Raw genomic sequence first — 57671 nt, forward strand, 5'->3', positions numbered from 1 at the left:
GTTACTCCAGTAGCTCCAGTATCCCCGGTCGAGCCAGTTGGACCGGTTTCTCCTGTCGGTCCGGTTGTTCCCGTTCCCCCAGTTACACCCGTTACCCCAGTCGCTCCGGTTGGGCCGGTTGCACCGGTTATCCCCGTTGCCCCAGTCACTCCGGTTGAACCGGTTGAACCAGTTGCTCCCGTTACTCCAGTCACTCCGGTTGAGCCCGTGGTTCCGGTCGCTCCTGTTACACCAGTCGAGCCGGTTGCTCCAGTTACTCCTGTCGGACCAGTTACTCCGTTTGGACCGGTTACACCCGTCGCTCCTCTTGCCCCGGTTGCACCAGTTGCTCCAGTTGCACCAGTTGCTCCGGTCACTCCTGTGGGGCCCGTCACTCCAGTGGGACCTGTAATTCCTGTTACGCCAGGTTCACCCCCGGTTTGCGCCAATGAAACATCGTCTATTAAAACCGTGCCGGAAGAAACTTTACTTAATACAATGACGGCAGAGGCCGCGCCAGAAGGCACACTGCTTGTTTTATAGATTTCAGACCATGTGTGAAAGAGCACGTTCGGCAAATTTCCGGGTGTGATATTTTCTTGAATGGAACTGATTTGTTCACCTGCTGCGCTGACATAGATGATCTGGAGAGTGACTTGGGGACTTGGCTCATTTCCGAGCGTTGCGAGTGATACGAATAGAGTCACTGACTTGGCTGAAATGGGAACGATTTGACTGAGGTAAGCATATGGCTGAGCTCCAATAAATTGCGCAGAATATCTCCCTGAATGTGCAAACAAACTGTTAATCTGGGTATTTGCCGAACTCCAGCCCGCTAATGTGCCGGTTTCAAAGCTCCCGTTTATAATCGGATTATTCATTCAATCTTTTTCCCTCTCCTTCCCGTTGTTGACCGTCTTACTTATTAAGACAGCATATTAATACGGGCTGTGTTTTGACAACCTAAATAAAAAAGGTGATTTCTTTTCATCACCTTAATCCGATCCTTGAATGGGGAATCCCGTCGCAATGAGGGAGCGGTTTGCCGCTGCGACTTGTGTTACGTAGTTCGAAGAAAGGACAGATAAATAGAGCTGATACGCGGCTGTTTCATCCGCCTTCATTTCGTCGATGTACGTAAAAGGAATTCCTATGATTTGCCCGCCTGAAGAAAAGAGGTTCCTCTCTTGTCTCTGTGTTTGTATCGATACGCCATTTCTTTGCAGCTCGACAGCTAAGACCAATGAGAAATGAGACGCGAGCGGATCTAATTCCACATTTACTTGTATGACGGCATCCGTTTTCACCAATTGATCTGTCGGCGCAGCTATCACTGCGCTTAACACGTTTATCGGTGTTCCTTCTAACGGAATCGTCATTAGTTCTGCTGTATTTTGAAAAGCTACCGCAGGAACCGCTCCCGGCGGACCCTCAGGCCCCGGGGGACCGGGCGGACCCGCCTCCCCTTGCGGACCGCGGGAGCCGGCGGGTCCTCTTTTGCCTTCGGGACCTCGCAGCCCGGGTACGCACAAGGCAGATCGATTTTCATCTGAAGACGGAAACCGTTTTTCCGTCCCTGTTTCCGGACTTTCAAGTTCACATGGTAATTGTTCATACCGGCGTTTCATATGTCTGCTCATATATTTGTAAGGTTTCTGTTTCAATATCATGTATTGATTACGGCCGCTGCTCATATTATCACCCCGGCAATATTCTATTCGCACTGAAGTCATCATGTGCAGGCCCTTCCCATTCCTTACAGAAATAAAAAAAGGCAGACCTGAGTCTGCCTTTTTTCTTCTACCATAACCCTAATACTTTCCACCATAATCCGCCGATCACAAGCCATGTCACAATATGGACGATTGACAGGATAAAGCCGATGGACCACCATTTGCTTTGCGATATATAACCCGCTCCGAAAAAGACCGGAGCCGCTCCTGATCCGTAATGCGTCGTCGAACCGAAAAGGTTGCTGAAAAACGCCAGGCTGAGCGCCGCCAACAGCGGCGGAGCGCCTGCCGCCACGATGACGGCGAGAAATGCCGCATACATGGCGCTGATATGCGCGGTTGCACTCGCAAAGAAGTAATGCGTGTAATAATACACGACAATCAGAATCATAAATGCCACAATCCATGAAAAACCGGAAACAGATGATTTCATCATATCGCTGAACCAAGACACCATGCCGAGCTCATTCAGGAAATTCGCCAGCATCACAAGCGCCGCGAACCAAGTCAGCGTATCCCATGCACCTTGTTCTTTTTTGATGTCCTCCCATGTTAATACCTGTGACAAAAGCAAAACGGATAATCCGATCAGGGCCGTCGTCGTTGCGTCGATATTTAAGCTTCCTCCGAAAATCCACAGCGCAAGCACCAATAAAAAGACGATGACCATGGAAAGTTCGGATTTTTTAAACGGACCCATTTCTTTCAATTTTTCCGTTGCGATTTTAGCCGCGTCCGGTGTTTCTTTAATTTCCGGCGGATACAGCTTATAAATGACGAGCGGCGTAATGATTAAGCTCGCCAATCCCGGTACAATGGCCGCGATTGCCCAGCTTGTCCATGTGATGTCCACCCCTGCGACATCGTGGGCCAGCTTGGCGATCAGCGGGTTCGCCGCCATTGCCGTCAAAAACATCGCAGACGTAATCAAGTTTCCTTGAAAACCGGTTTTTAATAAGAAAGCGCCGATTTTCCGCTCTGTTCCGTCTGCCGGCGTTGATCCGAAAGTTTCGGATAATGATCTGATAATAGGAAAAATAATGCCGCCCGCCCGTGCCGTGTTGCTCGGAATGGCAGGTGATAAAATTAAATCACTGAAAAGCAGTGAATAAGAAAGGCCGAGTGTTTTCTTCCCGAACCGTTGTACGAATACGTAAGAAATCCTGGCGCCGAGCCCGGTTTTGATAAATCCCCGGGAAATAAAAAAGGCGATGACAATCAGCCAGATTGTCTTGTTTCCAAATCCGCTTAACGTATTTTCAATAGATAGCGTTCCCGTTAACGCGGTGACTGCCAATGCAAAAATTGCAATTGCGCCCATTGGCAAGGGCTTGGAGATAAAGCCGATAATTGTTGCGACAAAAATAGCGAACAAATGCCATGCTTTAGGTTCAAGTCCGGACGGCGCGGGAATAAACCAAATGATTAATCCCACAGCAACAGTAATAAGCAAAGGAATGATTTTTACTGCCTGCTGTTTTTTTGCGTCTTTTTCTGAAGCCATTACAGGTCTCCTCCTATTTTGTTGTCTTCCATCCCCTATCCCATTTTACTACTTAACTAAGTTAATAAACGTTTTTGTTAATTAAAAAACACAAAGGAATATTTTCCTTTGTGCTTCTTGTTTATTATTTTAATATACCCGACCCAGCTTTAGATATAACATCTGATTTTACATTTGATGATGAGCCGATGGAACCGTGCAATGACGGTGTCCAGCCGACGGACTGACTTAATCCGTTGGCGGCTGACGCATTAATTGCGGCGCCGTTTAAAAGAGTGCCGTCTTCATGAAGCGCTTTTCCGCCGCTGAAGACGCTGATGACTTTATCAGCAGCCAGTCCCGGCACTTCAAAGACATTATTCTGGGCATATATTTTTGACGCGTGGCCCGCGCCCCACGCATAGCTGAACGGGTATGCGGCGCTTTTAGAGCCTGCGTAAAAATTATTATAAATATGAACCTGCCCGTACCGGACCCGCGGTGCGCGCTGGACGATGTTCTGGTAATAGTTATGGTGAATGGTCACCTTCAGTTTTCCTTCATCCGACGTCTTGCTGTCGCTGTTTCCGATGACGGAGCCTTTGTCATGGTCATGATATTTATTATAGGACAATGTAATATAATTCGCCCCGTTGGCTATATCCGTCTGGCCGTCATGATGCTGATATTTTCTTCCGTAATAGTAGGGAAAACCGCTGTCGGGATTCGATCCGTCATTAAAGGTGCAATGATCGATCCAGATGTGCGTCGCGCCGTTAATGATGATATTGTCATATTCCGAGTTCCAGTTGCCGCTGCTGCCGTCCGTCGGGTCCCATTGCGGAAAATAGTCGTAAGCGTCTTGAAATTCAATGTTGCGGATGATGACATTGTCGACGCCGTTCTTTATATTAAAACTTCCGCCTGTCACTTTGGCATTTGAACCCGAACCGATGATCGTCGTATTTGAAGGAATGTCAATCACGACCCGTGCTTTCTGGTTTTTTTGAGATCGCTGTCTGGCGTCTTCCTGGGTGCCTGACGGCGCTTTTTTCCCCCATTTGTCCGGGTCGTACGCCTTCAGATAAGCGTTGAGATCATATGCCGGATCTTTATAATCATTAAAGCCGAGCGTTTTATTCCGGTCGTCCGTATTCATATTGATTGTGCCTTGTATGTAAATAATCTTCGGCGTGCTGTTGGCGCTTCCCCCTAATGCAGAAACGAGCTGCTGTCTGTTTGATACGGTGTAGACATTCGATGAAGAGGCTTTCGCGCCGCCGGTTGTCCCGCCGGAAGCGGCTCCCCAGCCGTCATTTGTTCCTAACGTCTGCCGTCCCAGGTCAGCGGCATAGACGTCCGCAGGGATCATACATAAACAAACCGCCAGCATAAATAACATTTTTTTCATGAATTGTGCTCCTCCTGATTTTTCATTCCAATTTATTACAATTGAATTCTACCAAATCAGTTGAGAAACGGCACCGAAAATGTACAGCATGTGCCTTTCGGTTTTATTGCGGAAACCGCAAAAAAATCCCAAGGGACCGAAAACCCCTTGGGATCTGTTCAGCTTACGCCCATGATTTTACTTTTTCGTTATCCGTGACAAACAGAAGAACTTTTCCTTCATCTAAGCGCTTTTCAAATTGTGATGCTTCCTCTTCTGAAAAGCCGATTTCGTGAATTTTGTTGCGGAGCTCGTCGCCTTTTTTATTAAACATATTGCCGACCGCGTGTTTAATGCCCGTTTCTTTCGCTCCGATGGTATTGACATCAGTATTATCTGCCAGGCGGTCCGTTCTGTCGTCATCATGAGAAAGCACATATACGTCTTCTTTTGCGACACCCAATTGCTGAAGCTCTTTTACGTCCTGCATCAGTTTTTGATCATTTGTATATTCTCTTACTACCGGTTTCATTGATAAGTCCTCCCTTTTGTTTTTGTATATTGGATGTTTACCCGCTCAACCAAAGGTCAAACAAAAGAAAGAGAGTTCCGGGAAAAAACGGGCAGATTGTCGGTGGATATTTTCCGGCGGGACATGTTACAGTAGGGAAAGCTACATTTATCAGAAAAATAAAAATCTTCATGAGCCGATTAAGCAGGGAGGTGGTTCCTATTCATTACTTTTCACCGGAACAGCGATTTAACGCTTGGGTTGTCAGTGATTTAGTGAAGCAGGTATTCCGCCGGCATACCCGCTGCCCGGATGGAATAAAAGAGCTTACGGTCTTTGCTGAAGATACTTTTCATATTAATATCGATTTCGTTTTCTCTATCATTATCAATATCGGTGATATCGAATCCGTTCTGCCGAAAGAAATTGAAAATAAGCTGGGTTCTTATCTGACCGCGCTTCAGCCCGTCATTACCGCTGACATGCTTCATTCTTCAAAAACGAATGCCTATGAATATTTGGAACATGAGAAAAACACCGATGTGTACCGGTTATTCTTTTAAATACGCATATAAGGAAAGAAGGGCCCTGGCCCTTCTTTTTTTGTTGCCGGCGGACGGTTTGATTTTGTATTCGGGAAATGGTTCGTGTTACATTTGGAACAAACACTCATGTTGAAAGAGGATGCATCATGCCGAAAAATCAGCAGCAGATTCAATTGGCAAGACGCCCTAAAGGCGTTCCCGTCCATGACGATTTCCGCTTTGAAACGATTGCCGTTCCCGAACCGAAAGACGGCGAAGTGCTTGTGAAAACGAGTTATGTGTCCGTTGATCCGTACATGCGCGGACGGATGCAGGATACAAAATCATATGTAGAGCCGTTCGCTTTAGATGAAGCCATAACAGGCGGAGTGATTGCCGAAGTTCTGACAGACGGCGATAAGCTGAAAAAAGGAGATGTTGTGATCGGAAATCTCGCATGGCAGGAATATTCAGCCGTCAATGAGTCCGCCCTCCGCAAGTTGGATACGGATATCGCACCCGCCCAGGCGTATCTCGGCATTTTAGGGATGACCGGACTGACCGCTTACTTCGGGCTGCTCGATATCGGCCGTCCGAAAAAGGGCGAAACCGTCGTCGTTTCAGGGGCTGCGGGCGCCGTCGGCTCAACAGTCGGGCAGATTGCAAAAATCAAAGGCGCGCGGGTTGTCGGCATCGCCGGTTCTGACGAAAAAATCGCGTATCTGAAAGAGGAGCTTCAATTTGATGAAGCCATTAATTACAAAACGGCGGATGATATTCAAAAAGCGCTTGAACAGGCATGCCCTGACGGCGTCGATGTCTATTTTGACAATGTCGGCGGACCGATTTCAGATGCGGTGATAAACCTGCTGAATGAATTCGCCCGCATTCCGGTATGCGGAGCGATCTCTTCATATAATACCGAAAGTGAAGAGGAAGACATGGGCCCCCGCGTCCAGCCGAAGCTGATCAAAACAAAAGCGCTGATGCAGGGGTTCATCGTCAGTGATTATGCTGACCGCTTTTCCGAAGGCGCGAAACAATTGGCCGAATGGCTCAAGGACGGGAAGCTTCATTATGAAGAAACGATTACGGAAGGATTCAGCCATATTCCTGACGCGTTCCTCGGCCTGTTTAAAGGAGAAAACAAAGGCAAACAGATCATCAAAGTCAGTGATCTAAGTTAACATGATGATGAAAAAAGGAGGGCTTTGTCCCCTCCTTTTCTGCTTTTTCGCATCAGCCGCGAAGAATCAAAGTCAGAAAGCCGTCTTCATCAGGCTCCGTATCTTCCAAAGTGAATCCCGCTGCTTGAAAGCAGGCTAAACTGATTTGATTGTCTTTTTCGATGCTTGCCGCCCATTCCCGCACGCCGGTAAACCCAGGATCAGTCAGCAGTTTTTGCAAAATCTGTTTTCCGTACCCTTGAAGCTGGTACAAAGGATTGACGATCAATCCGATATACGCCCGTTCCTCCACAAACTCTATAGAGACCATTCCTGCCGGAAGCTGCCCGTCATATGCCATAATGACAGTATCGTCTTCATCTTTATTCAATCGTGCATACCACGCGTCTAATGGCAGCATCGCATCCATTCTCCGTCTGATGTTATCGTTCTTAAACCAGTGTTCAAGTATTTTCAGCTCACGTTCCTTCAATATTTGAAATCGGTCTATTGAACCCATCTTCCCACTCCCCTGCCCGAACCTTTTCTATTATTTTACAATAAAAAAAGAAGGGCTTCCCGCCCTCCGTTTCTTATTTCTCAGATAATTTTCCGCCTGAATAAACGGCCTCTTTCAGCTCAATTCCGAGTGATTTGGCCATTTTTTTCAGTTTGGATTCTTCCATCGGCGTGACAAGGCTGAGTACGGTTCCCTCTTTACCGGCCCGCCCCGTCCGGCCGGATCTGTGGATATATCCGTCTTCATTCGGGATGTCCGCGTGAATGACGTACGGAAGATCATCGATATCGAGTCCGCGCGCCGCAATGTCAGTCGCCAGAAGCAGCGGAAATTCTCCCCGTTCAAACGCTGATAATATCTTTGCCCGCTCCATTTTTTTCGCTTCTCCATGCAGGATGCCGAGATCCACATGGTGATAGGCGAGTTTTTCCGCATAGACGCTTAAATTTCCGATATCTCTGACGAACACGAGCGCCTGCATGCCGTTTAGCCGTGACAGCTTTTGCAAAAGCTTCACTTTATCCCGCTGATCACAGACGAGATATTGATGCGTGACGCGCGCTTTTTCCGCCGTATTCCGCTCCACTTTCAAAACGGCCGGTTCATGTGCGATGGCATTCAGCACCTCTTCTGTCTCCGGCTGCAGCGTAGCGGAAAAGCTTAAAAGCTGTCGGTCTTTCAGCGTCGTTTTAATGATTTTTTTCATCGTTTCGCGGTGTTCCTTTGTCACGAGCTGATCCGCTTCATCAAGAACGATCGTCTTGACTTCATGCATTTTCAGCTTTTTCGCCTGAATCAATTCGAGCACCCTGCCCGGTGTGCCTGCAATGATATGCGGTTTATTTTTGAGCTTCTCCACCTGCTTTTTCACGTTTGCCCCGCCGATCAAAGACAAAGCGCGAAGATCGGAGCCTTTTTTCCACTCCTGAATCACTTGAAAAATCTGCATCACAAGCTCGCGGGACGGCGCTAAAATGATCACTTGCGGATGTTTCTGTTCCGGGTTGATCCGCTCCAGAACCGGAAGCGTGTACGCCAATGTTTTTCCCGTTCCCGTCGGGGATTCGGCAATGACGTCTTTCCCTTCCATGATCACCTGAGCGGCTTTTTCCTGAATAACGGTCGGCTCCTGAAAACCTGACGCCTCCCAGTTTTCGGCGATAAATGGTTGTGTATGCTGTAAAAATGGCCATGTTTGGGTCATGTCGTTCTCCTCAATTCTTAAAATCTACTCCATAGTATCTCAAATGCACGCGGCAAACGCAATTTTCTTTTTCCTTCCAAGCCTTTTAACAAACGGTCTCCTCCTTTATAATCATAAATGAGAAAGACACATGATAAAAAAAGCGTGTCTGATAACGATAGAGGTGTAATGATGAGTATTTTATCCGTAAAAGATTTAAGCCACGGCTTCGGTGACCGTGCGCTTTTTAACAATGTATCGTTCCGTCTTTTAAAAGGGGAACACGTCGGCTTAATCGGAGCAAACGGCGAAGGTAAATCAACGTTTATGAATATTATTACCGGAAAGCTTGAGCCTGATGAGGGTAAGGTTGAATGGGCGAAAAACGTGCGTGTCGGCTATCTCGATCAGCATACCGTGCTTGAAAAAGGAAAAACGATCCGCGACGTGCTGAAGGATGCGTTCCATTACTTATTTGCGATGGAAGAAGAAATGAACGAGATTTACAACAAAATGGGCGAAGCGGACCCTGATGAACTTGAGCAGCTGCTTGAAGATGTCGGTGTCATTCAGGACGCCCTGACAAACAATGATTTCTACGTGATTGACAGCAAAGTTGAAGAAATCGCCCGCGGCCTCGGCCTGCAGGATGTCGGCCTTGACCGCGACGTCACTGATTTAAGCGGCGGACAGCGGACGAAAGTGCTGCTCGCCAAGCTACTTTTGGAAAAACCGGAAATCCTTCTGTTGGACGAACCGACCAACTACCTTGATGAACAGCATATTGAATGGCTGAAACGCTATTTGCAGGAATATGAAAATGCGTTCATCTTAATTTCTCACGACATTCCGTTTTTAAACAGCGTAATCAATTTGATTTACCATGTGGAAAACCAGGAGCTGACGCGTTATGTCGGCGATTATCATCAGTTTATGGAAGTCTACGAAGTGAAAAAACAGCAGCTCGAAGCCGCCTACAAAAAACAGCAGCAGGAAGTGGCTGAGCTGAAAGATTTCGTCGCCCGCAACAAAGCCCGCGTCAGCACGAGAAATATGGCGATGTCCCGCCAGAAAAAGCTTGATAAGATGGATATGATCGAACTGGCGGCCGAAAAACCGAAACCGGAATTCCATTTCAAGCCTGCGAGAACGTCAGGCAAGCTCATTTTTGAAACGAAGGACTTAGTCATCGGCTACGATACTCCGCTGTCACGCCCGCTCAATCTCAGAATGGAGCGCGGACAGAAAGTCGCCCTGTACGGCGCAAACGGCATCGGGAAAACGACGCTGTTAAAAAGCCTGCTCGGTGAAATCCAGCCGCTGGAAGGCACGGTGGAGCGCGGCGAGCATCAATACACGGGCTATTTCGAGCAGGAAGTGAAAGAAACCAATAACAATACGTGCATCGAAGAAGTGTGGAGCGAATTTCCTTCCTTTACCCAGTACGAAATCCGCGCCGCCCTCGCCAAATGCGGCCTGACGACCAAACACATTGAAAGCCGCGTCTCCGTTCTCAGCGGAGGAGAAAAAGCGAAGGTCAGACTGTGCAAGCTGATCAATTCAGAAACAAATCTACTTGTGCTTGACGAACCGACAAACCACCTGGATGTCGATGCGAAAGAAGAGCTGAAACGCGCGCTGAAAGAATACAAAGGCTCCATTCTGCTGATTTCCCACGAACCCGAGTTTTACATGGATATCGCGACGGAAACATGGAATTGTGAGTCTTGGACGACAAAAGTGCTGTAAACACAAAAAGGAACTCCCGCCCGTGCGGAAGTTCCTTTTTTTCTTAATGTCCGGCTTTTATTCCGGCGAGATGTTTGCGTCCCATGAGAAGGACAAGCATGCCTACAAAAACGACGATCCCGCCTACTGTATATGGAGTGCTTGCGGTGAAGTGTTCTGACAGCATTCCCGCAATCCACGGAGCGAGCGCACCGCCGATAAAGCGGACTGAGCTGTAGGCTGAAGACGCGATTGAACGTTCAACCGGCGCAGCACCCATCACAGCGGTTGTCATGATCGTATTCACCATACCGAGGACAGCACCGGCAACAACGATACATGTAATGATCAACGTCTGATGGTCAGTCCAGACCCCCATAATAACGAGAATGGCCGCAAAGGCGATAAAGAGAACGACGAGCGAACGCACTGTGCCCAGCGCTTTGTGCACGAGCGGCGCCGTAAAGACTGACGTAATTGCCAGCAGAAGGCCCCAGCCGAAGAAGACATATCCGAGACCGTGTTCATCTAAATCCAGCACGAACGGAGAATAAGCAAGCAAAATAAAAAATCCAAAGTTGTATAAGAATGCAGATACTGCCATTGTCAAAAGGCCTTTATATTTGAGCGCCTTCATCGCATCAAACACACCGACGCGTTTCGCCGGTTTCGGCAGCTTCGGCAGCATGAGTGAAATCGCGCAAAGCGCTATAAACATCAGGACAGACACTCCGAAGAACGGAGCGCGCCATGAAAGGCTGCCCAGCTCTCCGCCGGCAAGCGGCCCGACGGAAATTCCCAGTCCGAGCGCGGCCTCATACAGAATAATAGCTTTGGCGCTGCCGCCGACAGATACCCCGACGATGACGGCAAGCGCGGTTGAAATAAAGAGAGCATTCCCAAGCCCCCAGCCGCCGCGATAGCCGACAAGCTGAGCGATTGAACTTGAGCTTCCGCCGAGAGCGGCAAACACGATGATAAAAATAAGTCCGAGAAGCAGCGTCCATTTTGCGCCGATCCGGCTGGAAATCGCGCCGGAGAAAAACATCATAAAACCGGTAACGAGCAAATAACTTGTAAATAACAGTGATACTTCACTAGGTGAAGCATGTAATTGTGCGGCGATCGCCGGAAGAATCGGATCGACAAGACCGATTCCCATAAAGGAAATCACACAGGCAAACGCAACCGCCCAAACGGCTTTCGGCTGGCTGAATAAGCCTGTTTTCTGTTGTGATGATGTATCCATTTGACCAGACCTCCTGTTTTATCCATTAAAAGAAACGCTATATCCATAGCGTTTACAGCAAAATCATTCGATTGATTGAATGGCGCGGTCAGCTTTTTCTTTCATTCCGTTAAGGCGCGTTTTAAAATGCTGAAATGTGCTGATCTTCTCATCAATCATCTCAAGCTGGTGGTTCAAAGCGTGCTGAATCTCTTCCAGCTTTTCTTTCCGTTCCTTCGGATCCAGTGACAACAAGTACCCCTCTTTGTTTAATTCCAGCTGACGGCTCATCTCCATAAACTGCTGAAGCTCCTGAAGGGAAAAACCGAGCACTTCTTTAGTGCTGGTGACTTTTTCGAGCTCTTCCATATCATCTTCAGAGTAAAGCCGGACGCCGCCTTCTGTCCGTTTAGGAGCAGGAATCAAACCAATCTCCTCGTAAAAACGAATGGTTCGTTTTGTCAGTCCGCTTCGCTTGGCAACTTGATCAATCTTCATCCATTCCAAGGTGAATCCCCCTCTTGTCGTATCTGTTTCTATTATACACCATTTGAACCTTAACGTAAACGTAAACTTTCTATGCCGGATAAACTTGGCTTGGAAGGAACCTTTGTCTTTAAAGCGCCGGGAGACATTTGTTTAAAACAAAAAGCCGGGATGACCCGCCATCTTCTCGGGGGTCGTACCGGCTTTTCTTAATTCTCAAGTTCTTCAATCATCAGTGACAATTCGGTCCAGCGTTCCATCGCCGCTTCAAGCTCTTCAGCCGTTTTTGCCTGTTCGGCCATCAGTTCTTGTATCTTTCCGAAATCACTTCCCGCTTCAGCGATTTCCGCTTCCAGACGCTGATGCTTTTCTTCAAGGCCGGCGATTTTGTCTTCGATGCCGTCCCATTCGATCTGATCCTTGTACGAAAGCTTTTTGCGCTTTTTCTTCGGCTCTTCTTCCGCCTTTTTTTCTTCGGCCGGCTGTTTTACCGCCGTCTTCTTCGCTTTTGCTTGTTCCATGTATTCACTGTACGAACCTTGGAAACGGGAAATGATGCCGTGTCCTTCAAATACAATCAGGCGGTCCACGACGCGGTCAAGGAAATAGCGGTCATGGGATACAGTGATGACGACGCCCGGGAACTGTTCGATATAATCCTCGAGCACGCTTAATGTTTCTGTGTCCAGATCATTGGTCGGTTCATCTAAAAACAGCACATTCGGCTCCTGCATCAGTACATTCAGCAAGTACAGACGGCGCTTTTCCCCGCCCGACAGCTTTCTGATATATGTCTGCTGCATCGGACGCGGGAACAGAAAACGCTCAAGCATTTGTTCCGCGGTGATGACATCGCCTTCCGCCGTTTTGACGATTTCAGCCGTCTCTTTTATATAGTCAATGACTTTCATATCACCGTTCATTTCGCTGTGATCCTGGGTGTAGTAGCCGATCCGGACCGTCTGCCCGATGGTGATATTACCGCTGTCAGGCTGAATTCTGCCGGCGAGGCTGTTTAAAAGTGTCGTTTTCCCGATTCCGTTCGGCCCGATGATGCCGATTCGTTCCCCCGGGATGACAAGCTCATTAAACTGGCTGATCAGCGCTTGGCCGTTATAGGTAATGGCGACGTTATCGGCTTCGATTACTTGTTTTCCGAGACGGTGGGAACCGATCGCGAAATCGAGTGATCCGGAGACTGCCGGCCCTTTTTGCTCCTTGAGCGCCTCCGCTCTGTCCACTCTCGCTTTTTGTTTCGTCGAGCGCGCTTTCACTCCTCTTCTGAGCCACGCCAATTCGCGGCGCAGGAGGTTTTGACGTTTTGTTTCTTTCTGCTCCGCCAGCGCTTCCCGTTCGGCCCGTTTTTCCAGGAATACTTCATAGTTTCCTTTATACGTATAAAGGCTGCCTCTCTCAAGCTCGTAAATTCTGTTCGTCACCCTGTTCAGAAAATATCTGTCGTGCGTGACAAGCATAACGGCGCCCGGATATTGCGATAAGTAGCCTTCCAGCCATTCAATCGTTTCATTGTCCAAGTGGTTTGTCGGTTCATCTAAAATGAGCAGGTCAGCCGGCTGGATGATGTTTTTCGCAATCGCGACGCGCTTTCTCTGGCCGCCGGACAGCTCACTGACATCCTTCATCAGATCGGTGACGCCAAGTTTGGTTAAAACCGTTTTGGCTAACGTATTCGCCTCCCACGCATCATTCGCGTCCATTTGGGCCTGCGCATCAAGCAGGTGTTTCTGGCGCTGGTCATTTTCCGGTTCTTCATTCAGCGCCTGAAGCGCTTTTTCGTATTCTCTCATCGTTCTCATGACGGCTGATCCGCCGGAATAAATATGTTCAAGAACGGTTTGTCCGGCCGGAAGCTCAGGGTCCTGATGCAAAAACTCAATATGCACGTTTCCTGAAGACGTAATCTCGCCTTCCTCCGTTGATTCAAGGCCGGCAATGGTTTTCAGAAGCGTAGACTTCCCCGTTCCGTTCGGGCCGATTAAACCGATTCTTTCATTCTCTTCAATATGAAAGGAGATATGGTCGAATAATGTCTTATCTCCGTATGTTTTATAAAGGTTTTCCGCTTTTATGATGCTCATGGTTCCTATCAATCCTCACGTAAGTTCATGTGTTCATTTTAAATCAGGCGCTGGAATAAAACTAGTAAAAGGACAGACAAATTTCCTGGAAGAGATCATTTTGTCCGAAGAATGTTTCCGCCTCTCCTTTTATACACTGGAGGGGAAGAGGTGATGACATGATCAGCGTCAGTTTGTGCGTTATCGTGAAAAATGAAGAGGAAGTGCTTGCGGGCTGTCTTGATTCCGTCAAAGACATTGCGGATGAAATTGTGATTGCTGATACGGGCTCGACCGACCGGACGAAAGAAATCGCGGCCCGTTATACGGATAAAATTTATGATTTTGAATGGATCGATCACTTTGCGGCCGCCCGTAATTTTGTGTTTTCGAAAGCGGAAATGGATTATATTCTGTGGCTGGACGCCGACGATATGCTGACGGAAAAGGACCGTGAAAAGCTGATTGAACTAAAGGCGTCGCTTTCAAAAGAGGTGGACGCGGTATCCATGTATTATCACGTCGGCTTTGATGATCGGGGAGAGGTCAGCTTCAGATACCGCCGCAACCGACTCGTCAAGCGTGAAAAAGGATTCCGCTGGATCGGAGCCGTGCATGAGTATCTTGAAGTATACGGAAACATCATAGAAACCGATATTGCCGTCACACACCGGAAATCCGAGAAAAAGCACTCGCCTCCCTCGGACCGCAACCTGAAGATTTATGAGAAAATGGCGGAAAACAGTGAAACGATGACACCGCGCGATTTGTTTTACTTCGCGAATGAATTAAAGGATCACGGCCAGTATCAGCGCGCCATCACATATTATCACCATTTTCTTTCCACAAAACAGTGCTGGATCGAAGACGAGATCAGAACGTGCCAATATCTATCCGATTGCTACAGGGCGGTCGGCCATGAAGAGGCCGCCATGACGTCTCTCTTAAAATCATTTCTGATCGATTGTCCGCGGCCGGAGTTCTGCTGCAGGCTCGGCGACTATTTTGCGGAGAAACGGCAATACCGGCAGGGCGTGTTTTGGTATGAGCTCGCCCTATCCGCCAAAAGCAGCGATGCAGGCTTTACCCAGCTCGAATATTCCACCTGGTACCCCCATCTGCAGCTCTGCGTCTGCCACTGGCAGCTCGGCGACAGAGAAAAAGCGAAGATTCATAACGACAAAGCCGCCTCCTATCATCCGTCACATCCGAGTGTCCTGTATAATCAAAACGTGCTCGGCACATAACATCGAAAAAAGAGCTGCCCCCGTATGCAGGGCAGCTCCTTTTTGATTACGCTGTCGGAATTCCTCCGCTGACACTGTAAATTTGGGATGTCACATAGCTCGATTCTTCTGAGGCCAAAAAGACATAAATCCCTGCCAGCTCCGCCGGCTGTCCGGCACGCTGTAATGGAACGGCCGGTGTTTCCTTGCCGAATTTCGGAATGTTTTCACCGGGCTGTCCTCCGGAAATCTGCAGCGGCGTCCAGATCGGCCCCGGCGCTACCGAGTTGACTCTGATTCCTTTATTCGCCAGCTGCTTTCCTAGGCCGACGGTAAAACCGATAATGGCATGTTTCGTCGCAGCATAATCCAACAGCATCGGGCTTGGATTATACCCTTCTACGGACGTTGTCGTGATAATAGACGCGCCTTCCGGCAGATACGGAAGCGCGGCTTTGACGAGCCAATACAGCGAGAATACGTTGACTTCAAATGTTTGATAGATTTGTTCTGTGGCAAGATCGCTGATATCATCCACTGCCTGCTGTTTGCCGGCGACAAGAACGAGCGTGTCAAGACCGCCAAGCTCTTGATACGCTTTTTCCGCCAATTCTCCGCAAAACGCTTCATCGCTTAAATCTCCCGGCAGCAGAACAGCTTTTCTTCCCTCTTTTTCAATTAACGCTTTCACTTCTTCGGCATCCGGCTGTTCCTCAGGCAGATAGTTAATGGCCACATCCGCCCCTTCCCGGGCATAAGCAATCGCGGCGGCCCGGCCGATACCTGAATCGCCGCCGGTGACGAGGGCTTTTCTTCCCTTCAGCTTGCCGGCTCCTTTATAGCTTGTTTCACCGCAGTCCGGCACAGGCTTCATCTCTTTCTGCAAACCGGGCGGTTCTTGATATTGTTTTGGAAATTCATCATGATCATATTTCGTCAGCGGGTTGTGCAGATTTGCATCAGACATACAAGACTCTCCTTTATCATTGGTGATGTATTCGTATGTGTACCCCTGAGCATGACGGATCAAACGTGTAAGTGCAGTTTCCGATTGATAAGGGAAAACAAAAAAGGAGCCCGTAAGCTCCCTTTTTTTATGATTCTCCGAGCACGTTTTCAGCCATTTTCGCTAAATGCTGGGCGCTTCCTGAAATCTCCTGCATCGTGGCAGAAATTTGTTCTACCGCCGCCGCTTGGCCGTCCGTGTTCTGGTTGATGGATTCAATTGAGTCCTCCAGCCCTTTCAGCAGGCTGTGGATTTTTTTCGTAATCTGGTCAATTTGACCGACATTGTCTTTTGAATGAGTGGCAAGCTTGCGGATCTCATCCGCCACCACGGAAAAGCCCTTGCCGGATTCTCCTGCTCTCGCGGCTTCAATGGCCGCATTCAAACCGAGCAGATTGCTTTGATCCGAGATGCCCTTGACAGTGACGGAAATGTCGGCGATTTCTCCCGCGCTTTCACTGACTTGTTTCGCCTGAGCGGAAATCCCGGTCATCTGTGCTGAGAAACCGCTGATGGATTCTGAGATATCCGCGATCGCCGAAGCGGTCTGTTCCACGACGGCGGACAGGCTTTCAGCGACATCATGAAGCTTGGCTGATTTTTCAAGGCTCGTGCCGAGACCGACGCCGCCGATGACTTTTCCGTTTTCATCATGAAGCGGAATCGCTCTGGCGATCAGCGGAAATCCGAACAGCTCTTTCGGCACCATGCTTGTCTTCTTCTGATTCATGCGGATCGCGTCTGTAATGATGTCCCCTTTTTGCAGCGGGTCTCCCGGCTTTACATTAAGAGAAAACGTTTTAGCCGGAATATTCACGATTAATTTTTCTGTATCATAAATTCCGATGGTGATGTCATCTTGGATCAGGCTGTTTAAAAAAGGCGCAACTTTGACAAAAGCGTCAAGCAGGCTGTGCGTTTGCTGCTCCGTCTGTATACTCATTTCTTTCACTCCTTCTTAATATGGGAATTGACGTTTTTCATGCTGAACCGAAATCCATTTCAGCGTGGTGAATTCTTCAAGGCTCCATTCGCCGTTCAGCCTGCCGAGACCTGATTGTTTCTCGCCGCCGAACGCAACGTTCGGTTCATCATTAATGGTCGTATCGTTGACGTGAATCATGCCGGTTTCGATCCGCTTAGCAAACTCAACGCCCCGCTCCACGTTTGCCGTATGCACGGCTCCGCTTAAACCGAACGGTGTCGCGTTTGCGATGCTTACCGCTTCATCCTCCGTTTCAAACGGCATGATGCAGACGGCCGGTCCGAACAGCTCCTCCTTCGCGATGCTCATCTCAGGTTTCACATCTTTTAAAATGACGGGCTCAGCGACCGTTCCGCTGAATCGGCCGGACAGCACCGGAACCGCTCCCTCTTCTATCGCTTTTTCGACAGACCGTCTCAGACCTTCCGCCTGTCTCTCATTGATTAAAGGACCGATAACCGTATCAGGGTCCATCGGATCGCCGACTTTCAGCGATGACACTTTCGCTTCGTAAAGCTCTGTAAATTTGTCATATACAGATGTGTGAACGAGCACGCGGTTCGCCGACATACAGATCTGGCCTTGATGCGTAAACCGGCTGAATACGGCCGCATTGACGGCGTATTCAAGATCAGCATCCTCAAGCACGATCAGCGCGCTGTTTCCGCCAAGCTCCAACAGCGGTTTTTTAAAGTGTTTGACCGCAAGCTGTCCGATATAGCTGCCCACTCCGGTTGAGCCTGTAAATGAGATTATCCGCGGCACGGGATGCTCAACAAAGCTGTCGCCGATCTCCCCGATATCCGTCACGATGACATTCAGCAGCCCGTCCGGTACGCCGGCCGCTTCAAAAATTTTCGCGATAAGCGTTCCGCCGCAAATCGGCGTTTCTTCATGAGGCTTCAGCACGACGCCGTTCCCCGCGCCGAGTGCCGGCGCAACAGATTTCATCGAAAGGAAAAACGGGAAATTAAACGGGCTGATCACCCCCACGACTCCGGCGGGTATTCTGTACAGCCTGTTTTCTTTTCCGTCAATCGTGGACGGGAGAATTTTCCCTTCCATCCGCACCGGAAATGTTGCGGCTTCTTTTATCATATTTTTGACAAGTCCGATTTCAAACTCAGCCTTCAGCCGTGTTCCGCCAAGCTCCTCCATGATTAAGTAAATAATCGCTTCTTCGTGCTCTTCAATGAAAGAAACGGCTTTTTCCAAAATGGCCCGCTTTTTAAAAGGGTTTACTTTGTCCCATTCTTGTTTCGCAAGAGCCGCGGCGCGATATGCCGCATCCACGTCATCAGGCGTCGCTTTTCGGAATGAGGTGATGACTTTTTGAGTATAAGGATTTCTGTTTTCCAATACGTTCCGGCTGCTTCCATCCCTCCATCGGCCGCCGATAAACTGCTTATTTAGTTCTTCATATTGAAACATGTAAACATCTCCCTTTCACCGAAACTTGAAATTAGTTGATGAGTCATCTTTTGTATCGGTCTTAAGGTGAGAAAATTGAACTATTTCACAATAAAATTCCCTTTCCTTCCGTGCATCGACGCTTTTTAGCTTTGTCCTTTTAAAGTGGAAAATTCTTTAATTGACTGCGAGAAATTTCGACAATATAATACAAACGTCAGTGTATATAATGATAAGAATATTATGAATTTTCAGGAGGACCCATATGTCTTTACTATTTCGGAAAAAGCCGCTGGCCGACTTAAAGGCCCAGAGCAAACAGACCAGCCTGTCCCGCTCGTTAAGCGCTTTTGACTTGGTTTTGCTCGGAATCGGCTGTGTTGTCGGCACGGGGATTTTTGTGATTACCGGGACTGTGGCCGCGACAGGCGCAGGACCGGCTTTGATTCTGTCGTTTGTGCTCGCGGGCCTTGCCTGCGCGCTCGCCGCGTTTTGTTATGCGGAATTTTCTTCATCCATTCCGATTTCAGGCAGCGTATATACGTATTCATATGTCACTCTCGGTGAGTGTCTCGCGTTTTTAATCGGATGGGACTTAATGCTTGAATATGTTATCGCGCTCGCCGCCGTCGCAACCGGCTGGTCATCCTATTTCCAGTCGCTTCTTGCAGGCTTCGGGCTGCATATTCCGGAGGCGCTGACCGCCGCACCCGGCAGCAAAACGGGTGCCGTGTTCAACCTGCCGGCCGTTATCATTATTTTGGTCATTACCGCGATTGTTTCAAGGGGCGTGAAAGAAAGCACCCGCTTTAACAATGTCATTGTATTGATGAAAATTGCGATCATTCTGCTGTTTATCGTCGTCGGTTTCGGCTACGTGAAACCGGAAAACTGGTCGCCGTTTATGCCGTTCGGAATGAAAGGCGTCATCACGAGCGCCGCGACCGTTTTCTTCGCGTATCTCGGATTTGATGCCGTGTCAAACGCGTCGGAAGAAGTGAAAAACCCGCAGAAATCAATGCCGGTCGGAATCATCGGCGCGCTTGCCATCTGCACCGTCCTTTACATTACGGTATCGCTTGTCCTGACGGGAATGCTTTCGTATACCAAGCTGAATGTCGGAGACCCTGTATCTTTCGCGCTCCAATTTGTCGGCCAGAACAAAATAGCAGGCATTATTTCCGTCGGCGCGATTATCGGGATTACAACGGTCATGCTCGCTCTGCTTTACGCTCAGGTGCGCCTTACATTTGCGATGAGCAGAGACGGCCTCTTGCCCCGCATGTTTTCCAAGGTTCACCCGCGTTTTAAAACACCGTTTCAAAACACATGGGTGACGGGGATCGCTGCCGCCGGGATCGCAGGTTTTATTGACCTGGGAACCTTGGCGCATCTCGTCAATATGGGAACCTTGGCGGCCTTTACGGTCATTGCGATCGCCGTCATCGTTTTAAGAAAGAAACATCCGGAGATCAAATCTTCCTTCCGTGTTCCTTTCGTGCCTTTTGTGCCGATCATCAGCGCATGCTTATGCCTGTATCTCGCAAGCAGCCTGCCGGGCGTGACATGGCTCGCCTTTGTCATCTGGATCGCCGCCGGGATCGTCGTTTATATGATGTATTCGAGAAAACACAGTTTGTTAAATAAATAAAAAGGGAGGCTCTTTTTTCTGTTTGAGAAAGAAGAGCCTTTTTTGCACTTGATAATTCATTCACCTTATGAATAATATGGTGTATGCTTCGTTTACATAAAAAGGAGGAGAATCACTTTGGCAATTGCCGCCCCGCTTAAAGAAAAACCTGTCCATCGTCCCGAGACAACCATGTATTCTATTCTGTTCATTATCGGGATCTGTCATCTGCTGAACGATTCACTGCAAGCGGTGATTCCGGCGATGTTTCCGATTTTGGAACGTTCCATGAATCTTACATTTACGCAGCTCGGAATTATCGCCTTTACGCTGAATATGGTGTCTTCCGTGATGCAGCCCGTCATCGGCTGGTATACGGATAAACGCCCGATGCCGTATGCTTTGCCGCTCGGACTCACCGCAAGCATGCTCGGCATTTTAGGTCTCGCGTTCGCCCCGTCTTTTCTGACGATTTTATGCTGTGTCTTTTTTATCGGCCTTGGCTCCGCCGTCTTTCATCCTGAAGGATCGCGTGTCGCTTACATGGCCGCCGGCGAAAAGCGCGGATTGGCGCAATCGATTTACCAAGTCGGAGGGAATACCGGCCAGGCGATGGCGCCCTTGATTACCGCGCTGATTCTCGTTCCGCTCGGTCAATTCGGCTCTGTCTGGTTTACGCTAGTCGCCGCAATCGCTGTGCTGTTTCTCATTTATATCGCCAAATGGTATAAAGGCCGCCTTATTCATTTGCGCGCCGCAAGTAAAAAATCACCGGCCGCCGCTGTGCAGACCGTGATTACAAAACCGATTATTCTCGCCCTTATCATGATTATCTTCTTAATTTTCGCGCGCTCCTGGTATGTGAGCGCGATCGGCAACTTCTATACGTTCTATGCGATGAATGCCTATCATGTCAGCATTCAGCAGGCACAGAGCTACATCTTCGTCTTTTTATTTTTCGGAGCTGTCGGAACGTTTCTCGGCGGGCCGCTTGCAGACCGTTTCGGAAAGCGGAACGTCATCATCGTTTCCATGACGGCATCGGCTCCCTTGACGATTTTCCTTCCGTTTGCGGGACCTGTCATCGCCTATGGCGTACTGGCGCTGATCGGCGTTGTTCTGATGTCCAGCTTCTCCGTGACGGTTGTCTACGCGCAGGAGCTTGTTCCCGGCAAAATCGGAACGATGTCAGGGCTTACGGTCGGGCTCGCCTTCGGAATGGGCGCGATCGGAGCGGTTGCGCTCGGAGCTCTTATTGATTCAGCGGGATTGACGCCGACCATGACAGCCGTCGCCTTTCTGCCCGTTTTAGGTCTGCTCGCCTTTGTCCTGCCGAGCGACAAAACATTAAAAGAATGGCATTCATAAAAAAATCCCTGCCGAAAAGGCAGGGATTTTATGTTTCAACCGTATAAAAATGAGTGTCAGGAACCGCATATTTCGGAATAAACCCGTCTCTGAAATCAGGAAACGCTTTTTGAATTTCATCAATCCATTTTTTTACGTTTTTGATGTACGGGACGTAAATCATACTGACTGTCGCCTCATCATCAATGTGATAGTACCAGCAGAGATTGAATTCGTTCTCCGTGACGAGCGTAAAGCCTGAAAAATGATAAAAAATCAGCGGGGTGTCATTGACATATACAGCCCCGTCGCGCAGGCTGACGTCATATTGCTCAATATTCCACAGCGCCGCATTCGCGCCGATCGACTCCGTGACATGCACGTGTTCAAACTGCGCGGGCCACTTTTCAACATACCTTTGGTCACCGTATGTCTTTTTTTCTTCATTCATCTCCACCGTACAATAGGAGATGCAATCCTGTCTCCACTGCCAGACCGCCCGATACGCTTCCCCGGTATTCCGCGCGCCGACAAACCCGGTGTTGTACTGCCCCGTCAGCTTGTAATAAGACGCAAACCGTTCTGAATTGCGGTGATCCGTCAGAAAAAGGGAAGCATCCGGCTTTTCCGCAAACAGCTCGCCCGCATCTGAGAAGAAAAAGAGATCGGTGTCCAAATGGGCAAAATATTCGGCTTCATCATACTCCGTCATCACATGGAACAGAAAAGCCGGCTTCAGCGTCCAGCAATATTCATGAAACGTCCGGCCGCCCTTTGCTTCAAGCAGCTCCGGGTTCTCCATTTCATGGAGCTGAACCGCCGTGACATGTTCCCACGGCACCTGCTGAAGCAGTTCGTACGCTTTCTGATCGACACACAGCACATACAGATGAAAATCCCGGCAATGCTCATGGAGAGAATGAATCATCGGCATCAGTTTAAAGATATGCGTTCTGGAAACAATGGTTGAAAAATGATATTTACTCACCATATCACATCCAATTTATTTAAGATCCACATGCAGTAAATCAGCAGTCAGCGCTTTGAACGCCCTTGCAAAGTGCGTGACGCCCAGCTTTTTTTCCGCTTTTGCCAAAAGCTTTCCGACCTCCGGCAGCTGGAAGCTGTTCGCCGTGATCCGCGGGCTTTTCGTCTTCCAGTCCGGGTCAAGGTTGCGGTCTTTAACCGCGTGCAGCAGCTCGAGAAAAATGTGCAGCAGGCTTTCATATTTCTCATAATCAAGCAGCACTTCGATATCTGCCATCATGCTGTTGGTTAACTCCGCGTCAAACGGTCCGTTAAACGCGAGGTGCACGTCAAGCGAATGAATGTCATTGTACTTGTCGCACATGTACGCGATATTCGCCCTGATGTCATCAACGGAAGCGCAGTTGCTCGGATGCTCCTGATGGACGCTCATGATATCGCGCCGCAGCTGAAATCTCATTCCCGACTGATGAAGCCTGATGCCGAGATCATAATCTTCAAAGCCGTATCTGACAATGCCTTCATCAAACAGGCCGAGATCTTCCACGTGCTGCCTCTTAACTGATGAATTGTTCGTAATGAAAAAACGCCACGGCAGACGGTAGCCGTTCAAATCATCTCCGTATTTTTCCAAAATGCTTTTCAGCACCCGGATAAAGTCGGTATCTAAATCAAAGCATCGGTCAAGAAAGCTTCCGTCTCTGATGTCACTTTCATCAAGGAGCGCCTCTTTATCGCCCGGCAGCTCTTCATACAGTTCGGCGAGTTTTTCCTTATGCTCTTTTTCAAAACGGTCATAATAAAAACTGTAAATCCGCTTCCAGAACATACCGCATACGACAAGATCGTCCCGGTTCTCATGAGCCTTGATATGCTTCGCCACCAAATCCTTTTCGGCAAGCATGTCGCTGTCATGGAAAATCAAAATATCGCCTCTGGCATTGCGGACCGCCTGATTCCGCCCGTAAGCGATCCCTCTGTTTTCTTTAATTCTTACAAAAATCAGCGGAAAATTCGCGCTGAATGATTCAAGCATGGATAAGGTTCCGTCTTCCGAACCGTTGTCAGCCACAATCACTTCGAACGGCTCTGTGCATTCCTGTTCATTCAGGGACAGCAGGCTGTTATAAAGCCTCTCCTTGGAATTATATGCGGGAACAATGACGCTTGCCTTCACTTTTCGTTCACTTCCTGTATATGATCATTTATTTGTTATCATCCTCAGATGCAAAGCCGCTGAACTCCGGGCAGACGGCGCTGACCGTCCCGATCACCCGCTTCAGAATGTCCTGATAAAGCTGATGGACAAACGGCAGGTCGGTCCGGTCCGTCTCATGAATCTGCCGAATGTCGCCGGCTGTGACGATCCGGTATCCGCTGAAATGATAGAAAATCAGCGGACTTCCGTCTTCGAGCACAAGACGCCCGTCCTTCCATGAAAACGTGTGGCGGCCGTAATTCCAATGGCCGATATTCACGCCGGGCGTGGTGATGTCACACACATTCGGGAACAGGCCGGACATGTAATCCAAGTAGCCTTGATCTCCGAATTTTCCTTCGCCCGGCGCATTTTTGCATTCTTCCAGGCAGCGTTCTTTCCACCATCTGAGACAATCTGTGCCGGCACTGTCGGTTTTGAAGCTGAGAAAACCGGAATTATACCGGCCTAAAAGACGTTGCAGCATGTCGATTTCCTGTTTTTCAAATGAGGGAATGACGATATCGCCCCGTGACAGAAGCACCGAACAATCCGGCTGATTGTCAAAAATCGCGCGCGGATCAGCGAAGAAAAACAAATCGGCATCAATGTACGTGACACGCTCTAATTCCGGATGTCCGTCCAGCACGAATTCGAGAAATACCGGCTTCACCGTCCAGCAGTATTCGCTCTGATTCCTCGTCCGCTTCAGTTCAAGGAGCTCCTCATTTTCCAGTGCGGACACCTGAATCAAGGTGACATTATCCGGCCGCATTGCCTGAAGCACGTCATAGGTGTCTTGATCCATACACAAAGTAAAAATGGGGGCGTCCGCCTGAACCGCTTTCAATGAGCCGAACAAAGCGATAGCCTGATACAGCCTTCCTTTTGATAAAACTGTGCAATATGCGCTTGTCACGTCTTTCTCTCACCTCTGTTTCTGTTACTTTTGAAAAAAGGCTTTATACCATTCGATCGTTTTTTCCAATCCTTCATCAATGGTATGCGCGGGCGTCCAATTCAGAAGCTTCCTCGCCTTTTCCGCTGATAAATATTGGTGCTTGATTTCGTGGCTTCCCTGGTTGAGCACTTTCGGCTTGAGGTCACTGTCCATGGCCTTAAGAATTTTTTCTACAAGTTCCAGCACCGTCAGCTGAATCTCATTGCTGAAGTTGAACGCTTCTCCCGCAAGATTGAGCTCCTCCATCTTTTCCGCCAGCAAAAGGTATGCCTCGACCGCATCCTCGATGTAAAAATAATCACGGATAAATGTGCCGTCGCTGCGGATTTCCGGCGCTTCACCGTTCAGCACGAGCTGAATCGTCTGCGGAATAATCCGGTTGAAGTTCAAATCCCCGCCGCCGTACAAGTTGCCGCAGCGCGTAATACAGACCGGAAGTCCGTACGTATTAAAATATGTGTGGCTTAACAAATCGGCACAGCTTTTTGATACGTCATACGGATGTTTGCCCTGAAGAGGCATGTTTTCATCGTACGGCAGTGTCGGCTGGTCGCCGTATGCTTTATCACTGGACGCGACGATCACCCGTTTGATGAGCGGATGCCTGCGGCACGCTTCAAGGATATTCCATGTGCCGAGAATATTGGCTTCAAATGTGGAAATCGGATTGCGGTTTGCGACGCCGACGATCGCCTGAGCGGCTAAATGAAAGACCGTGTCAATTTCATATTCGCCCAGCGCCCGCTCAATCACATCCAGATCTTCAAGCGCGCCGTGCACGATATTCATTTGCTTCACTTGTTCTCCCTGATACAGGTTCGACTTGGGCACAGTGTCACGGACAAGTCCCGTCACATTAGCCCCCTGATCGATCAGTTCCTTCACCAAGCAGCTTCCTAAAAGACCTGTACATCCCGTCACAAACACATTTTTATTTTTCCAGAAACTCAAACTTGATCACCATACCTTCCATACATGTTGTCCCCGGTCCCACATCTTGTTGATTTCCAGCAGGTTTTTATACGTATCGATCGCCGTCCAGAAACCGTAATGCCGGTATACCGCCAATTCGCCGTCCTTTGCCAGCTCCTTCAGCGGTTCTTCTTCAAACATGACGTCCCTGTCTTTCGGCAGATAATCAAATACCTTCGGGCTGAGCACGAAAAATCCGCCGTTGATGATGCCGTCACTTGAGGTTTTTTCAGAAAAGCTTTTCGCCATACCGTCTTCAACCGTCAGCGTTCCGAATTGCGAGGTCTTTTCTATACCGGTGACGGTCGCCGCAGCCCCTTTTGATTGATGATAGCTGATCAGATGAAACAGGTTGATGTTGGCCAGTCCGTCCCCGTACGTCATAAGAAAGGTTTCATCACCGATGATGTCCTTCGCCTGTAAAAGCCGCCCCGCTGTCTGCGTGTGTTCCCCCGTGTCTAAAAAAGTGATTTTCCACGGCTCGGATGTTCCCAATATCCGCACTTCTCCGGTAGAGCTGTCCAGCGTCATGCTGTGATTCTTCCAGTCATAATCTAAGAAATATTCCTTAATCATCTCTCCTTTGAAACCAAGAAGCAGGATAAATTCGTTCACGCCATAGTATTGATAGAGTTTCATAATATGCCATAGAATCGGTTTGCCGCCTATCATGGCGAGCGGTTTGGGACGTTCATTGGTGATTTCGCTCATTCTCGTTCCTTTTCCGCCGCAGAGAATGACTGCTTTCATCTCTACCCCTCTTCTCTGTGAATATTGGATTCGAAACCGCCCGTATAAGAGAAACCAACCCGATAATTTGTCCGATTCTCTATCACCGGTTTCAAAATCTACTGTAAGATATGAGAGATTGGCGCCCTTTGTGACCAAAAGCTCTCTCTTTTTTCAGATTGGTGAAGATACACACAAAAAAAGAGCCTCACGGAAATTCCGTAAGGCTCTTTCTATTATTTATTATCCTGATTCAGCTTTTCTTTGCCGTAATGATATTTAGACGGATCAACCGGCGTAAAGTCGCTCAATTTGTGGAATCTGAGCAAGTCTTTGTACATCACGCTGTCAGACAGCTTCAGCTGCTCTGTGACTCTGGCTTTCAGGTTTTTCGTTTCCTGATTGCCTTTCAGTTCTTTTCCTGTCTTCGTATCGTATACGACATTGGAGATGGAAGTATATTTCGGCGTGACGTAATCTCCGTTACGGAACGTCACCGTATCATCATGGTCTTTCGAGAAGAGATCGGTGCCGAAATTAATATATTTCTTAGAATCGATGCCTTCCAAGTGAAGGATCGTCGGCACAACGTCCATTTCACCGCCGTACGTATGGTTCACCCCGCCTTTTTTGCCGGGGATGCGAAGCATAAGCGGCACACGCTGATTCTGCGCGTTTTGATAAGGCGTAATTTCTTTGCCGAGAATTTCTTTCATCGCGCGGTTATGGTTTTCAGAGATTCCGTAGTGGTCTCCGTAAAGCATAATCACCGAGTTGTCATATAAACCGGATGACTTCAGATCTTTAAAGAACTGTTCAAGCGCTTCGTCGAGATAACGCGCCGTCTGGAAATAGTCATCCACAGTCGCGTCGCCCGTTTTCGCTTTTTCGATCGTTGCGTCTTTTTCATCAAGCGTAAACGGATAATGGTTCGTCAGCGTGAGCAAATGCGCGTAGAACGGCTGTTTCAGCGATTGAAGCTTCGGTATGGATTCTTTGAAGAACGGTTTATCCTTCAGTCCCATATTGACAAGGTTGTCATCAGACATATCGTATGTGCTGGCGTCAAAGAATTTATCGTAGCCGATATGTTTGTAAATCTGGTCACGGTTCCAGAATGATTTGTAGTCACCGTGTAAAACGGCGCTTGTATAGCCCTCACTTTGGTCAAGGATGGCAGGAAGCGATTGATACGTGTTTTCCCCTTTTGTCACGAAGGCTGACCCTTCAGGCAGTCCGAACAGGCTGTTATCCATCATCAGCTCGGCGTCAGATGTTTTACCTTGGCCCGTTTGGTGGAAAAAGTTATCAAAGTACGTCATGTCCTCTCCGCCGCGGGCGAGTTTATTCAGGAACGGCGTGACTTCTTTTCCGTCAAGTTTGTAATTGATCAAAAACGATTGGAAGCTCTCCAGGTGAATCTTAATGATGTTTTTGCCTTTGGCCTTGCCGAAATACTCGGCGTTCGGCTTCGCATAATGCGACGATGTGTAGTTTTCAACGCTCGTCAGGTCATCGCTGCTGGCATATGCCCGCTGTGATTCCGTCTGCGCCGTCTGTACGCCGTCATAGATCGTGTAATTATAAAGGCCTAAGTATTTTACAATGTAATTGCGGTCAAACGTTCTTGTCAGCAGCTCCGGGCGGTCCTCTTCGGCAATCGCCAGGTTCACGAAGAACAACACAATACCCGTCACGATAATTAATGACGTATACCGTTTTTTCAGCTTGAATTCCTTCAGCTCACGTCTCCACACCAGAAGCGCGATTAAAATAATAATATCAACAAAGTATAAAATATCATGGCCGGACATAATGCTGAAGATGCCGTCTCCCATATTTCCGACATTACCGGATTGCTTTAAGTTCGGGAATGTCAAGAAATCATCGAAGAATCGATAGAATAGGATATTTGCATACAAAATAAACGTCATGATGAAATCAATAATCACCATGATAATCGCTGATTTGCGGCCTTTCGCAAACAATGCCAGTCCTAAAAAGAAAATGGCGCTTGAGAACGGATTGATCACAAGCAGAAACTGCTGCGTCGGACCCTTCACCCCAAGGTTGAATTCAGCATGATAGGCTAAATACGTTTTGGCCCAAAACAAAATAATAGCCAGTACAAAAAAACTAAGTCTGTAAGAAAATAATTTCTTCATGGCAACCTCTACTTTCCTAAACACTTTAAATCTGTATTCTTACTTTTTACTTCAATTCCTGCTTTCCGAGCAAAACGAAAGCATCACACAGCCCCATAAACACACCATTTTAAAAAACGATATATTTATCATTCGTGTCATGCCCATTGAACATCTTATCCCGCCAGCCATTAGACGCAGGATATCCGTTCTTCGTTTCACATTTTTTTCTGGCATTAAAAGGTACCGTATCAGACCCGGTCTGAAACTAGGAGATACCAAATATAAGAATAACACAAACTTCTAAAAACGAAAAATGAATATCAAAGACAGCCGCCCAACAGGCGGGCTGAAGTTATTGTATGCAAAGGGACTGAAAAACTTGAAGGTTTTTTTTGTGAGGTAAAAAAAGGACCGGAGTCATCCAGTCCTTTCCCTGTCAAATTATCGCTTAGACCCTAAAGATATACAAAAATGCTTTCTTCACGTATACCTTTTGTTTTTTATAATCCAACCATGCAGCAGAGCTGGCATTTGTGACTGCTTAAACTGTTCTCCAACACTGGTCCTTAACGCGTCTTGCAAATTTCTGTTTCTCATCAGCGAAAAAAATTGTGAACTGGTTTCATCAAACCCGCCAATAAAGGAATTAGCTCCGTTTTTTTTCTGTTCAATAACGAGTTTTTTTCATACTTTTTAAATTGAGCCTCGACATACAGTTTTAGTTTTTCACTAATCATTTCCCGCTCTCCTTTTAGTCCCAGCTGCGTTTTAATATCTTAATTCTCACGGAGGTTTAATTTCTCGCCATTTTAATGTAATGTCTGTATCCAATTAGAGAAACTATAAATCCTAGTATTGTATAGCCCAGTACAACAAATGTTACCCATACTAGACTTTCTCCTCCAGATATCGTCGAGACCGATTGAATTAACCCTTGATGCGCCCAGTACTGAGGAAAGAGCATTCCAATAGTTTGAAGATAGCTTGGCAATTGATCATAAGGAGTCCATAAACCACATACAACAGCGGTACCTAATGCAATCACATTTGTCATGACCAAGCCGGTATTTTCAGTCTTTGCAAAGACTGAAATAGCAACTCCCCAGGATGTAACTAGTAAAGATATCAACACAACAACCCACAAATACGCCGGAAAATTATTAATTTCAATATCGTACAGAAATATTCCCAGAACGGAAAGGAGAAGAATTTGCATAAAAGTTATGACTAAAAAAGGGATACTTTTTCCTAAGAAGAAGTTATAAGGCTTTAAAGGAGTACTTGCCAGTCTTGATACAATTCCTTTTTCCCGATCCTTTACAAAACTTATAACGATGGAGATAATAATGAATGTTGAAAAGAATACGCTCATGCCGGTTACAGATTGAGAAGCTACTAAAGTTTTGTTTGCACTGTCTGTCGTAAATAGCTCAATCAGCAATATGATGGACACAATGGGTAATATAATCGTCCAAAAAAACAGAGACTTATCCTTTAACTGTTTTAGCGTTTCAATTTGAGCGAGCGGTAACATGATAAATTCCCCCTTTATTCTTCATCACGCAAATCAGTGCCGGTAAGTTTAAAGAATACATCTTCTAATTTTGGCTTATATAAAAACAACTGATGAGGTACAATATTGTTTTCCTTACTGACCCTAATTAAGCGCTCCATGGTTTCTAAAGGTTCTTTGGTTTTTATTATCAACCCTGAATTAACGACTGAAAACTCAAAACCATGGCTCTTTATTAATTCAGGAGACAATGAGGAGTTAAACATAATAGATGATTCTTCATGTCGTTTAAGCAGTTCATTTATTTCTCCTTCATCGATAATTTGCCCTCTGTCGATAAAAGCTACATAGTCACAAAGAGTTTCAATCTCTTCCATGTAATGACTCACATAAATAATGGTTTTACCGGCTTTTTTGAGTCGATTTACGATTTTAAAAATGTAGCGGCGTGATTGCGGGTCCACACCTACCGTCGGCTCATCTAGAATAATTAAGTCTGGATCGTGCATTAATGCACACCCGATATTTAAACGGCGCTTCATTCCTCCAGAAAAGTTCTCCACAACGTCGTTTGCCCTTTCTAACAACCCGATATCTTCTAACAGTTTTTTTGTTGTTTGCTTTAGTTTTAAGCCATTCAGTCCGTGTAACTTTCCGAAAAATTCCATATTGGTTTTTGCGGTTAATTTTTCTTCAAGGCTGATATCCTGCGGAACATAACCCAGCCTGCCATTTTCCTTGCCGACAAATTCAACCTTACCGTCATATTCCCGGATGATGCGCGAGATGATCTTAATTAAGGTAGATTTGCCGGATCCGTTCGGTCCAACAAGTCCATAGCAGACTCCTTTCGGAATTGTTAAAGCAACATTGTCCAAAGCCAGAGTCGTGCCATAGCGCTTACTTATATGTTCAACTTGCAGCATTTACACCATGCCCCCACTGTTATTTATTTTAAATATGGATTCAATCGTATTAATGTACTCCTTGTAGGCTGCTTTCCCTTCTTTCGTGATCTGAACAATAGTCTTCGGCTTTTTGGATACGAACTTCTTGGTTAGTTCTATATAAGCTGCATCTTCTAACTTTTTCAGATGCGAACCTAAATTCCCATCTGTGATGTCTAATGACTTTTTCAGGAAAGTAAAATCACATTGATCATAAGTCATCAATAAACTCATAATTCCCAACCGCACTTTGGCATGTATTAAATCATTGATATTGTTAACATTACTCATTTCCTTGCCCTTTTCTTTTCAAAATCATTCCTGTAAGTAATAGGCTGCCTCCGCCAATAAATGCAAAAACAATATTCATTGCATCAGGAAATAGGCAGAATGTAAGCATACCGAGTATGCTCAGCCACAATCCCATAACAAAAATCTCTTTTGTTAACACGATGCCTAAGAATATGTACATAATAGACACCATTAAAACAATCAAAAACGATAGAAATTCTCCTGTTCGCGGCAAAAATCCCATTAAAAACAGGAAAACAAAAATGCATACCACTAATATGAATCCAATCCAAGCATATTTTAATTGATTCTTTAAGAAAGTGGGCATAGGATCAAATTGTTTCTGCTTAAGATATGTCTTCAAAGTCAGTATCCATCCTAATACTGCCAGTATTAACCAGACACAAGCAAGGACTACAGAAAGTACCTTAAATAAAGAAACGGAATACGCAATAATCCATATACAGCCCCAAATAATGAAATATGGACTGGTTTGCCTTGAGTACTCAGTCTTGTAATTCGTCAAGACTTTGATATGAGATAAGTTTTCAGCTATCTCTGATTCACGAAAATTCTGATTTGACATAAGACAGGCTCCTCTTTTCGCAAAGTACTTTGTGAAACAGAGTATATTCTAATTCCATATATTTGTAAAGAGGTTTTATTCAAAATAGGCGCAACTATTTAGTCTTGGGAACAGCAGATGGGACTCTTTGCGCCGGTATGCTTCCATTACAGCATGAGACGTCCTTTATATAAGCATCCTAATAAAAAAGAGAAGCCTGCTGATCTTCAACTCAATAGATAGCATGCAATGGCTGTCTGAATTTCTGGCTAACGGAGGAACATACGGTAAAACTTTTAAGCCACACTTCTGATGACAATTTTTGCAGGTTTTAGAAATGACCAAAATAGAAGGTCCGGGAGTCAAGCAGGGAAGATATCTTGACCAGGTGTGGTTGGACAAGCCGAATGTATATCGATTGGAAAGCAATTCATTTTATTAAAGGAAAAAGGACCGGAGTCATCCAGTCCTTTTCATCACATCGGTCAAATCCCCGCCCAAACATCTTTTGCGTAAATGCCTTTTGTCTGGAGGTCCAAAAGCCATTCTTGCGCTTGCCGTTCGTCTGTTTCGTGGACCGACTGATACGCTTTTTGCAGCGTTGCCTCTACATCGGGCGCCATTTTGCTGCCGTCGCCGCATACGTAGAGGTGCCCTCCCCGGCCGAGGATGGAAATTAAAGCGCCGGCGTCTTTCGCCATTAAGTGCTGCACATACGTTTTCGGTACGCCTTCTTTGCGGGAGAAAGCCGTATGAAGCGTCACGATTCCGTCTTTTTCATAAGCTTCAAGCTCATCACGGTAAATAAAATCATGATCGTTTCTGCATCCGAAATACAGATGAGCCTCGCCCAGCTCTTTTCCTTCTTTTTTTAACACCGCGCGGGCCTGCAGAAATCCGCGGAACGGGGCGACTCCTGTGCCGGGACCGACCATAATAATCGGTTTTTCCGGATCTTCCGGCAGCCGGAACCGTGTTTCCGGAGTGCGGACAAACATCACGATACCGTCCTCAGGGCGGCGGTCCGCTAAATAATTCGAAGCGACTCCGCGATACTCACCCAAACCGCTCCGGGCGGGGCCGCGAACGACACCGACGGTAATTGAGGCCTGCCCGGGATGTTTCCGCGGCGAACTTGAAATCGAATAATACCGCGGCTTCAGCGGGCGCAAAAGCTCCAGAAATCGCTCAAACGGCAGTTCACACGCTTCATATTTTTCAAGGAGATCGAGCATTGAGACGCGCGGTGTTAAGATTTGCTCCTGATAGACGCCCTCCTCAAGAAAATCTTCCAATTCCCGTTTGTGCGGCGGACAGACCGTATAAGCGGCCATTTCCCGGATTTGAGCCCTTGATGCCGCTTCCTGCAATTCGACACAGCTGCTCAGAAGATCATGCAGCCTGACCGGCCGATCGAGCGGGAGATGAGCCGCGCTCTGTCCGCTGGCCGTCAGCAGCACTTGATCATTCCCGTTCAGATTGAACCGGCGGAGAACACGGCTGACCTGCTCTTTGCTGTTTACCGGCAGCACGCCGAGATGATCCCCTTCATGATAGGCAGCCTCTTTCGGCAGAGTGATTTCAATATGCCTTGTGCTCCGGCCGCTTTCCGGCGCCTGAAGTTCCCTGTTTTCCGCAACGGATGCGTAAACCGCCTCATACGTCTTTGCCAAAGGAGACCCGCCAAGCCCGCTGACAAATTGAAGACCCAGCGCACTTCGCTCTTTTTCGGCATTTTCATTCAGCTTGAGACCGAATGCCTTCATGGCGTCCGTCCACATGCTTTTTTTCCATTCATCAAGCTTTCCTTCAAAATCGCCGCTGACGTCCCCTTCGCCTCGGGCAGAAAAGCGTTCCGCCCCTTTTTCGGCAAGCTTCTCATCAATCAGTCTCGGCACAGCCTGATATGTCGCCGCCCAGTTATGATCACCGCAGCCGAAGACGGCATATCGGACGCCTTCCAGTTCCCCGCGTTTGACTTCTTCAAGCCATTGAACGAATTGTCCCGCGTTGCTCGGAGGCTTTCCGTTATAAGAGGACGTAATGATCAAGAGAGCTCCTTCTTTCGGCAGTTTTCCGATCCGGTCATTTAAAGGCGCCGTTTCAGTCCGGACGCCGTGCATCCCGGCAGTATCGGCAAGTTCCCGCGCCACGCCTTCTGCGGTTCCCGTATCTGAGCCGTACAAAATCAGAAGCGGTCGGTTATCAAGCCCGATAATGGATGCGCCTTTTGTTTCCCATTTTTCTTTTTCGACGTCTTCCGCCGCTTTTTCAGCCGCCGGGAGAGCTGCCGCAACGGCTCCTTTGTTTCTCGGCCGCACCCGGATATGAAAGTCGCCGGGCTTAATCGTCAGTGTCTGTTTAATATCGAGCTCATAATCGGTGTGATCGATAAAGGTAAAATGCTGCAGAATCATCCCCAGAACAAGAGTTGCTTCATGCAGGGCGAACTGCATACCGATACACGCCCTCTGACCGTTTCCGAACGGCTTGTACGCATGGTGAGGCACTTGATCAGGATGTTCAAACCGCTCCGGATAAAATTCCTCCGCATTGTCTCCCCACGCGTCTTTATCACGGTGAAGCTGGGGAATTAAGACGGAAATTCTGTCTTTCGGCGTGATCGGATATTTCCCGCCGATCACCGTATCCTCTTTCGCATAAAGGCTGAACGCAGGCGCGGTCGGCCATAAGCGCAATGACTCCTGCAAAATCATTCGGATATAACTAAGCTCCAGTACTTGTTTATAAGAAGGAACGGGATCGGTCAAAACCCGATCGGCTTCTTCATAGGCTTTTTCCAAAACACGGGGATGTTTCAGCAGAAAGTAGATGGCAAAGGAAAGCAGGCCGCTGGTCGTTTCGTGGCCGGCAATTAAAAACGTGATGATTTGAAACCGGATATTTTCATCATCAAGTTTTTCGCCCGTTTCCGGGTCTTCCACATTCAGCATTCTGGCCAGCAGATCCTTTTCATCCCGTCCGCCTGACCGGCGCTCTGCGATAATACTGTCTACTAACGAAAACATCGCCTGAATGTCATGATGAAATTGGCGCTTCGTCCTGATCATGAGTTTATCCTGAACATCGAGACGCTGCATTTGGTGCATCGCTTCATCAAGGGCGCGCACCATGCTGTTGATAAACGGATGAGGCGTTTCCCTGTAATAGCTGTTAAACCGATAGTTAAAGCCGCAAAGCCCGATCGTATCAAGCGTCAGGCGGGTCATATCAGCAGGCACATCAACGGCCTCATCCGGGTTCAGCCTAGCCCATTTTTGAATCAGCTGCACCGCGATATCAGTCATCATCGAATGATAATCTTTCATCGCGCGCTGGCTGAAGGTCGGCATCAGAATATTATGCGCCTTTCGCCAGTTAGGCTCATGCGTCCAGCTTGTAAACAGCCCGTCACCGGAAAACGCCCGGACTTTCTCCAAAGCCCCTTCAATGCTTTTATCGAACCGCTCTTCATCACAAACCTCTTTCACCAGTTCATGTCCGGACACGACGATAATGGCGCCCGCCGGGGTATGCAGCTGAAAAATAGGCCCTTGCTCGTTTGCCAGTTTGATCAGCGACATTGTAGGCTTGTCTTTATCAAGCAAAGGGAGATTGCCGAGAGGACCGAATGTCTTCGGCTGCGGAATCGGACCTGTTTCCTTCATGAATAACACCCTTTCTTACACATTGATGCGTTCCTTCCAACTACAGTGCCCTTTTCACCGGCCGATTATCCGCCGTTACGGATCAATCCCCGGATTGACGATTGATAACGGTTTTTTCTATACTGGAGAGGCTTGTTAAATACAGAAATAAGGTGAGTTCACATATGGATTTTGAAATCAAGTTTTTATCGTTTTATGTCATTCAAGTGGAAGGAAAAGACGAACAGGCAAATAAACAGTTCAAACATTTCCAGACCCTTGACACGGAAGAATTTGAAGAAAGCGAGCTGAAGGATTTTCTTGACGGGGAATTGAAGAAAATCGTCAAACGGAAAGCTGAACGGCATCCGCAATCCGAGCAGGTCCCCACAAAAATCGGCCATTTTATCACGGAGCCGGGCCATGAGCTTGATTCAAATCCGAATTACAACCTTTTCAACCGCGCCAGACTTGCGGATACGAAGGAAGCATTTATCGAAGCAAGCGAACAGTTCGTCCGCACTTACCTTGACACGAGCGCCGTGCGCGGCGGTGTTTTTATCGTGGCATCGGCCGTTCCGCGCAAATATTTTGAAGACAAATTCGTCTTTATGATGAAATGCGATTTCGAGCCGAAGGTCGCCCGCATCTCAGACGCCTCGTCTCTCATTAAAAAGGTCGAAATGGCCATCACGACAAAAAACATGAAAAGCATTCAATATCCGTATATGCCGGAAGAAGGCATGACGGAAGAGCATGAGCTGAAAATCCACCAGGCCTCGCACGCCCGTTATTTCGAAGATTTTCTCAAATTTGTCGAATATGGCGAATCGATGCCGGAAATCATGAAAAACCAAGTCATGAACATGGTGCAGGAGCACGTGTATGAAACTTTTGAAGAAAACAGCGAAGAGCTTCAGCAGTTTGAGCACGACATTGAAATTTGGGAAGCGAGTGAAAAGCGGGAAATTCAGGAGCGCCTCGACACCCATCAAGTCATCGAGGCATCCGCGCAGATCATTGAACACACGCCGGAAGCCGAGCTGAAAATGAAAGTCGGAGAAACAGAGATTAAAGGATTACTGGCTGATTTCGGCGAATCCATCCATCTCGCAAAAGTGAACGGGCGCTATGTCGCGCTCATTGAGGCGGAGACGATCTCGTTTGAAAAAGGCAGTTCGCCGGTGGAGTTTCACAAGCCTGAGGGGCTGCATGAGGTGATTGAGCGGATACGGAATAAATCTGAACAAGACTGACAAAAGTCCAGACGCCATGTTCTGGACTTTCTTTATTTAATAAGGCTCTTTGAGCAATCGATAGCATTCACCGATGATGTCTTGGACGCCGGGCGTTCCCTTTATCTCGCGGCGGACGATTTCAGATGAGAGATTCTGCACCTGTAATGCCCGCTCCGCCCGTCTTTCAAAGTATGATTGACATGCAGTTTCATGGTTTTCGTGCTTTTGCAGTTCTTCACTAAGCACAATCGCGTCTTCAATCGCCATCGCCGCTCCCTGCGCCAATGTCGGCGCTCCTGCATGGACGGCATCCCCGCCCAGAACGACGCGGCCTCTGTGCCACGGTTCTTTGACCGCCATCTGCTCAATCTTATGAAACAAAACGGGATATTCCCTTGACATATTCTCTGTCACAAACTTTACTCCCGGAATTCCGCGCAGCAAGTCTCTCACCCGTTCAAAACGTGTGTCCTCGTCATCCCTGAAGTCAGCGTCATACGGCTGGATGATAAATACGTATCCTTTTTTTTCAGAGAGCGGCACGACCCCGACCTGCGTCTGCCCTTTTTTATACATCAGTGTTGAATCATGAAAAACCGGCTCGGGAAAAGAAATGTAAAATCTGTGCGCTCCCATGCCGAGATACTCTGTTTTCACTTCCCTTTGCAGCATTTGATCGCGGACAGCGGAGCGGATGCCGTCAAAGCCGGCGAGAATGTCAGCCGTCATCGCGGTTCCGTCTCCACAATGCACCGTTATTTCATCTGCCGTTTCTTCGTAAGACACGACTTTTTTACCGGGCAGAATCGTGACTCCCGCCGCTTCAGCATGCTTGCTGAGGATATCGTTTAACGTTTGCCGCAATATATTATTCCGCCCCGGCAATGTATCATCTAAAAACGCCTCACTCACTTTAAACTGCAGCGTTCCGTTTTCATCATGCTGCTTCAGCCATTCCGTTTGAAAGCCGTGTTGGCAGCATTCATCATACACACCGATTTCCCGAAGCACCCGAAGCGCATTTTGAGGCTGAAGAATGCCCGCTCCGCTTTTTCGCATGTCGGACGCCGCCTCGCAAAGGGTTACTTCAAAACCTGCTCTGCCGAGAGAAATCGCTGCGGACAGGCCGCCGATCCCTCCGCCCGCTATGATGATCTTTTTCACTTCATGGTTCATCACGATACCGCCTTCTCTATTTATTTATCATTCATTAACTATTAGCCACCTTACTATATAGGCTGAAAAACTGTCAATCTTTATAGGTTGCCTTTTGAATCCGGCAAGCTTATACTTTGAATCACTAAAATGGTACGGAGGCTTACAAAAATGGAGTTGAGACATTTGCCGGATTACTCGCAGATTGCCGGACGCGCTGAGATTTACGCCGGTATGGATGCTGAATCATTGAAAACATTTTTGACGTTATTTGATATGTCTAAAAAAATGAATCAGGTCATGGAGCATTATTTCTCAAGTCACGGATTGTCCGAAGGGAAATTCAAAATTTTAATGTTTCTGTTTGACGAACCCGGCCACAGCCTGAGTCCGACGGAGCTGGCGAAAAAATCCAATGTCACCAAAGCGACCATCACCGGATTGATCGACGGACTCGCACGGGACGGCTTTGTAAACCGCAGCCGGCATACCGGTGACAGACGAAAAATCAGCATCGAACTTACAAGGGAAGGAAAAGAAAAGCTGATGCTGTTTCTTCCCGGCCACTTCTCCAACATTTCAGCAGTCATGGAAAGCTTCACTGCTGGAGAAAAAGCGGAATTGACAAAAATGCTTGAAGTTTTATTTGATAAGCTTCTGCTGTTTTCCGGAGACAAAACATAAAAAGGCGCCCCTCTCAGCAGGGCGCCTTTTTCGCGCGGTTAATCATCACTGTTTAAAATCCCGAAAAACCGAAGCAGGTTGATAAACAAGTTGATAAAGTCGATATAAAGCGTCAATGCCATCAAAGGAATCAGGTCAGCCGTGATGTCCCGGTGCTTGATCTGGTTCAGATCGTATAAGATGTACATTGAAAACACAATCGTTCCGATGACGGAATACGCCATCATGGCGGCGGAATTCAGCGGGCTGAAAATATTAAAGATCCCCACTGCGAGAAGCGCGATAAGAGCGACAAGCAAGAAGGACCATAAAAACGACAAGTCCTTTTTCGTTTTAGCGCCGATCGTGCCGAGCACCGCAAAAATCACAAACGAAGAACCGAATGCCTCCAATACGACATAGGCTCCGGCTGCGGACGCATAATGGCTGATGATCGGAAACAGCGTCATTCCGGAAATAAAAGCGAATGAAAAGACAAACACATATCCGACGGCTTTTTTTCGGCGCAGCCAAAATGCGGCGATGATCATGACGACCTCTAAGACCGACAGCGGCAGCATCAATGCCGGCGGAATGAACTGGCCCGTATACAGGCCGATTGTCGCAACTAACAGTGTAAACACAAATACCGTTATAATGCGCTGCATAATAGATTGTTTGCTCTCATAAGCAGCAGTTTGCATGTCAAAAGTCCTCCCAAAAAATGATCGTGATAGGTCTATTATAAATAAAATGGGAGAAATTTGCATGATTTTAAGAAGATTTTAAGGATGTCAGGCCTGACGTTTTGCTGCGCACTCCTGCATATCCATGAAATCATGCAGTTTTTTCGTCAATCCGCCGTGCCCGAATCGGATATTCCCCTTCTGCCCCGGCGTTTTCACGAAATCAAGGAATGCCAGCACATAAATACGCCTGACAGGAATCGGAATGACGCCCGCATCATAAAACCAGCCATCAATTGTATTGAGCACGCCTTTATTTATGCCGTATTGCTTCGTGCACCAATGCAGAAAGCGCACTTCGGGCAGGTGCAGATACCGGCTCTCCCGGAAAGGAACAGTTGAATGCTTCATATGTCGCCTCCTGTCATTGGCTGTTTTTTAAGATTGTTTTACTTCTTTGCTCTTCAGGGAAAATCGATATTTCTCCACCTTATCAATTTGTGTCACTTGGGAATTATGAACCGTAATCTGAACAGTCCCGAAATCGAGCGTTTCCAGCGCACTGATAATCTTTTCGATCACATGCGGATCTACGTTTCCTTTGGACGTCATCATGCTCCCCCTTTATGTCTGGCCGTTCGTCTTTGGACAATGAGTGCTTTAATTCATACTATTCTGATAAGAAATATATAATTATACTATTATGTTTTCATTCAGAAATCAACAGCATTTACACAATTTTCGGATATGTTTTCTTTGCGAAAACTTTCACTTCCTTCGCTTTGACATAAACCGTGTCGCCGACGCCCGCCCCCAAGGCGTCATATTGCTCTTTTGAGAGCTCAATCTCCAAGTGCTGGCCTGTGTCGGTACGGACGGCTTCCAATCTGACGGACGGTCCGATGGCGCGGATATGAGCCGCCTTTGCTTCAAATGAATGCAGACCGGACGGTTTTTTTTCTACGGTAAAATGGTGCGGCCTCACATAAGCGATCCCCTTGTCCTGATCAGCATGCCCGACAGGTATTGCTGCGTTTCCGGTGATCAGCTTTCCTTCCTCCACTCTTCCTTCAAATACGTTGACACTGCCGAGAAAGTCGTACACAAACGGATTTGCGGGGTGATCATACACCTCCTGCGGCGTTCCGATCTGTTCAATCGCACCTTCATTCATAATGACGATGCGGTCGGCCACATCAAGCGCTTCTTCCTGGTCGTGAGTGACGAAAATACTTGTCATGCCGAATTCATCATGAAGCCGTCTGAGCCATTGCCTTAACTCTTTTCTTACTTTGGCGTCAAGCGCGCCGAACGGTTCATCCAACAGCAGAATGTTCGGTTCTACGGCCAAGGCGCGTGCGAGGGCGGCTCTTTGTCTCTGTCCGCCTGACAGCTGCGAGGGATAGCGCTTTTCATAAGGTTCCAGTTTCACAAGCGCCAGAAGCTCTCTCACCTTTTCGGCAATTTCCTTTTTGGCGGGACGCTGCTTTCGCGGACGGACTTTTAATCCGTAGGCGACATTTTCAAAAATCGTCATCTTGCTGAATAACGCATAGTGCTGAAACACAAAACCGACATGTCTGCTTTTTACATGCGTATCCGTCACATCTTGTTTTCCGAACAGGACACGTCCCCCATCCGCCTGCTCGAGGCCGGCAATGACTCTCAATAATGACGTTTTGCCTGAGCCTGACGGGCCGAGAAGCGCAACCAGCTCGCCATTATTGACGTGAAGATTGATATCCCGCAATGCCTGATAGTTTCCGTAATGCTTAGAAATACTGTCGATCGTAATCTCCATAATGACTCCTTCCTCATCCGGCTTTGACAGAACGATAACCGGCTTTCCATTCAATGATGTTTTTCAAAAACAGTGTCATAATCGCAAAAACCGACATGACGGAGGCCGCCGCAAAAGCGGCCGTAAACTGATATTCGTTGTACAAAATTTCGATATGAAGCGGGAGCGTGTTGGTAACACCTCTGATATGACCGGAAACGACTGATACGGCGCCGAATTCGCCGATTGTCCGGGCCGCGCTCAAAATCACCCCGTAGATCAGCCCCCATTTGATATTAGGAAGCGTCACATGCCAGAACGTTCTCCAGCCACCAGCACCAAGGGTAACGGACGCTTCTTCTTCAGCATTTCCCAAGCTTTGCATAAGCGGTATTAATTCCCGGGCAATGAAAGGGAGCGTCACAAACAAGGATGCAAGCACGATTCCCGGGACTGCGAATACGATTTTTATCTGGTGATCAAGTAAAAATGGACCAAGCCAGCCGTGAAGCCCGAACAAAAGGACAAAGATTAAGCCCGCGATTACCGGAGACACGGCAAACGGCAGATCAATCAGTGTCATAAACAGACTTTTCCCCCTGAATTCATATTTGGTCACAGCCCACGCCGCGGCGACGCCGAACAGCGTATTCAGCGGAACCGTGATAAAAACGACGAGGAGCGTCAATTTCATCGCGGCAAGGGAATCCGGATGCGTGACAAAGAGGATATATGCTTCCGCTCCCTTTTTAAAAGCTTCAATAAATATAAATGCAAGCGGCATGATTAAAAATATGGACAAAAAGAGCAGAACTGCTGAGATCAGCACCCATTTCACAATGGGTGATTCCCGTATCTCCCGCTTAGGCACGGCTGTTTTCGCTGTTTCCAGCTGCATGGCATATCCCCTACCTTCCTGCGTATTTTCTCGCGGTGAGCCATTGCAATCCATTGATGATGAATAAAATGAAAAATGTGATGACAAGCATGACTGCCGCAACAGCTGTTGCCCCGGCATAATCGTATTGCTCTAATTTCGTCATAATGATCAGCGGGGAAATCTCGGTTTTAAACGGCATATTGCCCGCGATAAATACAACAGAACCATACTCCCCGAGGGCGCGGGCAAAAGATAATGCGAAACCCGATATAATAGAAGGAAAAAGCTCCGGCAGAATGACCTTTTGGAAGGTTTTCCATTTCGAAGCTCCAAGTGACGCAGATGCTTCTTCCGTTTCCTTTTGGAGATTTTCTAAGACGGGCTGAACCATCCTGACGACAAAAGGCAGCCCGATAAACGTCAATGCGATGACAATGCCGATCGGTGTAAAGGAAATACGGAAAGGAAACAACTGTCCGATCCAGCCGTCCGGTGAATACATTGCCGTTAATGTAATGCCTGCGACGGCGGTCGGCAGCGCAAACGGCAGATCAACCAGGCCGTCAGCCAGCCTTTTCCCCGGAAAGTCATATCTCGTCAGCACCCAGGCGATGACAACGCCGAAAACCGCATTGATCAAAGCGGCGCAGCCCGCCGTCAAGAAGCTCAGCCGATAGGAAGCCGCGGCCCTCGGCTCAGAAATGATATGCCAGACGTCCCCGGGCCCCATTGACATCGTATGAAAAAACACCATGGACAGCGGCACGATAACCAAAACGGCCATATATAAAAATGTAAATCCCATCGTTAATCCGAACCCCGGAATCACGGACGGTTTTGTTTTTTTGAAAAGTAACGTTCTCATACTCGTTTCCTCTTTCTATTTCTCATAGATGCTGTCAAAGGTTCCGCCGTCATTGAAATGGGTTTCCTGCGCTTTTTTCCAGCCGCCGAATTCCTTTTCGACCGTCACCGTTTTAATCTGCGGGAATTGTTTTTCATACTTTTTCAGAACCTCTTTATCGCGGGGCCGGTAAAAATTCTTCGCGGCGATCTCCTGCCCTTTTTTGCTGTAGAGGTAGGACAAATATGCTTCAGCCGCTTTTTTTGTTCCTTTTTTATCGGCGGTTTTGTCGACAACAGAGACAGGAGGCTCAGCCAGAATGCTGATTGAAGGATTGACAATCTCATATTTCTCCTTGCCGAATTCCTTCAGTGTGAGATAGGCCTCATTTTCCCAGGCGATCAGCACATCCCCCATCCCTCTTTCTGTAAAACTGGTCGTGGCTCCGCGCGCCCCTGAATCAAGCACTTCCACATTGCCGTAGAGGTCTTTCATAAACTGTTTGATTTTCGTGTCGTCATGATGATACGTTTCATCGGCATATGCCCATGCCGCTAAATAGTTCCATCTGGCTCCGCCCGATGTTTTCGGATTGGGCGTAATGACCGAAACGTCCTTTTTCACCAAGTCAGCCCAATCAGTGATGTGTTTCGGATTCCCTTTTCTGACTAAGAATACGATGGTTGACGTGTAAGGAGTTGATTGATCCGGCAGACGTGACTGCCAGTTTTGATCAATGAGCCGGGCTTTTTCTGCTATCGAATCAATGTCATAACCTAAAGCAAGCGTTACGACATCAGCGTCGAGTCCGTCTATTACGGATCTGGCCTGCTTCCCCGAACCTCCGTGCGACTGCTGAACGGTTACATCTTGACCCGTTTTCTTTTTCCAATAGGAAGAAAAGGCCTGATTATACTCTTTATACAGCTCCCGTGTCGGATCATACGATACATTCAGCAGCTGAACGGTCTTTCCGTCTGATGACGCGCTGCCGGACTCAGATTGACAGGCTGACAGCGCCCCTGCCAATAAGATCAATACTAAAAATGCCGCTGTTTTTTTCATGTGCCTGATTTCTCCTCTCTTTTTCCGCATAAAAAAAGGCATATTATCCCCTTTCAAAAAAGGGAAATAATATGCCTTCAGTTGACTGATGGGCAATTATACCGGTATCAGATTTGGACAGAACGGCCAGCTTTCGTTTGTGTACGATCAGCTATTTGTGCCGGTTCGATGTGTATAAGAATAATTCAAACTATCCCTAGCTGTCAACTAAGTTTTAGAATATTTAAATTGTTTTCCGCTGACAAAAAAAGCGCCCCGCCTCTGGCCGGAGCACCTTTTTTCTATGCTTTTGCTTCCTCGATCACACATGTGACACCCATGCTGGCGAGCGCCTGCTCCAGAGAGCCGTAAGTTTGATACTCTGAAAAATCAAGTCCCAATTGGATAGAAGTCTGTGCCACATCAGGCCGAATGCCGGAAAACACGGTTCTGATGCCGAGGAGAAATAACGTTTTCGACAGCATATACAATTGCTGCGCCACCATCGTATCGACAATGGGCACACCGGACAGATCAATCACAAGGTTTGTGATCCGTTTGGCGACACAGTTTTCCGGCACCGACTCCAAAATCACACGCGCCCGTCTTGTATCAATCGCGCCGATAAGCGGCAGAGTGCCGATCGTATCCGCGATCAAAATAACCGGACAGCTCAATTCGGAAATAAGCTCCTGCTGAGATGACAGCCTCGCGATCATTAATTTCTGAAACTGTTCAGTAAAATCCGTCATCAGCTGATCAAACGAGCCGTTGACAATGTAATTCCAGCGGCGGGCATCCTCATTTGTTACAATGTCCTGATGCTCATCCATAAAACGGGTGACCGCCTCCCAAAAGACGGTTCTTGAATTGCCGATCGCCTCAACGACCTCATGAACCTCCGCGTCTTGCTCCACTCTGCTTTTCGCTACCTGTGCGGCCCATTTTTCTTTATTATGCTGAAAAACGGCCGGATCTTCCAAAAAAGCGCTTGCGATGACCGTGTTTGTAAAGGTATGCTGCTCGATCAGCAGCCGTTTCATTTCCTCACTTAATTGATCCGCAGAATAAAAACGCCCTCTCAGCTTCCGTCTCAGTTTAAGCCATTTTTCCGTCAGCTCTGCCGAATGTGTAATAATATAATCATGAAGTAATTGGTCTTTGTTCACTGCCGTCTCCTCTTTCAAGAATATGTACTTTTGTCTAAATTATAAATCGGAATCGCCGATCGCACTAGAGAAATTAAAAAAAGCCGGCACATTAAAGCTTTTGATTGCTTTTTTCGGCAGGAGGATACACTATAAAAGAAATGAAACAGGAGGTCAGTATGATGATCAAAAAAATCGCGACAGTTGCCGTATACACTGATGATCAGCAAAAAGCGAAAACATTCTGGACGGAAAAAGCGGGGTTTGAAACCGTCGCCGAGCATCCGATGGGACCGGGCGCCTTCTGGCTTGAGGTAGCGCCCAAAGGGGCCGCCACTCATTTGGTTATTTATCCGAAATCGATGATGAAAGGGGCCGAGCATATGAAGGCTTCTATCGTATTTGAGTGTGAAGATGTCTTTGCCGCATACGAACAGATGAAAAAGAACGGCATCACCTTTTTAGATGAACCGAAACAAATGGAATGGGGCAGCTTCGTGCAATTTAAAGATGAGGATGGTCATGTCTTTCTCCTGAAATCGTAATCCGTCAGGCATCTCAATTGACTTTGATAATCATTTTCATTTAAAATGTTGGATAAAGCGTGAAAATGATTGGAGAGCTGCCAGATGTTTGTGCAAATCAGAAAAATGACCGTAAAAGAAGGACATGCCGACAAAGTAATCGAACGCTTCAGTTCAGAAGGCGTGATTGAAAAGCAGGAAGGTTTGATAGACGTAACGGTTCTGGAAAAAAAAGTCCGCCGCGGTGATGAAGAAGTCGTCGTGTTAATCCGCTGGGAGTCTGAAGACCATTGGAAACAATGGGAAAAAAGCGAAGACCACATCGCGGCCCACAAAGCAAACCAAGGCAAGCCGAAACCTGATTATATGCTTGGAACGGATGTCGGTATGTATCATGTCAGAGCCGTTAAAACAGGCGTACACGAAAAATAATAAAGAGCATTTGCCCCAGGGCAATGCTCTTTTTATTTTTTCTCCTCATACGGCAGGACAAACAGCGGTTTATCGGGCTTCCATTCCGCATACAGCACGTCCTCCGTTTTTTTGATGTTCAGCTTTTTCAGCTCCTGATTCAGCTGCTTTTCTTCCAGCCCGGCTTCTTTCAGATTTTCATACAGCACTTCGCCGTCAATAATCAGCGTGACCGGCAAAGAGACCTGCTTCGGCTTTATTTGCATGTCGCCGTTTTTCGTCGTGTCATATTGGAATTTCGGCAGGACGCTGACCATCCCGTTTGTTTCTAAAATCGCGTACTCCGCTTCCTGTATGGAAAAGCAATTCGCCTGTCTGAGAAGGCTTTGCAATTGATTAATGTCCAGCTTATTCTTTTTCAGCACATCATATTTCAGTTTTCCTTTATGTATGATAATACTCGGCTCGCCTTCCAACAGCTTTCTGGAGCTTTTTACTTTCTGCGTAATCAGTTCGATGAGATAAATTAAAACCCCCCATAACAGAGAAGCAAAAATGATTTCAATAATCCTGACGCCTTTATCATACACCGCATTTCCGACCAGTTCGCCGAGGATGAGCGCGGAAATAAAATCAAACGGCGTAATTTGCGAGAATTGAGTTTTTCCAAGCAATTTTAAAATCACAAATAAAATACCCAAACCGCATACTAACTCCCAAGCCACTGTAAGTAAATGTCCCATATTCGCACCTTCTTCTTAAAAGTCATTACCATTATGGACATCCGCCTGTTTTCTATACAGCGGCCGGCAATACACAAAAAAACGCAGCCGAGGCCGCGTTTTTTCACTTCTGCTTACTGTTTTTGATTCGATCTGACGACCCGTAAGCACACCTCAGCGGCATAACCGGCTGCCGCTCCGGAACCCGCAAACATCGCGGCAAGCCCCAAGCCCATTCCTTCCCAGCCGCCGACACCGAAAATGCTGTAAACAACCGTACCGAAAGCAGTCAGGCCCAGCACCGCCAAAAGGCACTCAGGCCACATCTTTTTCGGCCATTTCTTACGGAGCACAGCCGATACGGCAAAGTTAAGACAAAATGCGGCCAGACAGATCAGATAAAAAAACCCCATGTCTTTTGCACCTCCGTCATAAGGAGCTTTTTATTTACTCACCTTTTTTTCAAACAAATGATAACCCGGCGCGAGCCCTTTTGATTCGTAACCCATTCCGCTGTAAAACGACTGAAGCGCCTTGTTTTCGGCCACGCAGTCGAGCCGGATTTTCGTTTTTCCCGGACAAGACACACCCGTCTCCGCCCAAGTCATGATTGTCCGGCCGAGCCCCGCGCCTGCAAACCGCCTGTTAATCGCCAGCCGGTGGAGATATACGGACTCCTCATGTCCTTCATCGCCCCATAGACGTCTGTCCCACCCGCTTGCTTCGGGAAGCAGCATGACGACGCCGGCCAGCTCTTCATTCTGCCTGAATAAAAAAACATACCCTTTGGCGATCGCCTCCCGCATATTGTGGGTATCTTCCCCTTGCAGAAGGCCGATCCACTGGTTCGACCCTTTATCGCGAAGCCATTCTGCCGCTTGCACGAGCAGATCCATGACCTCTTCTTCATCATCCTTCCGGGCGGAGGTGACCCGGAATGCCCCCGTCTTCTCCTCCGTAATCGTAAATGGTGTCATAAAATCCTCCTGTAATCAGAATATTCGACACCTTTATTATAGACCAAACGCAGAAAGGAAAAAAACAGCCGTCATGTTTGAGGGCCGTTTAAAAAATTTTCTTCTTATCACGTTCTTCTTTTAAAATCTCAACCGCTTCCCTGAAACGCATAGAGTGAACGATTTCACGCTCACGCAGAAAACGGAGTGAATCATTCAGGTCAGGATCATCGGAAATATCAATAATCCATTGATACGTCGCTCTCGCCTTTTCTTCAGCCGCAATATCCTCATATAAATCAGCAATCGGATCTCCCTTCGCCTGTATGTAAGACGCTGTGAACGGAACTCCGGCCGCATTGTGATAAAACAGCGCGCTGTCATGGTTGACGTAATGATCACTGAGCCCTGCATCACGCAGCTGCTCCGGTGTCGCATCTTTTGTCAGCTTATAAATCATCGTCGCAATCATTTCTAAATGCGCAAACTCCTCCGTGCCGATATCCGTCAGCAGGCCGATCACCTTATCAGGAATCGTGTAGCGCTGGTTTAAGTACCGGAGCGCTGCGGCCAATTCGCCGTCCGCCCCGCCGTATTGTTCAATGAGAAACTTAGCCAGCATCGGGTTGCATGTACTCACTTTAACCGGATACTGCAGCTTTTTTTCATATACCCACATTTACAGATCCCTCCTTATACTTGCCATGGCCAAGGACCGCGGCCCCAGTCCCATTGAGCGCCGGCCTGACTCACGCCGAATTGCAGAAGCGGTCCGTACTCAGGTTCAAACCGTTTTCTCAGCTGCCTTGAGTACCGGGAATATTCATGAAACTGCTGAAGCGCGAGACGGTCATGGGGATGCGTATCCAGATAAAGCGTCAGCTCCACCAAGACAAAGTCCGCCGCCTGGATTTGTTCCAGCAGCCGATAGTATTCATCATCAATCTTTTTCGCCATATTCGATTCCCCCCCGATAAGGATTATCATAGAAATCGTAAAGATCCTTCCAAAGGGTTCCTTTTCTCAATGCCTCCATCGGAGAAAACTGCTCCAAGTGATACGGCTGAAACCGCATATAAAGATGCGGCGGCGTTCTGTAGTATTTTCTTCCGATCGGCGGGCAGGGATCAAACCGGCTGTGGAAGGGTTTATAGGATTTGACCGGTGTAAACGGCTGATTTTCTTTCATTACGATCCTCCTTTCCTAAACACATGACCTTAATAGGTATGAATCCGTATCGGCATTTATGCCCTGTAAGAAAATAAAAAAGCCCGTTAAAAACGGACTCAATGCAGCTCATCTGGAATTTGAAGTAAAAAATCATAATGAAAAATCTGATTGAAAGCGCTGATAATGTTTAATTGTATATTCCGTAATTTGCTGATCATATTCAGGATATTCATATCTCAATAAAACAGCCACTGACGTTGAATATGCTCTGAAGAGATCCTGGCAGTCAAACAATGCCTTCCACACGCTTTCATACGTATTGCCGACATAAGTATTCAGCAGAATTTCCCAATCTTTCGCATTCATGTAATGTTGAATATACTTATAATTCTTCCCTACACTTAATGAAAACTGATTCTCTATCCCGATATTCCACGCAATCATACGCAAAACATTAGGCCTTAAAATGTCATTCATATGATCCAGCGCAAACAGTATTTCTTTACGCATTAATCCTTTAATCACATAGGTTGAAACCATCCAAAATTCATTGCAGCAATCATCAAACTCTCTGGGGGTCGGTTTCTTTATATGATATTGTTCATCACTCGCAATCATCTTACTGTTGATTCTGTCATCCTTGTCTAATACTATTTCCGCCAAACCATCACTCTGTGTAAAATAATCCTCTGTTTGACTCAGAGGGATCAAAGTTAAGTCGATTTTATGATGATCTTTAAAAAGCATGAGATAGGAGAACCAGTCTCCGAGTTCCGGAGGGAAAAGTTCCATATCTTCAGGTTTTTGCATCATCATTCTTTCGCCAAACTGATCCAGCCAGCTTTCGTCAGATGTGAAAGAGTCCATATCGGTCACAAAATAAGAAATATCATAGTCTTGAAATTTGTCTCTCGGTACATTTTTATTGGTTCTTGATCCCTCTAAAGTGACAAGACGGATTCTCTCGTCCTTCATCGCAATATCAAGAATCAATTTCATCATTTCGTCTTCACTTCTCACATGTAAAACCTCCCGATAAAGAGATTTTTACAGATCATGCTTTTCAGTTTATAAACAACTTGCTCATGATTTACAGAAAAGTCCTATGTACTTGATGATTTTGCTCCAATCGTAACACAGCTGCAAGAACATGAGAAGAGCACTCTTGCTGTTCCAAGAGTGCTTTTCCCGAATGGTCAGATATATTGGCTGTCCCGATGATGATGGTGATGGAACGGGTAGCCGCCGTAGCCTCCGCCATAGCCGCCAAAACCGTACCCCGGATATCCTCCGAAGCCGCCGTAGCCGCCAAAACCGCCGTAACCGCCGTAACCGCCAAAACCGTACCCCGGGTAGCCGTAGCCTCCGCCGAAACCGTATCCCGGATATCCTCCGAAGCCGCCGTAGCCACCGTAGCCGCCGTAGCCGCCAAAACCGTACCCCGGGTAGCCTCCGTAGCCGCCATAGCCTCCGCCGTAAATCGGTCTTCTTTCATTCATGATTTATCGCTCCTTCACATAGGTTACAGTCCAGTTTATGACATGCGGAAGGAAACGTATGGGCATCCGCCCAGTTTTGGCGAAATAATCAATAATTGCTTACGGAGAAATACGATACAGGCCGGCCGCATAAGCAAAATAAAAAGGCCGGAACTTATGCCGCCCCGGCCTTTTTGTCTTTATTCGCCTAAATCTACATTGTGATAAACCTGCTGTACGTCTTCGAGGTCTTCCAGCACATCGATCAGCTTTTCGAATTGAGCTTTCGCATCTTCCGGAAGCTCGACTTCATTTTGCGCAAGCATCGTCAGCTCCGCAACCGTGAACTCTTCAACGCCGGCATTTTTGAATGCCTCCTGTACGGCATGGAATTGATCAGGCTCAGCATACACGATAACACTGTCATCCTCTTCCAAAATATCGCGCACGTCCACATCAGCTTCCATCAGCAATTCCAGCGCTTCATCCGCCGTCTTGCCTTCAACGCCGATAACGGCGGTCGCATCAAACATGTAAGCGACAGACCCGCTCACACCCATATTTCCGCCGTTTTTCCCGAATGCGGCGCGCACTTCAGGCGCCGTGCGGTTTACATTATTCGTTAACGCATCAACGATGATCATTGAACCGTTCGGCCCGAAACCTTCGTAACGCAGCTCGTCAAAGTTCTCCTCCGCGCCGCCTTTCGCCTTTTCAATCGCACGCTCAATAATATTTTTCGGCACACTGTACGTCTTCGCGCGCTCAAGCACCACTTTTAACGCCTGGTTCGATTCCGGATCTGGCTCGCCTTGTTTTGCCGCCACATAAATCTCACGGCCGAACTTCGCGTAAATCCGGCTCGTATTTGCGTCCTTTGATGCTTTCTTTTCTTTAATATTGTTCCACTTACGGCCCATTTTGTTCCACTCTCTTTCACGAATTGAATCTGTATGATAAATACTCTGCTTCTATTATACCTCAGCGGTTGGGTTGTTTCGAGTGTAAGACATTAGAAAAAACAGGCACGCTTAAAATCACCGGAGCGCAGTAAGCCGAATTTGAGGATTATTGTACAAAACATAAAAAGTCTCCCTTCATACAGGAAGGAAGTCGCAAGCCAAAAGATTCATTTTATTCTTATTACCTATTTCCTACACTGTATATCCTGACTCCCGTGGTAAAATTTTGATATCGAACAAAAGAAAGGATATGGTCATGAAAGTTTTCGAAGCAACCAGCCTACCCAAGAGGTGAGATCAATGATTGAAACAAATATTTCTGAACCTGCATTTCAATTTTTAGGAGGGATTTTCCATCAAGATATAGACACTTCTGAGTCAGCTCTTGAAGAATACTTAGCAGAGATACCTAAAAAAGAACAAGAAAACGATGTAGTAGCACTCAAAACGTTTATAAATAGCGATTACTCAGATGAAGAAAAAAATGATTTTATAGAAGAATCTGCAGATGGTGTAGATATCAATAGTTACGAACTATCCCCAATACTATGGCTCAGACAAGTCATTCAAAAAATCGAAAAGAATATTGAGGCTTTATAGATTCAGGGAAACCCTATTCCTATGTTTGCACAGTCCCTGATAAGTTTCTTAATCTTTCCCTCTATAAATCCCCGAATGAAAGGATATGGTCATGAAAGTTTTCGAAGCAACCACCCTCCTCGCCGCTGCCAAACAGCGCGCGGGTGAATACAAAAAACTGCGCGGCCAGATGGTCAATCTGAAAAAAGCATTTCAAGGCATGGCTGATCTTGGTGACAATGATTTCTCAGGCCGGGGCGCCGACACCATCAAAGCCTTTTTCCAGGACCACGCCGGCGTCACAGACAGCTGGCTTGATCTGATCGATATGAAAATCGCATTTCTCACAAGCCTTCCCGGCAAGGTCGAAGATGCCGGACTTTCCAGTTCGCATGTGGAGGAATCATTTCTGGAGCATGAACTCACCCACGCCCTCAGCAAATCAAAGGCGATTATGGAAGGGCAAAAAAAGGACATGGGGTCCATCCTCAGAGAGATCGAAGACATCATCTCGCTTGATCTATTTTCAACGGAAAGCACAGATCAGAAGCTGTCTTCAGCTGACAAAAAAAGAAGCGAAACGATACATAAGCTCGGCAAGCTTGATCACGATCTAACGAAAGAATACGCAGAAACCGAAGCGAACGAACAGTTCATCCAAGCCGACTTTCAGCAGCTCCAAAACGCCACGGGCAAAGGAAAAAGCGCCACGCCGCTTCACTATAACGCCAAGGCATACCGAGAAAGCGACATCCATAAGAAGAAAGGCGAGATTGCAAGACATTCGGATGCTTATTTGAAGATGAAGAAAGAGGAAGCGAAGGAACGAGAGATTGAAAAACTGAAAGAAAGACTGAAAAACTACGATTATGCGAATGCTGATGAATTCTACTCAATGGCCAAAACAATCGGCTATAAAAACCTGACAAAAGAACAGCAGCGCTACTTCACTCAAATTGAAAACACGCGTGAACTTACAGACGGTTTCAAAGGCGTTGCCGTCGGCCTTTATGATTCCGGAAAAGACGCGGTCACAGGCCTGTGGGATATGGTCACAGATCCGGGCGGAACGGTTGAAGCCATTACAGGAGCGGTGGCTCACCCGATCAAAACGTATGAAGCCATTTCAGCGGCAATCGAAGAATCGTACCAAAAAGACATGGTGAATGGCGACACCTACTCCAGAGCAAGATGGGTGTCATATGCAGTGGGCACCGTTGTGACATCAGTTGTCGGCACAAAAGGCGTCGGCGCCGTCTCAAAAACAGGCACAGCCGCCAAAGTGACAACCAAAGTCAAAACAGCAGCAAGCAAATCCGCCGCAGCACAAAAAGTGATAACGGTCTCAAAACAAACCGTTGATCACATCAAACAAAAAGTAAACACAGGCATGGAAGTATCAAAAAAACGTGTCAAAACCAAGTTAAATCAAATTGGAGATCTCACCCTGGCTGATATTCTCCCCTATCATCCGCGTCACGACTTAGTGCCGGCAGGCGTTCCTTACAACGCAGTCAACGGGGTCACACTTAAAGAGGGACTGCAGAAATTCGCCAAGGTCATCCTGCCGAAACCGTACGGAACCTCCGCAAGCGGCAGGCGGACACCGGCACCGCATGTACCGCCGGTAACGGTCAAATACGGCGAGCATTTTGCGAAATGGACCAGAAAGAAAGTATTGAAGCCGAATGTCATTTACAAAACAAAAGAAGGCTACACGTACACCACTGACAACTATGGTAGAATTACAAGTGTCAAAGCAGACTTGCAGCTGGGAGAAGCAAAACGCAACCAATATGCGCAATCAAAAGCAGGTAAACCAGACCGTCTGACAGATGACGACGGAGGCCACCTAATCGCCACCCAATTCAAAGGCTCAGGCCAATTCGACAACATCGTGCCGATGAATTCTCAGATTAATAGGAGCGGCGGGAAATGGTACAACATGGAGCAAGTATGGTCTAAGGCTTTAAGTCAAAAACCACCAAAACAGGTGACAGTTAAAATTAACAACATTTATGAGGGTGATTCTTTAAGACCTTCTAAATTTATTGTTGTATATAAAGTTGGGGATAAAGAACCTGTTAGAACAATCATTAAGAATAAAGCTGGAGGTTAATCTAATGGAAACTCAAAAAATGGGTGAATTATATCAAAAGATTGCTGAACATCTAAATGAAATGATTCCATCTCAATGGGAAAAGATCGTTTTATATGCTGAAATACTTGATGACTCAGCGGATATATACTTTTATTTTACAACACCAAATAACAGTGATTATTTATTTTCTCATTATATACCTGAACAATTTAATGTAAGCGAGGAGATTTACGATCAACTGCTGATTGAACTTCAAGAGCTATTTGAAGAACTAAAAGAAGAATTTAAACTAGACAATCAAGATATTTGGACAAATCTCACTTTAAAATTAGAAAACACCGGAAAGTTCTCAATTGATTATAATTATGATGATGTTTTATCCTCTCAACTTGATGACCTTCAAAGACGAGATGTTTGGAAATATCAAAATCTCGGCATACTGCCAGCTGATGAGGAAGATAGAAAATTCATAGAAGAGTATCTAAACATATAATAAGCTTTCAAACGGCAAAAAAATTAAAAAGGATTCTGATATTGTGGAAACTGAAAAAATGGGCGAACTATATCAAAAAATCTCTGAGCAAATAAATGAAATTATCCCCTCTGAGTGGGAGAAGGTTGCTCTTTATGCCGAAATTTTAGATGTTTCTTCAGAAGTTTACTTCTTCTTTACTACTCCACAAAATCAGGAATATATATATTCACACGATATTCCTGAACATTTTAATGTTGATGAAGATATATATGACGAACTTCTATATGAATTGCATGATTACTTTGAAGAGTTACGGGATCAATTTAAAACAAACAACGAGGACTTATGGACAAACCTCACTTTGCATCTCGAACGAAGCGGTAAATTCTCAATTGACTACGATTACACCGATGTCATCGCCTCAGACTTAAACGGAACACAACGGCAAGTGGTATGGGAATATCAAAACTTGGGGATTTTGCCTGAAGATGAGGATGATAAACAGTTTGTAATAAGCTACTTCGGTCTATAAATCAATAATGGCTCAGCGCTTTACTGCTGGGCTATTTTTTATAACTAGGATCTCTCGACGATTGAAGGTGAAAAAGGTTGGAAAATAAGAAAATGAAAGATCTGTACCAGATTATTGGTGAGAAATTAAATGACATCATACCTTGTGAATGGGCAAAAATATATCTTTATGCAGAAGTATTAGATGACTCTACCATGGTTCTCTTTCACTTCAAGACACCAGAAAAACGTCAGCTGATTTATTCGCAAGATCTACCAGTGCGATACAGTGTAAGTAAAGATATCTTCAAAACTTTATTAAGAGAAATCCGTGAACTTTTTGAGGAATTACGAGCTGAGCACAAAAATAATAATGATCAGGTTTGGACGAACCATACATTGACATTGGAGAGCAACGGTCAATTCCAACTTGATTATAATGATGATGATATTTTGGCATCTGAGCTTGATGGGTATCAAAGAATTGCATTATGGGAGTACAAAACTCTTGGAATTTTGCCTGAAGACGAGGAAGATCAAGCCTTTTTAATTAGCTACCTAAATCTATAAATTTGAACTGGAGGTTAGCATGGAAACAGAAAAAATGGGTGAATTATATCAACAGATAGCAGAAGGCATTAACGAAATCATTCCTTCTGAATGGGAAAAGGTCATTCTTTATGCAGAAATACTCGACGATTCTTCTGAAGTTTTCTTTTATTTCAATCCTCCTCAAAGTGAGGATTATATCTATTCTCATAATATTCCTGAACATTTTCATGTTAGTGAGGACATTTATGACGAATTATTATTACAATTACATGACTCATTTGAGGAATTACGAGATGAGTTCAAAGAAAATAACCAGGATATCTGGACGACCTTGACACTTCAGCTAGAGATAAACGGAAAATTATCAATAGAATACGATTACGAGGATGTTTTACAGTCTCAATACACAATCTCTCAACGGAAAGCAATTTGGGTTTATGAACACTTAGGGACATATCCTAAGAGAGAGTCGGTAAGAACTTTTCTAGGACGGGACATACAGTCTAAAAGCGAACTTTAGGATATTAAAAGTTTTATGTTTAAACAAAATCATAACGAATTTATCGGATTTGCCTAACAAGATCGATAATTATTCCATACCAATTGATCATTTCCTGAACTAAGAGAAATAAAACATGTTCTTGATTTCAACCATAATAAGTGGAGTCCTTCAATTCAAATATGGATATCAGTATTTGCTGGATGTTATAAATTGGGACTTAGTCGATCAGTTAAGGGCTTACTTACTGTAATGTAATGTAATGGACAGGATTTAAGTAAAGACAAAGGAGAAACTCATTTTCCAGATCAACCTTTAAAACTACATTAAACAGCCATTTAATACTTTTTCTTATTGAAACACAAAATAAAATTGTATTGCCTTAACAAGCATTTTTCAGTGCTTTACTACCAGCGGCTCTGGTGTTTTTTAAATCGATGGATAAAGTTTATGATTATCACTGCCACTATGAATTAAACAAATTAAAAGACTTAAAAACAAGATAGGTGGAGCCACACACTCCACCTGTGTTAAATAAAAAGAAGAGTTTTGGAATCCGCCTAAAACCATTAATTATTAATATTGTTCTTCAATTAAATAAATTCACCAGCAGTCAACTAACATAGAACCCTGCTTTTCTAGTACAAGAGTGAATATCCCTTGTACTCTTTCTGTAGTGATAAAAGATAAAATTTCAACTAATATTGGTATAATCTATTTATTACACGCTAGCCGCGTTTTTTTTATTTTAAAGCGAAATAACTTTTCGATGGTAAAGATAAATTAATGAACACTCATTAGCTATATAAGAATCTAATGGTATCCTTTAATTTCAAGGTAAAACCCTTCTTTATACATGGATTGTGAGGTAAATAATTTATAAATTATTTACCTCACTTCCCCACCTCAAGCACCACAGCATCTTTTATATTTCTTTCCACTTCCACAGGGACATGAATCATTTCGACCAATCTTTTTTACTCCATATTGTCTTTTATATGATAGTAAGCGTGTTTCCGCATATTTATCGGCTAATTCGATAAACTCTGATGCTCTTTCTGGTGGGATATCATCTTTACACAGATATTCAAATTCGACATTAATTAATTCCCTTTGGCTATTATACTCTAAATACAGAGCTAATCTATTGTCTTCATTTGGTCTTAACATTGTTGCTAGTACGTAATCTCTTGCTGGATCTTGCTTAAATTTAGTAACTCCATCTATATTACATATAAATGTTATTTTAGATTCTCCATGAATACTTAATGGCATAATTTTTTTTGTTTCTACTTGTCTTTTAAATAATGTCTCCATTTTTTCTTCAATTTCTTTGCGTGTATCACCTTTTAAATTAAGTAAGTCACTAACAACACTAGTGAAACCACTTATTCGTTGTTTATCTAGTTCATCTATTATCTCTTGTAACTTTCTCGGCACTTCTTGTTGTGGTTTTTCTACTCTTTCCATCTCTTCAATCATAAGTGAAGAGAAGTAATTATCTAACTCTTCTCTATAACCATGCCAAACTTTAAAGCTACCTTTTTTTGACTCGGCTGTTTTGGTATAGAAATTGTGTTCAATATATAACCCTAAATGATCGAGTTCATCAAACACTTCTAGGTCAGGGGATTGCGAAGCTTTCACTCGTTGTTCCAAAAAGTGAAGAAATGTACTTGGTGATTCAAAGTAGTCAGCGTAAACCCTCAACTCATCAAGCGAT

Annotated in this window: 58 protein-coding genes and 1 pseudogene (1 of these 59 only partly in view); 16 read left to right on the top strand and 43 right to left on the bottom strand. The window is 46.3% G+C overall.

From position 1 onward, the window contains the following. The 5 genes from ACWJJX_RS17295 to ACWJJX_RS17315 form a co-directional block, all read right to left on the bottom strand. Positions 1 to 860: the 5' portion of an NTTRR-F1 domain gene (locus ACWJJX_RS17295; protein WP_454023179.1), read on the bottom strand. It extends 6376 nt beyond the left edge of the window; only the first 860 of its 7236 coding nucleotides appear in the window; it begins with the start codon at positions 858 to 860; its stop codon lies off the left edge, out of view. A gap of 114 nt (positions 861 to 974) precedes the next feature. Beyond that, the gene (locus ACWJJX_RS17300) at positions 975 to 1673 is read right to left on the bottom strand and encodes a hypothetical protein (protein WP_063174323.1); all 699 of its coding nucleotides are present in this window, start codon (positions 1671 to 1673) and stop codon (positions 975 to 977) included. A gap of 106 nt (positions 1674 to 1779) precedes the next feature. Next, positions 1780 to 3216, bottom strand: a complete 1437-nt coding sequence (locus ACWJJX_RS17305; protein WP_015417012.1) for an anion permease — start codon at positions 3214 to 3216, stop codon at positions 1780 to 1782. A 124-nt stretch (positions 3217 to 3340) separates the two neighbouring features. Next, the gene (locus ACWJJX_RS17310) at positions 3341 to 4606 is read right to left on the bottom strand and encodes a pectate lyase family protein (RefSeq protein ID WP_454023146.1); all 1266 of its coding nucleotides are present in this window, start codon (positions 4604 to 4606) and stop codon (positions 3341 to 3343) included. Positions 4607 to 4769: 163 nt separating this feature from the next. Then, a complete protein-coding gene (locus tag ACWJJX_RS17315; RefSeq protein WP_003155650.1) occupies positions 4770 to 5117 on the bottom strand; it encodes a general stress protein in 348 nt (115 codons plus the stop codon). Positions 5118 to 5308: 191 nt separating this feature from the next. On the opposite strand from ACWJJX_RS17315, the gene ACWJJX_RS17320 reads away from it, so the two are divergent. Both ACWJJX_RS17320 and ACWJJX_RS17325 read left to right on the top strand, forming a co-directional pair. Beyond that, complete coding sequence (locus tag ACWJJX_RS17320; RefSeq protein ID WP_050515827.1) at positions 5309 to 5659, top strand: DUF3212 family protein; 351 nt, start codon at positions 5309 to 5311, stop codon at positions 5657 to 5659. A 128-nt stretch (positions 5660 to 5787) separates the two neighbouring features. Then, positions 5788 to 6807, top strand: coding sequence for an NADP-dependent oxidoreductase (locus ACWJJX_RS17325; protein ID WP_033574968.1), 1020 nt, complete (start codon positions 5788 to 5790; stop codon positions 6805 to 6807). Positions 6808 to 6859: 52 nt separating this feature from the next. On the opposite strand, the gene ACWJJX_RS17330 is transcribed toward ACWJJX_RS17325, so the two are convergent. Both ACWJJX_RS17330 and ACWJJX_RS17335 read right to left on the bottom strand, forming a co-directional pair. Further along, entirely contained in the window at positions 6860 to 7306 is a 447-nt protein-coding gene (locus ACWJJX_RS17330) for a GNAT family N-acetyltransferase (RefSeq protein ID WP_033574967.1), read from the bottom strand. A gap of 73 nt (positions 7307 to 7379) precedes the next feature. Continuing rightward, positions 7380 to 8510 (bottom strand): DEAD/DEAH box helicase, encoded by a 1131-nt coding sequence (locus ACWJJX_RS17335; RefSeq protein ID WP_017419086.1) that lies wholly within the window; start codon positions 8508 to 8510, stop codon positions 7380 to 7382. A gap of 171 nt (positions 8511 to 8681) precedes the next feature. Here ACWJJX_RS17335 and ACWJJX_RS17340 point away from each other — a divergent pair, with 171 nt between their 5' ends. Then, positions 8682 to 10238, top strand: a complete 1557-nt coding sequence (locus tag ACWJJX_RS17340) for an ABC-F family ATP-binding cassette domain-containing protein (RefSeq protein WP_012117051.1) — start codon at positions 8682 to 8684, stop codon at positions 10236 to 10238. Positions 10239 to 10281: 43 nt separating this feature from the next. On the opposite strand, the gene ACWJJX_RS17345 is transcribed toward ACWJJX_RS17340, so the two are convergent. The 3 genes from ACWJJX_RS17345 to ACWJJX_RS17355 form a co-directional block, all read right to left on the bottom strand. Continuing rightward, positions 10282 to 11466 carry an MFS transporter gene (locus ACWJJX_RS17345; RefSeq protein WP_014304592.1) on the bottom strand — a complete coding sequence of 395 codons (1185 nt, stop codon included), beginning with the start codon at positions 11464 to 11466 and terminating at the stop codon, positions 10282 to 10284. Between the two features lie 63 nt (positions 11467 to 11529). Beyond that, positions 11530 to 11952 (bottom strand): MerR family transcriptional regulator, encoded by a 423-nt coding sequence (locus ACWJJX_RS17350; RefSeq protein ID WP_003155658.1) that lies wholly within the window; start codon positions 11950 to 11952, stop codon positions 11530 to 11532. A 188-nt stretch (positions 11953 to 12140) separates the two neighbouring features. Beyond that, entirely contained in the window at positions 12141 to 14030 is a 1890-nt protein-coding gene (locus ACWJJX_RS17355; protein WP_454023147.1) for an ABC-F family ATP-binding cassette domain-containing protein, read from the bottom strand. 158 nt (positions 14031 to 14188) lie between these two features. Here ACWJJX_RS17355 and ACWJJX_RS17360 point away from each other — a divergent pair, with 158 nt between their 5' ends. Then, the gene (locus ACWJJX_RS17360; RefSeq protein WP_025649929.1) at positions 14189 to 15256 is read left to right on the top strand and encodes a glycosyltransferase; all 1068 of its coding nucleotides are present in this window, start codon (positions 14189 to 14191) and stop codon (positions 15254 to 15256) included. 46 nt (positions 15257 to 15302) lie between these two features. Here ACWJJX_RS17360 and ACWJJX_RS17365 read toward each other — a convergent pair whose 3' ends face one another. From ACWJJX_RS17365 to ACWJJX_RS17375, 3 genes are all read right to left on the bottom strand, one after another. After that, on the bottom strand, positions 15303 to 16202 hold the full coding sequence (locus ACWJJX_RS17365) for an SDR family oxidoreductase (RefSeq protein ID WP_454023148.1): 900 nt from the start codon (positions 16200 to 16202) through the stop codon (positions 15303 to 15305). Between the two features lie 127 nt (positions 16203 to 16329). Next, a complete protein-coding gene (locus ACWJJX_RS17370) occupies positions 16330 to 17184 on the bottom strand; it encodes a methyl-accepting chemotaxis protein (protein WP_003155664.1) in 855 nt (284 codons plus the stop codon). A 15-nt stretch (positions 17185 to 17199) separates the two neighbouring features. Next, positions 17200 to 18657: an aldehyde dehydrogenase family protein gene (locus ACWJJX_RS17375; RefSeq protein WP_033574964.1), complete on the bottom strand. Its 1458-nt coding sequence runs from the start codon at positions 18655 to 18657 to the stop codon at positions 17200 to 17202. Positions 18658 to 18901: 244 nt separating this feature from the next. Here ACWJJX_RS17375 and ACWJJX_RS17380 point away from each other — a divergent pair, with 244 nt between their 5' ends. Together ACWJJX_RS17380 and ACWJJX_RS17385 are read left to right on the top strand one after the other, a co-directional pair. Further along, positions 18902 to 20287 carry an amino acid permease gene (locus ACWJJX_RS17380; protein WP_061890476.1) on the top strand — a complete coding sequence of 462 codons (1386 nt, stop codon included), beginning with the start codon at positions 18902 to 18904 and terminating at the stop codon, positions 20285 to 20287. A gap of 117 nt (positions 20288 to 20404) precedes the next feature. After that, positions 20405 to 21634: an MFS transporter gene (locus ACWJJX_RS17385; RefSeq protein WP_003155670.1), complete on the top strand. Its 1230-nt coding sequence runs from the start codon at positions 20405 to 20407 to the stop codon at positions 21632 to 21634. Positions 21635 to 21662: 28 nt separating this feature from the next. Here the strand turns inward: ACWJJX_RS17385 and ACWJJX_RS17390 are convergent, their stop codons facing one another. The 11 genes from ACWJJX_RS17390 to ACWJJX_RS17440 all read right to left on the bottom strand — a co-directional run bounded on the left by ACWJJX_RS17390 (position 21663) and on the right by ACWJJX_RS17440 (position 35591). Continuing rightward, the gene (locus tag ACWJJX_RS17390; RefSeq protein WP_454023149.1) at positions 21663 to 22601 is read right to left on the bottom strand and encodes a hypothetical protein; all 939 of its coding nucleotides are present in this window, start codon (positions 22599 to 22601) and stop codon (positions 21663 to 21665) included. 15 nt (positions 22602 to 22616) lie between these two features. After that, on the bottom strand, positions 22617 to 23777 hold the full coding sequence (locus ACWJJX_RS17395) for a glycosyltransferase family 2 protein (protein WP_252206724.1): 1161 nt from the start codon (positions 23775 to 23777) through the stop codon (positions 22617 to 22619). 28 nt (positions 23778 to 23805) lie between these two features. Continuing rightward, the gene (locus ACWJJX_RS17400; RefSeq protein WP_182069670.1) at positions 23806 to 24717 is read right to left on the bottom strand and encodes a putative nucleotide-diphospho-sugar transferase; all 912 of its coding nucleotides are present in this window, start codon (positions 24715 to 24717) and stop codon (positions 23806 to 23808) included. 24 nt (positions 24718 to 24741) lie between these two features. Beyond that, the gene (locus tag ACWJJX_RS17405) at positions 24742 to 25710 is read right to left on the bottom strand and encodes a GDP-mannose 4,6-dehydratase (RefSeq protein WP_032865771.1); all 969 of its coding nucleotides are present in this window, start codon (positions 25708 to 25710) and stop codon (positions 24742 to 24744) included. A 6-nt stretch (positions 25711 to 25716) separates the two neighbouring features. Next, entirely contained in the window at positions 25717 to 26481 is a 765-nt protein-coding gene (locus tag ACWJJX_RS17410) for a glucose-1-phosphate cytidylyltransferase (protein ID WP_003155676.1), read from the bottom strand. Between the two features lie 215 nt (positions 26482 to 26696). Further along, positions 26697 to 28625 carry an LTA synthase family protein gene (locus tag ACWJJX_RS17415; RefSeq protein ID WP_003155677.1) on the bottom strand — a complete coding sequence of 643 codons (1929 nt, stop codon included), beginning with the start codon at positions 28623 to 28625 and terminating at the stop codon, positions 26697 to 26699. A 775-nt stretch (positions 28626 to 29400) separates the two neighbouring features. Further along, a complete protein-coding gene (locus tag ACWJJX_RS17420; RefSeq protein ID WP_077721926.1) occupies positions 29401 to 30141 on the bottom strand; it encodes an ABC transporter permease in 741 nt (246 codons plus the stop codon). Between the two features lie 14 nt (positions 30142 to 30155). Next, the gene (locus tag ACWJJX_RS17425; RefSeq protein ID WP_454023150.1) at positions 30156 to 31046 is read right to left on the bottom strand and encodes an ABC transporter ATP-binding protein; all 891 of its coding nucleotides are present in this window, start codon (positions 31044 to 31046) and stop codon (positions 30156 to 30158) included. Continuing rightward, the gene (locus tag ACWJJX_RS17430; RefSeq protein ID WP_007609957.1) at positions 31047 to 31358 is read right to left on the bottom strand and encodes a winged helix-turn-helix domain-containing protein; all 312 of its coding nucleotides are present in this window, start codon (positions 31356 to 31358) and stop codon (positions 31047 to 31049) included. It lies immediately after the preceding gene. Continuing rightward, a complete protein-coding gene (locus ACWJJX_RS17435; protein WP_454023151.1) occupies positions 31351 to 31944 on the bottom strand; it encodes a hypothetical protein in 594 nt (197 codons plus the stop codon). Before ACWJJX_RS17435 ends, ACWJJX_RS17430 begins: the two co-directional genes overlap by 8 nt. A 464-nt stretch (positions 31945 to 32408) precedes the next feature. Further along, entirely contained in the window at positions 32409 to 35591 is a 3183-nt protein-coding gene (locus tag ACWJJX_RS17440) for a bifunctional cytochrome P450/NADPH--P450 reductase (protein ID WP_454023152.1), read from the bottom strand. 164 nt (positions 35592 to 35755) lie between these two features. Here ACWJJX_RS17440 and ACWJJX_RS17445 point away from each other — a divergent pair, with 164 nt between their 5' ends. Then, the gene (locus ACWJJX_RS17445) at positions 35756 to 36826 is read left to right on the top strand and encodes a DUF3900 domain-containing protein (RefSeq protein WP_007408944.1); all 1071 of its coding nucleotides are present in this window, start codon (positions 35756 to 35758) and stop codon (positions 36824 to 36826) included. Between the two features lie 36 nt (positions 36827 to 36862). Here ACWJJX_RS17445 and ACWJJX_RS17450 read toward each other — a convergent pair whose 3' ends face one another. Further along, a complete protein-coding gene (locus ACWJJX_RS17450) occupies positions 36863 to 37984 on the bottom strand; it encodes an FAD-dependent oxidoreductase (RefSeq protein ID WP_454023180.1) in 1122 nt (373 codons plus the stop codon). A 150-nt stretch (positions 37985 to 38134) separates the two neighbouring features. Here ACWJJX_RS17450 and ACWJJX_RS17455 point away from each other — a divergent pair, with 150 nt between their 5' ends. Further along, the gene (locus tag ACWJJX_RS17455; RefSeq protein WP_317461760.1) at positions 38135 to 38647 is read left to right on the top strand and encodes a MarR family winged helix-turn-helix transcriptional regulator; all 513 of its coding nucleotides are present in this window, start codon (positions 38135 to 38137) and stop codon (positions 38645 to 38647) included. A 38-nt stretch (positions 38648 to 38685) separates the two neighbouring features. On the opposite strand, the gene ACWJJX_RS17460 is transcribed toward ACWJJX_RS17455, so the two are convergent. The 8 genes from ACWJJX_RS17460 to ACWJJX_RS17495 all read right to left on the bottom strand — a co-directional run bounded on the left by ACWJJX_RS17460 (position 38686) and on the right by ACWJJX_RS17495 (position 45029). After that, positions 38686 to 39330, bottom strand: coding sequence for a Bax inhibitor-1/YccA family protein (locus tag ACWJJX_RS17460; protein ID WP_014304571.1), 645 nt, complete (start codon positions 39328 to 39330; stop codon positions 38686 to 38688). A gap of 90 nt (positions 39331 to 39420) precedes the next feature. Continuing rightward, positions 39421 to 39723, bottom strand: a complete 303-nt coding sequence (locus tag ACWJJX_RS17465; protein ID WP_146283738.1) for a hypothetical protein — start codon at positions 39721 to 39723, stop codon at positions 39421 to 39423. A gap of 27 nt (positions 39724 to 39750) precedes the next feature. Then, entirely contained in the window at positions 39751 to 39924 is a 174-nt protein-coding gene (locus tag ACWJJX_RS17470) for a YezD family protein (RefSeq protein WP_003155693.1), read from the bottom strand. A gap of 118 nt (positions 39925 to 40042) precedes the next feature. Then, positions 40043 to 41113, bottom strand: a complete 1071-nt coding sequence (locus ACWJJX_RS17475) for a sulfate/molybdate ABC transporter ATP-binding protein (RefSeq protein ID WP_182069662.1) — start codon at positions 41111 to 41113, stop codon at positions 40043 to 40045. A gap of 13 nt (positions 41114 to 41126) precedes the next feature. Continuing rightward, the gene (gene cysW, locus ACWJJX_RS17480; RefSeq protein ID WP_454023153.1) at positions 41127 to 41990 is read right to left on the bottom strand and encodes a sulfate ABC transporter permease subunit CysW; all 864 of its coding nucleotides are present in this window, start codon (positions 41988 to 41990) and stop codon (positions 41127 to 41129) included. Between the two features lie 10 nt (positions 41991 to 42000). Beyond that, complete coding sequence (gene cysT, locus ACWJJX_RS17485; protein WP_060674487.1) at positions 42001 to 42837, bottom strand: sulfate ABC transporter permease subunit CysT; 837 nt, start codon at positions 42835 to 42837, stop codon at positions 42001 to 42003. 15 nt (positions 42838 to 42852) lie between these two features. Further along, positions 42853 to 43881 (bottom strand): sulfate ABC transporter substrate-binding protein, encoded by a 1029-nt coding sequence (locus ACWJJX_RS17490; RefSeq protein ID WP_063174337.1) that lies wholly within the window; start codon positions 43879 to 43881, stop codon positions 42853 to 42855. Positions 43882 to 44162: 281 nt separating this feature from the next. Continuing rightward, entirely contained in the window at positions 44163 to 45029 is an 867-nt protein-coding gene (locus ACWJJX_RS17495; RefSeq protein WP_063174331.1) for an STAS domain-containing protein, read from the bottom strand. Between the two features lie 161 nt (positions 45030 to 45190). Here ACWJJX_RS17495 and ACWJJX_RS17500 point away from each other — a divergent pair, with 161 nt between their 5' ends. Together ACWJJX_RS17500 and hmoA are read left to right on the top strand one after the other, a co-directional pair. Further along, positions 45191 to 45553 (top strand): VOC family protein, encoded by a 363-nt coding sequence (locus ACWJJX_RS17500; RefSeq protein ID WP_007408938.1) that lies wholly within the window; start codon positions 45191 to 45193, stop codon positions 45551 to 45553. An 84-nt stretch (positions 45554 to 45637) separates the two neighbouring features. Further along, positions 45638 to 45964 (top strand): heme-degrading oxygenase HmoA, encoded by a 327-nt coding sequence (gene hmoA / locus ACWJJX_RS17505; protein ID WP_003155696.1) that lies wholly within the window; start codon positions 45638 to 45640, stop codon positions 45962 to 45964. 32 nt (positions 45965 to 45996) lie between these two features. Here the strand turns inward: hmoA and ACWJJX_RS17510 are convergent, their stop codons facing one another. The 9 genes from ACWJJX_RS17510 to ACWJJX_RS17550 form a co-directional block, all read right to left on the bottom strand. Beyond that, complete coding sequence (locus ACWJJX_RS17510) at positions 45997 to 46686, bottom strand: YetF domain-containing protein (RefSeq protein ID WP_024084984.1); 690 nt, start codon at positions 46684 to 46686, stop codon at positions 45997 to 45999. Between the two features lie 113 nt (positions 46687 to 46799). Beyond that, the gene (locus tag ACWJJX_RS17515; RefSeq protein ID WP_017419062.1) at positions 46800 to 47078 is read right to left on the bottom strand and encodes a YesK-like family protein; all 279 of its coding nucleotides are present in this window, start codon (positions 47076 to 47078) and stop codon (positions 46800 to 46802) included. Between the two features lie 30 nt (positions 47079 to 47108). Beyond that, positions 47109 to 47642, bottom strand: a complete 534-nt coding sequence (locus tag ACWJJX_RS17520; protein WP_454023154.1) for a GNAT family N-acetyltransferase — start codon at positions 47640 to 47642, stop codon at positions 47109 to 47111. Positions 47643 to 47730: 88 nt separating this feature from the next. Beyond that, positions 47731 to 48300, bottom strand: a complete 570-nt coding sequence (cotJC, locus tag ACWJJX_RS17525; RefSeq protein WP_003155700.1) for a spore coat protein CotJC — start codon at positions 48298 to 48300, stop codon at positions 47731 to 47733. A gap of 14 nt (positions 48301 to 48314) precedes the next feature. After that, positions 48315 to 48578, bottom strand: a complete 264-nt coding sequence (gene cotJB, locus ACWJJX_RS17530; protein WP_003155702.1) for a spore coat protein CotJB — start codon at positions 48576 to 48578, stop codon at positions 48315 to 48317. Continuing rightward, the gene (gene cotJA / locus ACWJJX_RS17535) at positions 48562 to 48810 is read right to left on the bottom strand and encodes a spore coat-associated protein CotJA (protein WP_003155704.1); all 249 of its coding nucleotides are present in this window, start codon (positions 48808 to 48810) and stop codon (positions 48562 to 48564) included. The genes cotJB and cotJA overlap by 17 nt, the downstream gene beginning before the upstream one ends. Before the next feature lie 132 nt (positions 48811 to 48942). Beyond that, positions 48943 to 49812 carry an aminoglycoside 6-adenylyltransferase gene (gene ant(6) / locus ACWJJX_RS17540; protein ID WP_070081480.1) on the bottom strand — a complete coding sequence of 290 codons (870 nt, stop codon included), beginning with the start codon at positions 49810 to 49812 and terminating at the stop codon, positions 48943 to 48945. A 176-nt stretch (positions 49813 to 49988) separates the two neighbouring features. Continuing rightward, positions 49989 to 50291 carry a hypothetical protein gene (locus ACWJJX_RS17545; RefSeq protein WP_024084982.1) on the bottom strand — a complete coding sequence of 101 codons (303 nt, stop codon included), beginning with the start codon at positions 50289 to 50291 and terminating at the stop codon, positions 49989 to 49991. Positions 50292 to 50470: 179 nt separating this feature from the next. Continuing rightward, complete coding sequence (locus tag ACWJJX_RS17550; RefSeq protein WP_003155709.1) at positions 50471 to 51190, bottom strand: YebC/PmpR family DNA-binding transcriptional regulator; 720 nt, start codon at positions 51188 to 51190, stop codon at positions 50471 to 50473. Positions 51191 to 51532: 342 nt separating this feature from the next. Between ACWJJX_RS17550 and ACWJJX_RS17555 the strand changes: the two genes are divergently transcribed. The 6 genes from ACWJJX_RS17555 to ACWJJX_RS17580 all read left to right on the top strand — a co-directional run bounded on the left by ACWJJX_RS17555 (position 51533) and on the right by ACWJJX_RS17580 (position 55969). Beyond that, positions 51533 to 51832, top strand: a complete 300-nt coding sequence (locus tag ACWJJX_RS17555; protein WP_102422619.1) for a contact-dependent growth inhibition system immunity protein — start codon at positions 51533 to 51535, stop codon at positions 51830 to 51832. A gap of 91 nt (positions 51833 to 51923) precedes the next feature. Then, complete coding sequence (locus ACWJJX_RS17560; RefSeq protein WP_454023155.1) at positions 51924 to 53930, top strand: T7SS effector LXG polymorphic toxin; 2007 nt, start codon at positions 51924 to 51926, stop codon at positions 53928 to 53930. Between the two features lie 4 nt (positions 53931 to 53934). Continuing rightward, positions 53935 to 54405: an immunity protein YezG family protein gene (locus ACWJJX_RS17565; protein ID WP_146276286.1), complete on the top strand. Its 471-nt coding sequence runs from the start codon at positions 53935 to 53937 to the stop codon at positions 54403 to 54405. A 43-nt stretch (positions 54406 to 54448) separates the two neighbouring features. Then, on the top strand, positions 54449 to 54919 hold the full coding sequence (locus ACWJJX_RS17570; RefSeq protein ID WP_129093616.1) for an antitoxin YezG family protein: 471 nt from the start codon (positions 54449 to 54451) through the stop codon (positions 54917 to 54919). A 77-nt stretch (positions 54920 to 54996) separates the two neighbouring features. After that, entirely contained in the window at positions 54997 to 55467 is a 471-nt protein-coding gene (locus ACWJJX_RS17575) for a TIGR01741 family protein (RefSeq protein ID WP_454023156.1), read from the top strand. Positions 55468 to 55486: 19 nt separating this feature from the next. Further along, the gene (locus tag ACWJJX_RS17580) at positions 55487 to 55969 is read left to right on the top strand and encodes an antitoxin YezG family protein (RefSeq protein WP_454023157.1); all 483 of its coding nucleotides are present in this window, start codon (positions 55487 to 55489) and stop codon (positions 55967 to 55969) included. An 885-nt stretch (positions 55970 to 56854) separates the two neighbouring features. On the opposite strand, the pseudogene ACWJJX_RS17585 reads toward ACWJJX_RS17580, so the two are convergent. Continuing rightward, positions 56855 to 56929, bottom strand: a pseudogene (locus ACWJJX_RS17585) (SEC-C metal-binding domain-containing protein); the annotation flags it as partial. Positions 56930 to 57671 lie beyond the last annotated feature (742 nt).

Source organism: Bacillus sp. YH3-2-B2 (genome assembly GCF_053663335.1).

Bases quoted from the DNA above. Each gene is read 5' to 3' on its own strand.
- ACWJJX_RS17300 (WP_063174323.1), bottom strand. From the start codon at position 1,673: ATGAGCAGCGGCCGTAATCAATACATGATATTGAAACAGAAACCTTAC.
- ACWJJX_RS17305 (WP_015417012.1), bottom strand. From the start codon at position 3,216: ATGGCTTCAGAAAAAGACGCAAAAAAACAGCAGGCAGTAAAAATCATT.
- ACWJJX_RS17310 (WP_454023146.1), bottom strand. From the start codon at position 4,606: ATGAAAAAAATGTTATTTATGCTGGCGGTTTGTTTATGTATGATCCCT.
- ACWJJX_RS17315 (WP_003155650.1), bottom strand. From the start codon at position 5,117: ATGAAACCGGTAGTAAGAGAATATACAAATGATCAAAAACTGATGCAG.
- ACWJJX_RS17325 (WP_033574968.1), top strand. From the start codon at position 5,788: ATGCCGAAAAATCAGCAGCAGATTCAATTGGCAAGACGCCCTAAAGGC.
- ACWJJX_RS17330 (WP_033574967.1), bottom strand. From the start codon at position 7,306: ATGGGTTCAATAGACCGATTTCAAATATTGAAGGAACGTGAGCTGAAA.
- ACWJJX_RS17335 (WP_017419086.1), bottom strand. From the start codon at position 8,510: ATGACCCAAACATGGCCATTTTTACAGCATACACAACCATTTATCGCC.
- ACWJJX_RS17340 (WP_012117051.1), top strand. From the start codon at position 8,682: ATGAGTATTTTATCCGTAAAAGATTTAAGCCACGGCTTCGGTGACCGT.
- ACWJJX_RS17345 (WP_014304592.1), bottom strand. From the start codon at position 11,466: ATGGATACATCATCACAACAGAAAACAGGCTTATTCAGCCAGCCGAAA.
- ACWJJX_RS17355 (WP_454023147.1), bottom strand. From the start codon at position 14,030: ATGAGCATCATAAAAGCGGAAAACCTTTATAAAACATACGGAGATAAG.
- ACWJJX_RS17360 (WP_025649929.1), top strand. From the start codon at position 14,189: ATGATCAGCGTCAGTTTGTGCGTTATCGTGAAAAATGAAGAGGAAGTG.
- ACWJJX_RS17365 (WP_454023148.1), bottom strand. From the start codon at position 16,202: ATGTCTGATGCAAATCTGCACAACCCGCTGACGAAATATGATCATGAT.
- ACWJJX_RS17370 (WP_003155664.1), bottom strand. From the start codon at position 17,184: ATGAGTATACAGACGGAGCAGCAAACGCACAGCCTGCTTGACGCTTTT.
- ACWJJX_RS17375 (WP_033574964.1), bottom strand. From the start codon at position 18,657: ATGTTTCAATATGAAGAACTAAATAAGCAGTTTATCGGCGGCCGATGG.
- ACWJJX_RS17380 (WP_061890476.1), top strand. From the start codon at position 18,902: ATGTCTTTACTATTTCGGAAAAAGCCGCTGGCCGACTTAAAGGCCCAG.
- ACWJJX_RS17410 (WP_003155676.1), bottom strand. From the start codon at position 26,481: ATGAAAGCAGTCATTCTCTGCGGCGGAAAAGGAACGAGAATGAGCGAA.
- ACWJJX_RS17415 (WP_003155677.1), bottom strand. From the start codon at position 28,625: ATGAAGAAATTATTTTCTTACAGACTTAGTTTTTTTGTACTGGCTATT.
- ACWJJX_RS17420 (WP_077721926.1), bottom strand. From the start codon at position 30,141: ATGTTACCGCTCGCTCAAATTGAAACGCTAAAACAGTTAAAGGATAAG.
- ACWJJX_RS17425 (WP_454023150.1), bottom strand. From the start codon at position 31,046: ATGCTGCAAGTTGAACATATAAGTAAGCGCTATGGCACGACTCTGGCT.
- ACWJJX_RS17430 (WP_007609957.1), bottom strand. From the start codon at position 31,358: ATGAGTAATGTTAACAATATCAATGATTTAATACATGCCAAAGTGCGG.
- ACWJJX_RS17435 (WP_454023151.1), bottom strand. From the start codon at position 31,944: ATGTCAAATCAGAATTTTCGTGAATCAGAGATAGCTGAAAACTTATCT.
- ACWJJX_RS17440 (WP_454023152.1), bottom strand. From the start codon at position 35,591: ATGAAGGAAACAGGTCCGATTCCGCAGCCGAAGACATTCGGTCCTCTC.
- ACWJJX_RS17445 (WP_007408944.1), top strand. From the start codon at position 35,756: ATGGATTTTGAAATCAAGTTTTTATCGTTTTATGTCATTCAAGTGGAA.
- ACWJJX_RS17450 (WP_454023180.1), bottom strand. From the start codon at position 37,984: ATGAACCATGAAGTGAAAAAGATCATCATAGCGGGCGGAGGGATCGGC.
- ACWJJX_RS17455 (WP_317461760.1), top strand. From the start codon at position 38,135: ATGGAGTTGAGACATTTGCCGGATTACTCGCAGATTGCCGGACGCGCT.
- ACWJJX_RS17460 (WP_014304571.1), bottom strand. From the start codon at position 39,330: ATGCAAACTGCTGCTTATGAGAGCAAACAATCTATTATGCAGCGCATT.
- ACWJJX_RS17465 (WP_146283738.1), bottom strand. From the start codon at position 39,723: ATGAAGCATTCAACTGTTCCTTTCCGGGAGAGCCGGTATCTGCACCTG.
- ACWJJX_RS17470 (WP_003155693.1), bottom strand. From the start codon at position 39,924: ATGACGTCCAAAGGAAACGTAGATCCGCATGTGATCGAAAAGATTATC.
- ACWJJX_RS17475 (WP_182069662.1), bottom strand. From the start codon at position 41,113: ATGGAGATTACGATCGACAGTATTTCTAAGCATTACGGAAACTATCAG.
- cysW (WP_454023153.1), bottom strand. From the start codon at position 41,990: ATGCAGCTGGAAACAGCGAAAACAGCCGTGCCTAAGCGGGAGATACGG.
- cysT (WP_060674487.1), bottom strand. From the start codon at position 42,837: ATGAGAACGTTACTTTTCAAAAAAACAAAACCGTCCGTGATTCCGGGG.
- ACWJJX_RS17490 (WP_063174337.1), bottom strand. From the start codon at position 43,881: ATGAAAAAAACAGCGGCATTTTTAGTATTGATCTTATTGGCAGGGGCG.
- ACWJJX_RS17500 (WP_007408938.1), top strand. From the start codon at position 45,191: ATGATCAAAAAAATCGCGACAGTTGCCGTATACACTGATGATCAGCAA.
- hmoA (WP_003155696.1), top strand. From the start codon at position 45,638: ATGTTTGTGCAAATCAGAAAAATGACCGTAAAAGAAGGACATGCCGAC.
- ACWJJX_RS17510 (WP_024084984.1), bottom strand. From the start codon at position 46,686: ATGGGACATTTACTTACAGTGGCTTGGGAGTTAGTATGCGGTTTGGGT.
- ACWJJX_RS17515 (WP_017419062.1), bottom strand. From the start codon at position 47,078: ATGGGGTTTTTTTATCTGATCTGTCTGGCCGCATTTTGTCTTAACTTT.
- ACWJJX_RS17520 (WP_454023154.1), bottom strand. From the start codon at position 47,642: ATGACACCATTTACGATTACGGAGGAGAAGACGGGGGCATTCCGGGTC.
- cotJC (WP_003155700.1), bottom strand. From the start codon at position 48,300: ATGTGGGTATATGAAAAAAAGCTGCAGTATCCGGTTAAAGTGAGTACA.
- cotJB (WP_003155702.1), bottom strand. From the start codon at position 48,578: ATGGCGAAAAAGATTGATGATGAATACTATCGGCTGCTGGAACAAATC.
- cotJA (WP_003155704.1), bottom strand. From the start codon at position 48,810: ATGAAAGAAAATCAGCCGTTTACACCGGTCAAATCCTATAAACCCTTC.
- ACWJJX_RS17545 (WP_024084982.1), bottom strand. From the start codon at position 50,291: ATGAATGAAAGAAGACCGATTTACGGCGGAGGCTATGGCGGCTACGGA.
- ACWJJX_RS17550 (WP_003155709.1), bottom strand. From the start codon at position 51,190: ATGGGCCGTAAGTGGAACAATATTAAAGAAAAGAAAGCATCAAAGGAC.
- ACWJJX_RS17555 (WP_102422619.1), top strand. From the start codon at position 51,533: ATGATTGAAACAAATATTTCTGAACCTGCATTTCAATTTTTAGGAGGG.
- ACWJJX_RS17560 (WP_454023155.1), top strand. From the start codon at position 51,924: ATGAAAGTTTTCGAAGCAACCACCCTCCTCGCCGCTGCCAAACAGCGC.
- ACWJJX_RS17565 (WP_146276286.1), top strand. From the start codon at position 53,935: ATGGAAACTCAAAAAATGGGTGAATTATATCAAAAGATTGCTGAACAT.
- ACWJJX_RS17580 (WP_454023157.1), top strand. From the start codon at position 55,487: ATGGAAACAGAAAAAATGGGTGAATTATATCAACAGATAGCAGAAGGC.